We start from the raw sequence: 57,671 nt of genomic DNA, 5'->3' as shown, positions 1-57,671 counted from the left end.
CGGGCAGCCGGCCCAGGCGGTCCAGGCACTGGGCGCGGGCCTCGACGCCGATCACCCGCTGGAAGTCGCGCACCATCATCGGGAACGGGTGCGGGCCCACCACCGAGCCGATCACGTAGTGCGTCGTCTCGACGTTCGTGACCCAGTCCCGCATCGCCTCGTTGATCGCGTCCTTGAGGGTCTTCGAGCCGGTGTGCACCGGGACCACCTCGGCCCCGAGCAGGCGCATCCGGGCGACGTTCAGCGCCTGCCGGCGGGTGTCCTCCTCACCCATGTAGACGACGCACTCCAGGCCGAGCAGGGCGGCGGCGGTCGCCGTCGCCACCCCGTGCTGCCCGGCCCCGGTCTCGGCGATCACCCGGGGCTTGCCCATCCGCTGCGTGAGCAGCGCCTGGCCGAGCACGTTGTTGATCTTGTGCGAGCCGGTGTGGGCGAGGTCCTCCCGCTTGAGCAGGATCCGCGCGCCACCGGCATCCGCCGAAAGCCGCCGGGCATCGGTCAGCGGGGTCGGCCGTCCCGCATAGGTCGAGAGCAGGTCGTCGAGGCGGGCGGTGAACTCGGGGTCCTCCCGGGCCGCGGCGTACGCCGCGGTGAGCTCGTCCAGGGCGGCGATCAGGGCTTCCGGGACGAATCGACCGCCGTAGTGGCCGAAATGGCCGTCCCGGTCCGGCAGCTGCCCGGCGCCGGCGGTCACGGCGCGGTGTGTCGGGCCGCCGGATGCGCTCCGGCGGTGACCAGGTCGGCGACTGCCTGCCGCGGGTCCTTGCCGGTGACCAGTCCCTCGCCGACGAGGACGGCGTCGGCGCCCACGGCCGCGTAGGCGAGCAGATCGTGCGGCCCGCGGATCCCCGATTCGGCGACCTTGACCGCGCTGTCCGGCAGCAGGGGCGCAAGCTCGGCGAAACGGCTCCGGTCGACCTCCAGGGTGCGTAGGTCGCGCGCGTTGACGCCGATGACCCGCGCCCCGGCGTCGATCGCCCGGGCGACCTCGTCGGCGTCGTGAACCTCGACCAGGGGGACCATGCCGAGGCTCTCGGTCCGCTCCACCAGCGCGACCAGGGCGTTCTGCTCGAGCGCCGCGACGATCAGCAGCACGAGGTCGGCACCGTGCGCCCGGGCCTCCCACACCTGGTAGGCCGTGACGACGAAGTCCTTGCGGAGCAGGGGGGTGTCGACGGCCGCGCGGATCGCGTCGAGGTCGGCGAGGCTCCCGGCGAAACGTCGCTCCTCGGTCAACACGCTGATGACATGAGCCCCGCCGGCCGCGTAGTCGCGAGCGAGGGCCGCCGGGTCGCCGATCGACGCGAGCGCGCCCCGGGAGGGACTGGCCCGCTTGACCTCGGCGATCACGGCGATCCCCGGCTGCCGCAGCGCAGACATCGCGTCCCGGGCGCTCGGCTGCCGGCCGGCGATTTCCTTGAGCCGGTCCAGCGGAACCTCGACCTGACGTTCGGCCAGGTCCGCTCGCACGCCGTCGAGGATCTCGTCGAGGACGCTCACGCGACCGGTCTCCAGTTCCCTCGACGCTGCGATGCGGTCGCGCCCCGGCCCTGCGCCGGGGGGGTCGGGGTTCGGTCCAGGGTAGCGGCGAGCCGGCCGGCCGCTTCGGCGCGTGTCGGATTGGCCGGGTCGGCCCGGGGGGCGTAGAACGTGGCTGGCCAACCGGCGAGAGGGGTGCGGCGTCTGTGAGACGTGGGGCCCGACCGGAGCCGAAGGTGACCGAGCTCGCGGTGTCGGCTGAGCTGGTACGAAGTCGTACCCGCGATGCGGACGCGGCCGAGCTGTTCGCCGCGCACTACCCGAGGCTCGCCGGCTGGTGCCGAAACCTCGTGGACGACGCCGACACGGCCCACGAGATCGCGGCCGAGGCGTTCACCCGGCTGCTCGCGAAGTGGTCCAGCGTCGACGACCCCCGTGGCTACCTCTACGTCGTTGCCGCGAACCTGGTTCGGGACCGTTGGCGCAAGCTGGAGCGCGAGCGCCGTGCGTTGCGCCGGATCGGGCCGCCCGACGAGCTCGACCCGACCCCGGCCGGTGACGTCGGGCTGCGGGTGCTCGTCGCGGCGTTGCCGGACCGGCTCCGGCTCCCGGTGCTGCTCCACTACTACGCCGACCTCCCGGTCAGGCGGGTTGCGATCCTGCTCGGCCGGGCGGAGGGCACCGTGAAGAGCGACCTGTTCGACGCGCGTGCCCGGCTGCTCGCCCAACTCGGGGACCGTGATGGTCGAACCTGACGATGACCTGCGCCGCCGACTCGGCCCGCCGGTCATCCCGTTGGCGCCCGGCCCGGCGCGCTTCGAGCGGATCCGACGCCAGGCCCGCCACCGCCGCCGGTGGCGGGCGGCGATGACCACGATGAGCACCGCCGCACTGGTTGCCGCGGCGGTAGTCGTCGGGGTCGCGATCGGCGGTGGCTTGCCACGCCCCCAGCCTGCGCAACGCCCGATCGGCGAGGGAACCCCCGGCGTCCCGGTCACCGCGCCGCCGAGCGCGACCCAGTCGCCGGCCCGGCCCACGCCGGCCGGCTCCTTCGTGCCAGAACATCTCGGACTGGTCGACCTCAGCTGGGTCAGCGACCTGGACGGCTGGGGGCTCGGAACGACCCCCGGGACCTGCGCAAGCGGCTTCTGCACCTCGCTGGTCAGGACCTCCGACGGTGGTGCGAGCTGGGTGGGGATCCCGGCGCCGCACGCCGACCTGGCCGAGTTCTCCTGCCGCCCGGGACGGCCGTGCGTCGGTCACCTGCGTTTCGCCGATCACTGGAACGGCTACGCGTATGGGCCCGACCTGTTCATCACGACCGACGGCGGCGACACCTGGCAGCGTCAGCCGATCGACGGCACGGTGTCCGCCCTCGAGGTGGCCGGTGGGACCGCCGTGGCGATCATCGGGTCAGCCGGATCGGGCAGCTGCGACGCCGGCTGCGCGGTCGAGGAAGCCGCGGTCGGGACGGCGGCCTTCCGGCCGACCGGCCTGGTCGTGCACGGGGCGACCACCAGGGTGGTCCGGGACGGCGGCGACCGGGTGTACGTCGCGGGGATCGGCCCGGTCAGCGAGCTCTACCGCTCCGACGACGGCGGGATGAGTGACCGCTGGAACCGGATCGTCGACCCCTGCGTGGCCTTCCATCGCAGCGTCGTCGACCTCACCGGGGCGCAAGGCGGGTACCTAGCCGTGCTCTGCTCCGCCAGCTCTGGTTCCGGCACGGATGCCGTGGTCGCATCGACCGACGCCGGCGACAGGTTCGGGCCGCTGCGCCCGTTGCCCGCGGTCCTGCGACCGATCTCCCTGGCTTCCCCGCGAGCCGGTGTCCTCGTCCTCGACGTCCCCCCGTCGTTGTACGTCAGCACCGACGCCGGTCGGACCTGGTCCGCCCGGCTCGCCGCGCCCGCCGAAGGGAAGCTCACCGGCACCGAGTTCGCCGCACTGGGCTTCGAGGACCCGCGGTACGGGCGGGTGATCGTGGCCCGGGTAACCGTCGAGACCACCCGCGACGGCGGGCTGACCTGGATCGGGCACACGTTCAGCTGAGCGGATCCGGCCGTGCCGTAGCGTGAACCGTGATGAGACCCGCCTACATTCCCAGCCCCCCGGGCAGCGTTCTGCACCTCGGTCCCGTGCCGATCCGCGCCTACGCGCTATGCATCATCGCCGGAGTTGTCCTCGCCTTCTTCGTGACCGAACGCCGGTTCACCGCGCGCGGCGCCCGGCCCGGGGTGACCGCCGACATCGCCACCTGGGCGATCCCCTTCGGCCTGGTCGGCGCCCGGCTCTACCACGTCGCCACCGACCCCGAGCTCTACTTCCCCAAGGGCAAGGACTGGGTGGGGGCGTTCGAGATCTGGCACGGCGGCCTGGGGATCTGGGGGGCCGTCGCCGCCGGCGCGCTGGGCGCCTACATCGCCTGCAAGCGATACGGAGTCTCCCTCGCCTCGTTTGCGGACGCCGCCGCCCCGGGCATCGCGATCGGGCAGGGGATCGGCCGGTTCGGCAACTACTTCAACCAGGAGTTGTACGGGGGACATACGAGCCTGCCCTGGGGTCTTACGGTCAGCGGCCAGCCGGGCCATTTCCAGCCGACGTTCCTCTACGAATCGCTGTGGGACATCGGTGTCGCGGCCCTGGTCATCTGGGCCGACCGGCGCTTCCGGCTCGGCCGGGGCCGTGCGTTCGCGCTCTACGTTGCCGTGTACACCGTCGGGCGTGGGTGGATCGAGGCACTCCGGATCGACCACGCCAACCACTTTTTCGGACTTCGGCTCAACGACTGGACCAGCATTGCCGTGTTTCTCGGCGCCGTGACGTTCCTGGTGGTGCGCCGCGGTCCGCGGGAGCGGCTCGTCATGGATGACGGCACCGATGCGTCGGCCGGCGTGGCTTCGACCGACACCCCCGTACCCTGGAGCGGTGAGCAGTCCGACCCAGGCCGCTGAGGCCCATTCGGCGCACGGTCATCGCGACGTCACCGGTGGTGCGTTGCGGCCGGCGGTGTTCGGGGCGATGGACGGGCTGGTGTCGAACTTCGCCCTGATCGCCGGCGTTGCCGGCGCCCACGTCTCGGCGCACACGGTGGCGCTGACCGGGCTGGCCGGGCTGGTCGCCGGAGCCTGTTCGATGGCGGTCGGCGAGTACACGTCGGTCTCGTCGCAGACCGAGGCGACGATGGCGGAGATCGCCGTCGAGCGAGCCGAGATCCAGGCTCGGCCCCGGGCCGAGGAGGCCGAGCTGGCGATGCTGTACCGCCGCCGGGGTCTCAACGCCGAGCTGGCCGCGGAAGTCGCGCAGGTGCTCTCCCGGGACCCCGACCAGGTGTGGCGGATCCATGCCCGCGAGGAGCTCGGCGTCGACCCGGACGACCTGCCGTCGCCGTACGTGGCGGCCGGATCGTCTCTGGTGTCCTTCGCGGTGGGGGCGGTCGTCCCGCTGCTGCCCTACCTGTTCGGGGCCCGCACGTTGGGAGTCTCGATGCTCCTCGCCGGCGTGGGACTGTTCCTGCTCGGCTCGGCGGTCACCCGGTTCACCCGCCGGTCCTGGCTGGTGAGCGGCCTCCGGCAGCTTCTGCTCGGGGCGGTGACCGCCTCGGTGGCGTTCGGAATCGGCCACCTCTTCGGCGCCGGCGGCGTGTCCTAAGTCGTCGCGGGGCCGGGCCGGGTCGTGTAACCTGGCGATCGCAGGGCCGACGTCGTCCCGCTCACCTCCGGCCCCACGAGACGACGGGACGAGACCGATGCCCGCTGCGCAAGGCCTCTACGACCCGGCTCAGGAGCACGACGCCTGCGGGGTGGCGTTCGTCGCGGACATGGCCGGCCGGGCGAGTCACGACATCCTCGTGCAGGCCCTGACCGCGCTGCGCAATCTCGAGCACCGGGGGGCATCCGGCGCGGAACCGGAGACCGGGGACGGTGCCGGCGTGCTCCTCCAGGTTCCGGACGCCTTCCTGCGCGCGGTCCTTCCCTTCGAGCTGCCGGCGCCGAAGGCGTACGCCGTCGGGCTGGTGTTCCTCCCCGACGACGAGAGCGCCCTCGCCGCGACGGCCGCGATCGAGCGGCTCGCCGCGGAGGAGGAGCTGCGGGTCGTCGGTTGGCGGGACGTCCCGACCAACCCGGCCGGCCTGGGCCGCACCGCGCTGTCGGTCATGCCGAGGATCCGGCAACTGTTCGTCGCCGGCGTGCGCGGCGAGGTCGGGATGGGGCTCGAGCGTCGGGTGTTCTGCCTGCGGAAGCGGGCCGAACGCGAGGTGGGGGTCTATCTGCCGAGCCTGTCGTCGCGAACCCTCGTCTACAAGGGGATGTTGACGACCGACCAGCTCGAGTCGTTCTACCCCGACCTGTCCGACCCGCGCATGATCACCGCGATCGCGCTCGTCCACTCGCGGTTCTCGACGAACACCTTCCCGTCCTGGCCGCTGGCGCATCCCTACCGGTACGTCGCTCACAACGGCGAGATCAACACGGTGAAGGGCAACCGCAACTGGATGCGTGCCCGGGAGGCTCTGCTCGCGAGCCCCCTGGTCCCGGGCGATCTCGCGCGGCTGTTCCCGATCGTGACGCCGAACTTCAGTGACTCCGCCAGTTTCGACGAGGTCCTCGAGTTGTTGCACATGGGCGGCCGCAGCCTGCCGCACGCCGTCCTCATGATGATCCCGGAAGCGTGGGAGAACAACGCCGACCTGGATCCCGCCCGCCGGGCGTTCTACGAGTTCCATTCGTGCGTCATGGAACCCTGGGACGGGCCGGCCTGCGTCGCGTTCACCGACGGCGAAGTCATCGGCGCGGTCCTGGACCGCAACGGCCTTCGCCCCGCCCGGTACTGGGTCACCGAGGACGGCCTGGTCGTGCTCGCGTCGGAGGTCGGCGTCCTCGAGATCGATCCGGCCAGCATCGTGGCGAAGGGCCGGCTCCAGCCCGGCCGGATCTTCCTGGTCGACACGGCAGCCGGGCGGATCGTGCCGGACGGGGAAGTGAAGGCCGAGTTGGCCGCGGAGCACCCTTATGCGGACTGGCTGCACGCCGGGCTGATGCATCTGGGCGACCTGCCCGAGCGGGAGCACATCGTCTACGGCCACGAATCGGTGCTGCGCCGCCAGCAGACGTTCGGCTACACCGAGGAGGAGCTGCGCATCCTGCTCTCCCCGATGGCCCGGTCCGGAAACGAGCCGCTGGGCTCGATGGGCACCGACACGCCGATCGCCGCACTGTCCGGTCGGCCGCGGATGCTCTTCGACTATTTCAGCCAGCTCTTCGCGCAGGTGACGAACCCGCCGCTCGACGCGATCCGCGAGGAGCTCGTTACCTCCCTCGCCAACACGATCGGCCCGGAGCAGAACCTGCTGGACCCGACGGCCGCGTCCTGCCGGCAGATCGTCGTGCCCTATCCGGTGATCGACAACGACGAGTTGGCCAAGATCCTGCACATCAACGACGACGGCGACCTGCCCGGTTTCTCGTGTGTCAGCGTGCCCGGCCTCTACGAGGTCGCCGGCGGCGGTCCGGCGCTGGTCGAGGCCCTTGCCGGGGTCCGGGCCAAGGTGTCCGCGGCCATCGAGGACGGCGCCCGGATCATCGTCCTGTCCGACCGGGACTCGACGGCGGAGCTGGCGCCGATTCCCAGCCTGCTGCTGACCAGCGCCGTGCACAACCAGCTGATCCGCGACAAGACGCGCACCCGGGTCGGCCTCGTCGTCGAGGCCGGCGACGTGCGTGAGGTTCACCATGTCGCGCTGCTCGTCGGATACGGGGCCGCGGCGGTGAACCCCTATCTCGCGATGGAAACCGTCGAGGACCTCGTCCGCTGCGGCGCCCTGGCGGGGGTCGACGCCCGGACGGCGACCAGCAACTACATCCACGCCCTCGGCAAGGGCGTGCTCAAAGTCATGTCCAAGATGGGCATATCCACGGTGGCCTCCTACACCGGAGCGCAGGTGTTCGAGGCGATCGGCCTGGGCCAGGAGATGGTCGAGGAGTTCTTCACCGGGACGGTTTCGCGCCTCGGCGGTATTGGCCTGGGCGAGATCGCCGAAGAGGTGGCGATCCGGCACCGGCACGCCTACCCGCGGGTGCCCGCTCGCCACCGCAGGCTCTGGGTCGGCGGCGAGTACCAGTGGCGCCGGGAAGGCGAGCTGCACCTGTTCAACCCGCAGACGGTCTTCCGCCTCCAGCACGCCACCCGCACCCGCCGCTACGACATCTTCAAGGACTACACCCGTGCGGTCGACGACCAGTCGGCGCGGCTGGCCACGTTGCGTGGCCTGTTCGAGTTCCGGACCGACACCCGGCCACCGGTGCCGATCGACGAGGTCGAGCCGGTGTCGTCGATCGTCCGGCGCTTCGCCACCGGCGCGATGTCCTACGGATCGATCAGCGCCGAGGCCCACGAGACGCTGGCGATCGCCATGAACCGGCTCGGGGGCAAGTCGAACACCGGCGAGGGCGGCGAGGACCCCGAGCGCAACGAGCCGCTCCCGAACGGCGATTCGCGGCGCTCGGCGATCAAGCAGGTGGCCTCGGCGCGCTTCGGGGTCACCAGCGAGTACCTGGTGAACTCCGACGATCTGCAGATCAAGATGGCGCAGGGGGCGAAGCCGGGCGAGGGTGGGCAGCTGCCCGGACACAAGGTGTACCCCTGGATCGCCCGGACCCGCTACTCCACGCCCGGGGTCGGGCTCATCTCGCCGCCGCCGCATCACGACATCTACTCGATCGAGGACCTGGCCCAGCTCATCCACGACTTGAAGAACGCCAACCCCCGGGCCCGGGTCCACGTCAAGCTGGTCGCCGAGGTGGGCGTCGGCACCGTCGCCGCCGGAGTGAGCAAGGCGCACGCCGACGTCGTGCTGATCTCCGGACACGACGGTGGCACCGGTGCCTCACCGCTGACCTCGCTCAAGCACGCCGGCGCCCCCTGGGAGCTCGGGCTCGCCGAAACCCAGCAGACGCTGCTCCTCAACGGCCTGCGGGACCGGATCGTCGTGCAGGTCGACGGTCAGATGAAGACCGGACGTGACGTCGTGGTCGCGGCCCTGCTCGGCGCCGAGGAATTCGGCTTCGCCACCGCCCCACTCGTGGTCAGCGGTTGCATCATGATGCGGGTCTGCCACCTCGACACCTGCCCGGTCGGCGTGGCCACCCAGAACCCCGAACTGCGCCGGCGCTTCACCGGGCGGCCCGAGTTCGTCGTCACCTTCTTCGAGTTCATCGCCGAGGAGGTGCGCGAGCACCTGGCGGCGCTGGGCTTGCGTTCCCTCGAAGAGGCGATCGGTCACGCGGAGCTGCTCGACACCCGCGCCGCCTTGGACCATTGGAAGGCGAGCGGGCTCGATCTCGCGCCGATCCTGTACCAGCCGGAACTCCCGGAGGAGGCGGCCCGCAGCCGCACCCGGGCACAGGATCACGGCCTGGAGCGGGCGCTCGACAACACCCTGATCCAACTCTGCGAAGGCGCGCTCTACTACGGCGAGCACGTCAACCTCGAGATGCCGATCCGGAACGTGAACCGCACCGTCGGCACGATGCTCGGCCATGAGGTCACCCGCCGCTACGGTGGCGAGGGACTCCCGGACGAGACGATCCGGATCACTTTCACCGGCTCGGCCGGCCAGTCGTTCGGCGCATTCCTCCCGCGTGGCGTCACCTTGGGTCTGGAAGGTGACGCCAACGACTACGTCGGCAAGGGCCTGTCCGGCGGGCGCATCACGCTGCGCCCGCCACGGGAGTCGACGTTTCGTGCGGAGGAGAACATCGTCGCCGGCAACGTGCTGCTCTACGGGGCGACGGCCGGCGAGGCCTTCATCCGCGGGGTCGTCGGTGAGCGCTTCTGCGTCCGGAACTCCGGCGCCACCGCGGTGGTCGAAGGGGTGGGGGACCACGGCTGCGAGTACATGACCGGTGGCCGGGTCGTGGTTCTCGGTGCCACCGGCCGCAACTTCGCCGCCGGGATGTCCGGCGGGATCGCCTACGTTCTCGACCTGGCCGTCGAACGGCTCAACCGCGAGATGGTGGACGTCGAGGGTCTCGACGAGGAGGACCGGGAATTCCTGCACGCCACGGTCGACCGGCATGCCGAGCTGACCGATTCGGCGGTTGCCCGGCGGTTGCTCGCCGATTGGGACGCCGCCGTGTCCCGGTTCGGCAAGGTCATGCCGCGCGACTACAAGCGGGTGCTCGCGGCGATGGCCGCGGCCCGCGCGCAGGGTGTGTCGATCGACGACGCGGTCATGGCGGCCACCCGTGGCTGACCCGACCGGATTCCTCACCACCGCGCGCGAAACCGCGGCGCGCCGCCCGGTCGACGTCCGGATCCGGGACTGGCGTGAGGTCTACGACGAGTTCGGCGCCGAGCGGCTGCGGGCGCAGGCCGGGCGTTGCATGGACTGCGGCATCCCGTTCTGCCACCAGGGCTGCCCGCTCGGCAACCTGATCCCGGAGTGGAACGACCTGGTCTGGCGCGATGACGAGCGGGAGGCGGCCGAGCGGCTGCACGCGACGAACAACTTTCCCGAGTTCACCGGCCGGCTCTGTCCCGCCCCGTGCGAGACCGCATGCGTGCTCGGGATCAACGCCGACCCGGTGACCATCAAGCAGGTGGAACTGAGCATCGCGGACGGTGCGTGGGACCACGGCTGGGTGGAGGCGGTTCCCGCGACGACGTCGACCGGGCGGGCCGTCGCGGTCGTCGGCTCGGGGCCGGCGGGGCTGGCCGCCGCCCAGCAGCTGACCCGAGCCGGTCACGCCGTCACCGTGTTCGAACGGGCCGACCGGATCGGCGGCCTGCTCCGCTACGGGATCCCCGAATTCAAGATGGAGAAGTGGGTTCTGGACCGGCGGTTGGCGCAGATGTCCGCCGAAGGCACGGTCTTTCGGACCGGGGTCGACGTCGGGGTCGACCTCACCGTCGAGGACCTGCGGGACGCCCACGACGCCGTCGTCCTCGCCGGCGGCGCCACGGAGCCGCGCGACCTGCCGGTCCCGGGCCGCGAGCTCGCCGGTATCCACTTCGCGATGGACTACCTGCCGCCGGCCAACCGGGTCCAGCAGGGCGACCTGGAGGCCAGCCCGATCAGCGCGGCCGGCAAGCGGGTGATCATCATCGGGGGCGGTGACACCGGTGCCGACTGCCTCGGCACGGCTCACCGGCAAGGCGCGGCCGCGGTCACCCAGCTGGAGATCCTCCCGCTCCCCCCCGACCGTCGCCCGGAAGCCACCCCCTGGCCGACCTGGCCGCTGATCCTGCGCACCTCCGGCGCGCACGAGGAGGGCGGGGAGCGGGTGTTCTCGGTGAACACCGAGCGATTCCTCGGTGCGGATGGTCGGGTCAGCGGGCTCCTGCTCCACGAGGTGCGCCCGGTCGACGGGCGGTTCGAGAAGATCGAAGGCAGCGAGCGGGTGGTGGACGCCGACCTGGTCCTGATCGCCATGGGATTCGTCGGGCCGGCGCGGGCCGGGCTGTTGGCGAACCTCGGCGTCGACTTCGACCAGGGGAACGTCGCCCGCTCGCCCGACTGGTCGACGTCCGTGCCCGGTGTGTTCGTCGCCGGTGACATGGGTCGCGGGCAGTCCCTGATCGTCTGGGCGATCGCCGAAGGTCGCTCGGCCGCCGCCGCGGTCGACCGCTACCTGATGGGAGACACCACTCTGCCGGCACCGGTCACGGTCACCGACCGCCCGCTCTAGGCCATGCGGCCGGGCTTCACGACGACGAACGTTCCGGCCAGCTTGTCGTTGTAGCTCTGCCGTCGCGGATCCCACAGGAACGACACGTACACCACGAAAACCGCAAGGCCGGCCAGCCCGCCGAGCGCGCCGATCGCGGTGAACTGGATTACCGCTCCGGCCAGCGGGACGGCCATCCGGCGCAAGGAGCGGGCCCAGCCGGGGACGGATCCGTCCACCTGCACGACCCGGATCCCCAGGGCCATCTTCCCCAACGTCGCCCCCCGGACCGCGATGAACAGCCATTCGTAGAGGTACCCGCCCAGCGCGAACAGCACGGTCGCGACCAGGATCCGGTTACCGAACGCCGAGCTGAGCGGCGGCGGAGTGGCTCCGCTCGGCAGGGCGGCCAGCTCGCGGGAGTACAGCCGGATCTGCGGGAGCAGCAGCGGCACCGCGACCGCCGCGCCCGCGGCGGCGATGAGCACTCCGTCGAACACCCGGGCGAGCGCACGCTGCCACCAGCGGGCCAGCCGTCCCGGGACCCCGGGGACGACGCCCGTACCCGGCCGGTCGGTCGGGTAGCCCGTAGCCGGGTAGGCCTGTTGGCTCCAGGGCGCCGGCGCACCGTAGGGCGGGGCGTCCGGGTCGGGAGGGGCCCCGTAGGGAGAGTCTGGCGGGACGTCGCTCACTTCGGTCCCCTCCAGGCGAGGATCGCTCCCGGCGATCGGCGGTGGCCCCCGACCGAGCGGTCCCGAGGGTCTCATGCGCTCCGGTGGCGACGCCAACCCGACCAGGGTCCGGCCGGATGCGGACAGGGCTCGTCGCAACGGAGGTTTCGCACGGCCGGGTGCCCCGGGTCGGATTCGAACCGACACTGGATCGCGTTTGAGGCGACTGTCTCTGCCGTTGGACTACCGGGGCCGGGTACAGCGTAGAGAACCGGCAGCCGGCCGACCCGGCTGCGACGCTCGGTAGGCTGGCCGGTATGACCGCCTCCGTAGGCCGCCCCCGCCGGGTGCTGCTCGCCGAGGACGAGGCGCTGATCCGGCTCGATCTCAAGGAGATGCTGGAGGAGGAGGGCTACGACGTCGTCGGGGAAGCCGCCGACGGTGAGCAGGCGGTCGCGCTCGCCGAGCAGCTGCGCCCCGACGTCGTCCTCCTCGACGTGAAGATGCCGGTTCTCGACGGGATCAGCGCCGCGGAAAGGATCACCGGCGCACGGATCGCGCCGGTCGTCATGCTGACCGCCTTCTCCCAGCGCGACCTTGTCGAGCGCGCCGGCGACGCCGGGGCGATGGCCTACCTGGTGAAGCCGGTCTCGAAGAGCGACCTCACGCCGCAGATCGAGATTGCGCTGAGCCGATACGCCCAGATCGTGAGCCTGGAGGAGCAGGTCGGCGACCTGAGCGAGCGGCTGGAAACTCGTAAGACGCTCGAGCGGGCGAAGGGTCGCCTGCAGACCGACCGCGGCCTTACCGAGCCGGAGGCCTTCCGGTGGATCCAGAAGACCTCGATGGACCGGCGCCTGTCGATGCGGGCCGTCGCCGAGGCGGTCCTCGCCGGCGAGGAGCCGAGCGGCCGCTGAGCCGGCCGGTCGCCTCCGGTCACGACCTGATCACGGCCGAGCGTCGGGTAGTGCCTTCGCCTGGCGGGGAGGAGTAGGTTCGCGCCACCACGCGGAGCTGCGGTGGTCCCGGGCACGCCCGGTGAGGTGCGGACAGGGGAGACGTCGTGCTGGAAAGTCGGGTTCTGAAACTTGCGGTCCCGCTCGCGGTTGGCGCGCTGGCGCTCACCGCGTGCGGCGGCGGGAGCAAGGGCGGCACCACCGCCGGCTCCAAGCCCACCTACACAATCGCCTACGAGGGGCCGCTGTCCGGCGGCAACCAGCAACTTGGCCTCAACATGAAGTTCGCCGTGCAGCTCGCGATCAACCAGGCCAACGCCGGGACGACGTTCGGGACGTTGCCGTTCAAGCTCGCTTTCACCTCCGAGGACGACCAGGGGTCGGCGACCGCCTCCCCGGCCGCGGCTCAGGCGCTGATCCAGAACACCAGCGTGGTCGCCGTCGTCGGCCCGGCCTTCTCCGGTGCGACCAAGGCCGCCGAGCCGTACTTCTCGGCGGCCAACCTCGCGACGGTGAGCCCGTCGGCCACCGCACCGGGGCTCGCCCAGTCCGGGTGGACGAACTTCTTCCGGGTCGTCGCCGACGACAACTCGCAGGGCCCGGCAGACGCCACGTACGTCAAGAAGGTGCTCCACGGCACCAGCGTGTACTCGATCGACGATGCCAGCTCCTACGCCGCGGGTCTGGCCGGCACGTTCGACTCGGCCGCGCAGGCCGACGGCATCGCGGTCACCCACAAGACCGTGCCCGGCACTACCCAGTGCCAGGCCGGGACCGGCAACGTGCAGGAGTACTCGGCCGTAGCCATCACGGTGAAGACGGCGAACCCGTCGGCGGTCTTCTACGCCGGCTACTACTGCGACTTCGCGCTGCTCGCCAAGGCCCTGCGCTCGGCCGGCTACACCGGTCAGCTGGTGTCCGACGACGGCAGCGACGACCCGCACTACGTCAGCCAGGCGGGGGTCTCCATCGCCACCGGCACCGTGATCAGCTGTGCCTGCCAGGAGACGATCAACAGCGCCGGGTACCAGGCGTTCGCGCCGCAGTTCCAGGCCCTGGCCGGGTTCGCGCCCGGGACCTACTCCGCGGAGTCCTACGACGCGACGAACGCGATCCTCTCGGTGATGAAGGGGCTCGGCGCCAGCGTCACCCGGGCGGCTATCGTCGCCGGGCTGCACGCGTCCGGCTTCTCCTACGCCGGGATCAGCAAGACCGTGCAGTTCCAGGCCGACGGAAACTACGGCGGCAGCGCGGTCTACATGTACAAGGTCGGCTCCGACGGGAAGATCAACGAGCTCGGCCTGATCAGCACGCTGGCCGGCTAGCCGCTCCTGGATGGCCGGGTGCCTCGCCGTGCGGCGGCGGGGCACCCGGCCACCAGCGTGAAAGGCCCAGGGACCGGACCGCGACGGAGCCGACTGGCGATGTGCTTCACCCAGAACTTCTGGAGCCTGCTGATCTCCGGGCTGGCGAACGGTTTCGTCTACGCGCTGATCGCCCTGGGCTACACCCTGGTCTACGGGGTGCTCCAGCTGATCAACTTCGCGCACAGCGAGGTCTTCATGAGCGGCGGGTTCGGCGGCCTGTTCGTCATGGACCAGCTGGTCGGTAGCCGGCAGCCGCACGGTGCCGCGTCGGTGCTGCTGCTCGTCGTCGGGACACTGGGTGGAGCGGCCGCGGGCGGGACGGTCGCCTTCATCCTCGAGCGGGTCGCCTACCGACCGCTTCGCCGGCGCAACGCGCCGAAACTCGCCTACCTGATCAGCGCCATCGGGGCGTCGTATTTCCTGTTCAACATCGCCGGCAAGGAGTTCGGTCGCCAGTCGGCGAACATCCCGACGCCCTACACCAACGGCACCCTGTTCCACGTGTTCGGGGCCCAGGTGCAGACGTACTACCTCGTCGTCGCCGGGGTCGCCCTGGTGATGATGCTGCTGCTCGACCGGCTCGTCGCCTCCACCAGGCTGGGCCAGGGCATCCGCGCGGTAGCCCAGGACGCCGACACGGCGAGCCTGATGGGGGTGAACATCAACCGGGTCATCTCCCAGACGTTCGTCATCGGCGGTCTGCTCGGGGGGGCCGCCGGCTTTCTGTACGGCCTGAACTCCGGGGTGGTTTTCACCATGGGGTTCACCCCCGGGCTGAAGGCCTTCACCGCGGCCGTCCTCGGTGGGATCGGCAACATCCGGGGGGCGATGCTCGGCGGCCTGCTCCTCGGCGTCGTGGAGAGCCTCGGGGTCTCCTGCATCCCGTTCAGCTGGCAGGACGTCATCGCCTTCGGCATCCTCGTGTTGGTGCTGATGGTGCGACCGACCGGTTTGCTCGGCGAACGGCTGGGGCGGTCCGCGTGAGCGACATGGCGGTGCCGGCCGGCGTTGCGCGACTGCTCCGAAGCCAGGACTTCCGCCGGCTGGCAAGCTGCTGGGCGATCGGCCTCGTGGTCGATGTCATGACCGGCGCGGCGGGCAGCAATACCGCCCCGACCGCCGGGCTGGCCGCCGACCTCGGCCACCCGCGGGTGCTGGTGTTCCTCGCTCTCGGCACCGTCCTGTGGCTCGGGCTGACCGCCTACGGGCGGCGCCGCGAGCAGGTCCGTGCCCGGATCCAACTGGTCTCGACGAACGCATCCCGGCTGATGGCGCCACCCCGGGTCCGGTACCCGGCGTTGGTCGGGGTGCTCGTACTCGCCATCCTGGCGCCGCAGCTGGTCAACGTCTTGTTGCCCGCGACGAAGGTCTTCTGGCAGCAGGTCCTGGTCGACGACGTCGGCATCTTCGTTCTGCTCGCCATCGGCCTGAACGTCGTCGTCGGGTTCGCCGGGCTGCTCGACCTCGGTTACATCGCCTTCTACGCGATCGGGGCGTACGTGTCCGCGTACTGGACGGGGGCGCTGCCGGTGCAGCCGCCGTTCCACCTCAACCCGTTCTGGACCTTCCCGATGGCGGTCGCCGCGGCCATCGTCGCCGGCGTGATCCTCGGCGCGCCGACACTGCGCTTGCGCGGGGACTACCTGGCGATCGTGACGCTGGGCTTCGGCGAGATCATCCAGATCGTCGCCCGGAACCTGACCAGCGTCACCGGTGGCCCGCAGGGGGTGGGCTACCTCAAGACCCGAACGGTCAACGGCCAGAGCACGGTGGTGGCCCGCCAACTGACCGTGCCGCACTTCTCCATCCACCTGCTGGGCATCAACTTCGACTGGACGCTGGACAACGTCCCGTACTACTACCTGCTGCTCGTCCTCGCCGTCGGCATCATCGTCGCCTTCCGGTTGCTCGAAAATTCCCGGGTCGGCCGGGCGTGGACGGCGATCCGGGAGGACGAGGTCGCCGCCGAAGCCTGCGGGATCAACACCCTGAAATACAAGATCATGGCGTTCGCGATCGGGGCGTCCACCTCGGGATTCGCCGGCGTGCTGTTCGCGAGCAAGAACGGCTTCTTCGATCCGCCGATCTTCAGCGTTCAACTGTCGATCCTGGTGCTCGTCTTCGTGATCTTCGGAGGCATGGGTTCGATCGTCGGGGTGATCGTCGGCACCGCGGTCCTTCAGGTGCTCCCGCAGTCGCTGCGGCACCAGTTCCCTCAGCAGGACCTGTTCATCTACGTCGGGGCGCTCCTGGTGGTCATGATGATCTTCCGGCCGCAGGGACTCATCCCGTCGCGGCGCCGGTCCCGTGAACTCGGGCTAGCCGAGGAAGGCGTCGGCGGCGCCGACGCAATGGGCGCCCCGGGAACCGCACCGTGACGGCGGCCCCGCCGGCCGCCCCGCCGGCCGCCGACGTCCGGGACCCGATCCTGTCGGTGCGTGAGGTCACCCTGCGCTTCGGCGGAGTGACCAGCCTGGCCGACGTCACCCTGGCTCAGGAGCGCGGCGAGATCCTCGCCGTCATCGGACCCAACGGGGCCGGCAAGACGTCGCTGTTCAATTGCGTGTCGGGGGTCTACCAGCCGCAGCAGGGCTCGATCACGCTGCGCGACGCCGATGGCCAGGAGACCGGTGTCGTAGGTCGCAAGCCCAGCCGGGTCACCGGCCTGGGGATCGCCCGGACGTTCCAGAACATCCGCCTGTTCAACGCCTTGACCGCCTTCGAGAACGTCAAGATCGGGGTCGAAGCCCGCCAGCACACCGGACCGGTGGGCGCCATGCTGCGACTGCCACGAACCCGCCGGGAGGAGGGCGAAGGCGACGCCCGCGCGTTCGAGCTCCTCGACTTCGTCGGCCTTCGAGCCAGGTCCAACGAGGTCGCGAGTGGCCTGCCGTACGGCGCGCAACGCCGGTTGGAGATCGCCCGGGCGTTGGGCACCGGCCCGCAGTTGCTGCTCCTCGACGAGCCGGCTGCGGGCACCAATCCGGTGGAGAAGGTGGAGCTGGAAGGCCTCATCCGGAAGCTCAACGCCGAGATGGGGATCAGTGTCCTGCTCATCGAGCACGACATGCGCCTGGTGATGTCCGTCGCGACCCGCGTGGTCGTCCTGAACTTCGGGCGCGTCATCGCGGCCGGACTCCCCGCCCAGGTGCAGCACGACCCGACGGTGGTCGAGGCGTATCTGGGGAGCGCGCCGTGACCGCGATGCTCGCCCTGGCGGACGTCCGGGTCCGCTACGGCGTCGTGGAGGCGCTCAAGGGCGTGAGCCTCGAGGTCGCCGAGGGGGAGATCGTCGCGCTGCTCGGCGCGAACGGTGCCGGGAAGACGACGACGCTGCGCACCATCTCGGGCCTGCTCCGGCCGTTCGCCGGGAGCCTGACGTTCGAAGGCGGCCCGATCGACACGGTCGCGGCTCACGAGATCGTCGCGCTGGGCGTCGGGCACGTCCCCGAGGGTCGCCGGATCTTCCCGGTAATGACGGTGCTCGAGAACCTTCAGATGGGCGCCTACCGTCGCCGCGGGGACATCAAGGCCGACCTCGAGCGGGTCTACGAGCTGTTTCCGGTTCTCGCGGAGCGACGCGGGCAGAACGGCGGGACTCTCTCCGGTGGCGAGCAGCAGATGCTCGCCATTGGCCGAGCCCTGATGAGCCATCCCCGGCTGCTGCTGCTGGACGAGCCGTCGATGGGCCTCGCGCCGCTCATCGTGGCGAAGATCTTCGAGATCATCAAAGAGATCCGAGAGCAGGGCACGACGGTGTTGCTCGTCGAGCAGAACGCCGCCCAGGCGTTGCGACTGGCCGATCGCGGCTACGTTCTCGAGACCGGGTCGATCGTCATGTCGGATGCGGCGGCGAACCTGCTGGGCGACCCGAGGGTCCGCGCGGCCTACCTCGGGGAGGGCGTGGGCTGACCCGGACGCACAGACCCGAACGCACAGACCCGAACGCACAGAAGCCCGGTCACCGTTGGGTCCGTCCGCGACTTCCCCGCGCGCGGACGTTGTCTACTGGGTGACCGGGATCCTGTGGGCCGAACCTAGTGAGCCCGGCCGGGTCGGTCAACGGCTTGCGGCGTGTTGGTCAGCGAATCGCCGCGACCGCAGCGGTCAGCACCGGCGCGACGATCAGCGCGGGCAGCAGATCGACGACCGCGATCTGCTTGATCGCGAGGAGTCGGAGGGCTACGGCGGCGAGCAGCAGGCCGCCCGTCGCGGTCATCGCGGCGATCTCCGCGGCCGGAAGCAGACTCCCGGCCAGGTAGCCGATCGCCGTGAGCGAACCTTGGACCGCGACGATCGTCACGACCGACAGCGGGACGCCCCAGCCGAGCGAGGCGGCGAACGCGACCGACGCGAAGCCGTCCAGCGCGCTCTTGAGCGCCAGCTGGTCGATGCCGCGGCCCAGGCCGTCCTGGAGGGCACCGAGGACGGTGAGCGGGCCGACGCAGAACACCAGGGAGGCCACGACGAAGCCCTCGACGAAACGGGCCCGGTCCGCGGAGGCGCCAGTGGGGGCCAGCCGTCGCAGCAGCGCCCCGCCCACGTGTTCGAGGCGCTGCTGTAGCCGGAGCAGCGAGCCGGCGATCCCGCCGAGCAGAACCGCCGCGAGCACGATGAGCACGGTGCCCTCCGCCCCAACCGCCCGGCGGAGGCTCGGATCGAGAACGGACGCCGCATCGAGCGCCGCGATCAGTGCGGTGACGAGCCCAAGGCCGTCGGTGACCACCGTCCTGGTCCGCTCCGGCAGTCGCGAGCCGAGGCTCAGACCGAGGCCGCTGCCGGCGAGGACGGCAGCCACGTTGAGCGCCGTCCCGGTGCCGCGGACCACCCTGACCTCCGGTTCCGCTCCTGTGCTGCGCGCCGGCCCCGGGGGGGGCGTACAGTCCGCCGCAGCCTTCGGGAAGCCTAGGCGTCCGACGGTGGCCACGGCCGCCGCGATGTCCAGGGCCCGCACCCAGCTAGCTCGGAGGGGAGCCCGGTGCCACGCTTTCCGGTGTTGACCCGCGTCGCGGCGCCGGCGGATCTCCCGGCCCTGCGCTCGCTGCTCGAGGAATGGCGCGGCGTGGGCGGGCGCGCCGAGAAGGCGATCAACCCGATGGCCGCGGCGGAGCTCGACGAGCGCCTGGACGGGATCTTCGAGACAGACGATTGCGACGCCCTGATCGCCACGATCGGCGACGAGCCGGCGGGGATGGCCGTGCTGAGCCTTTCCTCGCTCGGCCCGCTCTCGGCCGGTCCGATGGCGCAACTCAGCCACCTCGTCGTCGCCCCCGGCCAGCGCCGGCACGGGGTCGGGCGGGCCCTCGTAGCGGCGACCGCGCTGTGGGCGGAGGAGCGGGGGATCGACCAGGTCGTGGCGCATGTCTATCCGTCGCTGCGTGACGCGAACCGTTTCTACGCGCGGCTCGGCTTCATGCCGTTCGTGGTCCGCCGGGTGGCCCCGACCGCGGTGCTGCGCCGTCGGCTCGGGCAGGGCGAACGTCGCTCGGCAGCGGTGGATGCCGTCCGCCGGCGGACGTTGCGCCGACATCCTCGGCTCGTGGCCTTCCATCGCGAGGCGCCGGTCGGCGACCGCAAGGCTTGAGCCGGGCGGCCCTTCGGGGCCGGAACCTAGGATCGGGCCGTGCCCCCCACTGACCCACCGAGCGCCGGCCGGCTGCTCCTGCTCGACGGTCACTCGCTCGCCTACCGGGCGTTCTTCGCCCTGCCGGTGGAGAACTTCGCGACCACAACCGGCCAGCCCACGAACGCCGTCTACGGCTTCACCGCGATGCTGATCAACGTGCTGCGCGACGAGCAGCCGACGCACATGGCGGTGGCCTTCGACGAGTCCCAGCCGACCTTCCGCCATGCCGCCTATGCCGATTACAAGGCCGGTCGTTCGGAGACGCCGACCGACTTCCGTGGCCAGGTGAGCCTCATCCGCGAGGTGTTGGCCGCGCTGGCCGTCCCGACCGTCACCGCGCCGGGCTACGAGGCGGACGACGTCATAGCCACCCTGGCCACCCAGGCCGAGCGGGTGGGCATGGACGTGCTCGTCGTCACCGGGGACCGGGACACCTACCAGCTGGTGAACGACCGGGTCACCGTGCTCATGACCCGCAAGGGGATCAGCGACATGACGCGGTTCACGCCGGCGGCGGTGGCCGAGAAGTACGGGCTCACGCCGAGCCAGTACCCGGACTTCGCCGCCCTGCGCGGTGACCCCTCCGACAATCTGCCGGGAATTCCCGGCGTGGGGGAGAAGACCGCCATCAAGCTCGTCCAGCAGTTCGGCGACCTCGACCAACTGGTCGCGCGCGTCGAGGAGATCCCCGGGAAGGTCGGCGCCGCGGTCCGGGAGCACCTGGCCTCGGTCGTGCAGAACCGTCAGCTCACCGAGCTGGTTCGCGACGTTCCCCTCGACGTCGGTCCGCACGACCTGCACCTCGGGCAGTGGGACCGCGACGAGGTGCATAGACTCTTCGACACCCTCCAGTTCCGGGTCCTCCGGGAGCGCCTGTACGCGACGCTGCAAACCGTCGAGCCGGAGACCGAGGCCGGGTTCGAGGTCACCGGTGGCCGGCTCGAACCCGGCGAGCTGTCCGGTTGGCTGGCCGAGCACGCCGCCGGGGGGGACCGGGTCGGACTCGCGGTCGCCGGGCCGGCCGGTCGGGGGACCGGGGTGGTGACCGGTCTGGCGCTGGCCAGCCAGGACGGCGCCGGTGCCTACGTGGACCCGGTGGAGCTTCCGGAAGACGACGAGCGGGCTCTCGCCAGCTGGCTCGACGACCCGGCGGTGCCCAAGGCGGTGCACGACGGCAAGGGCCTCCTGCTGGCGTTCGCGGAGCGCGGCTGGACGCTGTCCGGGGTCACCAGCGACACCGCCCTCGCCGCCTACCTGGCGCTGCCCGGTCAGCGATCCTTCGACCTCGGGGACCTCTCGGTCCGATACCTGCGCCGGGAGCTCCGCGCCGAGGCGAGCGCCGACGGCCAGCTGACCCTCGAGGTTGGCGACGCGGCCGACCCCGCGCGGGTCGAGATCGTCCGCGCCCGGGCGATCCTCGACCTCGCGTCCGCCCTGGACGCGGATCTCGAGCGGCGCGGCGGCACCAGCTTGCTCCACGACGTGGAACTTCCGCTCGTCGCGCTACTCGCCGACATGGAACGCACCGGGATCGCCGCCGATGTCGACTACCTGGCGGAGCTGGAGGCCCGGTTCGGCGGCGAGGTAAAGCGGGTAGCCCAGGAGGCGTACGCCTGCGTCGGGCGGGAGTTCAACCTCGGGTCCCCGAAGCAGCTCCAGCAGATCCTCTTCGACGAGCTCAAGCTGCCGAAGACCAAGCGGATCAAGACCGGCTACACGACCGACGCGGACGCCCTCGTCTGGCTGGCCACGCAGAGCGAACACCCCCTGCTCGGGCACCTGCTCCGCCATCGGGACGTCGCGCGGCTGAAAACCGTGGTCGACTCGCTGATCCCGATGGTCGACGGCCGCGGTCGGATCCACACGACGTTCCAGCAGATGATCGCGGCCACCGGCCGGCTCTCGTCCACCGACCCGAACCTGCAGAACATCCCGATCCGGACGGCCGAGGGCCGGGAGATCCGCCGGGCGTTCGTCGTCGGAGTGGGCTTCGAGTCGCTGATGACCGCCGACTACAGCCAGATCGAGATGCGCATCATGGCCCATCTGTCCGGTGACCCGGGTTTGCTCGAGGCCTTTCAGTCCGGCGAGGACCTGCACACCGTCGTCGCCGCGCGGGCCTTCGGGATCCCGGTCGGTGACGTCGGACCGGAGGTGCGCCGGCGGATCAAGGCGATGTCCTACGGGCTCGCGTACGGACTGTCCGCGTTCGGGCTCGCCCAGCAGCTCGGGATCGGCGCCGACGAGGCCCGCGCTCAGATGGACGCCTATTTCGAGCGCTTCGGCGGGGTGCGCGACTACCTCACCGGCGTCGTCGACCAGGCCCGCCAGGACGGCTACACCGAGACGATCCTGGGCCGCCGCCGCTACCTCCCCGACCTGACGAGCGATAACGGCCAGCGTCGCCAGATGGCCGAACGAATGGCCCTCAACGCGCCAATCCAGGGCTCGGCTGCGGACATCATCAAGGTCGCGATGCTCCGGGTCGCCCGGGCATTGGCCGCGGGCGGGCTCCGCTCCAGGTTGCTTCTCCAGGTACACGACGAACTAGTGCTCGAGATCGCGCCGGGGGAGAGGGCGTCCGTTGAAGCCGTCGTACGGGCCGAGATGGGCGGTGCCTTCCCGCTCGACGTACCGCTCGACGTCTCGATCGGGGTCGGTCGCACCTGGGACGACGCCGGACACTGAGCGGGGCGGGAATCCGCTCAGCCGCTCCGCCGGCGCTCGGTGACGAAGATCGCGGTGCCGGGCAGGAGCCGCCCCCGCAGCGGGCTCCACTGGCCCCACGTGCGTTGATGGCCGTCCGGCCACTCCGGTTCGACGACGTCGAGGACGGCGAAGCCTGCGCCGACGAGCTCCCGAACCCGGTCCCCGAGGGTGCGGTGGTGCTCGACGTAGACCGCGTGGCCGGCCGAGTCCTCCTCGACGTAGGGCCGGCGGTCGAAGTAGGAGTCCCGGGCGATGAGTCCGGCCGATCCGGGGTCGTCCGGGAACGACCAGCGGATCGGGTGAGTCACCGAGAACACCCAGCGCCCGCCGGGGCGCAGCACCCGGGCCACTTCGGCGAACAACCGCGCGGCGTCGGCGACGAAAGGCACCGCACCGTAAGCGGAGCAGGCAAGATCGAACGCCCCGTCACGGAACGGCAGGGCGGTCGCCTCCGCCTGCACCAGTTCGACCGCCACGCCGCTGCCGCTCCCCAGCCGTCGGGCCCAGTCCAGCTGCCTCGCCGAAACGTCCGCCCCCACCACCCGCGCCCCCTCGGTCACCAGCCAGCGCCCGCACTGGGCGGCACCACAGCCCACTTCGAGGACGCGTTTGGCGCGCACCGGGCCGAGCAGCCGGGCGTGGGCCTCGTCGAGACCCTCCGGACCCCAGATGAAGCGGACCGGCCCGAGGAACCCGCCGTGTTCCGCCTGGTAGTCATCCGCGCTGGCGTCCCACCAGCGCCGGTTCGCCCGGGTGGTCTCCAGCTGCCCCGAGGGTCGCCGGGCCACCCGCGCCACCGCTTGCGGAGCCGGTTGCGACGTCCCGGACCCGGGCTCGGGGGCCGCTCCGCCGTCCGCTCCGGAACCGCCGACATTGACCATGGTCACCACCGCCCCGTATTCTGACCGCTGCGCTGTGGGCCTGCGCGACCTCGGACGGAGCAGGCTCGCGCTCGTTTATGTCGTTCGACCACTCCAGTCCATCGGCAGCCGACGAAAAGGGCCCTCCGCGCTTCGTACCACGAGCCACCAGCCGGAGACCTACCCCTGATGACGAGCGCCATCGACGTCCGACCCGAGACCCCTGAGCCGCCCGGCAGTCGCGTTCCCGCGCAGGTCGCGATCAACGACATCGGTTCCTCGGAGGATTTCCTCGCGGCGATCGACTCGACGATCAAATACTTCAACGACGGCGACATAGTCGAAGGGGTGGTCGTCAAGGTCGACCGGGACGAGGTCCTGCTCGACATCAGCTACAAGACCGAGGGCGTCATTCCCTCCCGGGAACTGTCGATCAAACACGACGTCGACCCGAACGAGGTCGTGAAGGTCGGTGACCAGATCGAGGCCTTGGTCCTGCAGAAGGAGGACAAAGAAGGCCGGCTGATCCTGTCGAAGAAGCGGGCGCAGTACGAGCGCGCCTGGGGCACGATCGAGAAGATCAAGGGCGAGGACGGCATCGTGACCGGCTCGGTCATCGAGGTCGTCAAGGGCGGCCTGATCCTCGATATCGGGCTCCGGGGCTTCCTCCCGGCCAGCCTCGTCGAGATGCGCCGGGTGCGCGACCTTCAGCCCTACGTCGGCCGCGAGCTCGAAGCGAAGATCATCGAGCTGGACAAGAACCGGAACAACGTGGTGCTGTCCCGCCGGGCGTGGCTCGAGCAGACCCAGTCCGAGGTCCGCCAGACCTTCCTCACCACCCTCCAGAAGGGCCAGGTCCGGCAGGGTGTCGTTTCCTCGATCGTCAACTTCGGCGCGTTCGTCGACCTGGGCGGGGTGGACGGGCTCGTGCACGTTTCCGAGCTTTCCTGGAAGCACATCGACCACCCGAGCGAGGTCGTCGAGGTCGGTCAGGACGTGACCGTGGAAGTCCTCGACGTCGACATGGACCGTGAACGGGTTTCGTTGTCGCTGAAGGCGACCCAGGAGGACCCCTGGCAGCAGTTCGCCCGGACCCACCAGATCGGCCAGGTCGTGCCTGGGCGGGTCACGAAGCTGGTGCCGTTCGGGGTCTTCGTCCGCGTCGAGGAGGGGATCGAGGGCCTGGTTCACATCAGCGAGCTCGCCGAGCGGCACGTCGAGATTCCCGAGCAGGTCGTGAACGTCGGTGACGAGATCTTCGTCAAGGTCATCGACATCGACCTCGAGCGCCGGCGGATCTCGCTCTCGCTGAAGCAGGCGAACGAGGGCACGATCGGCGAGGCCGTCGCCGGCCAGTTCGACCCGAGCATCTACGGGATGGCGGCCACCTACGACGAGTCCGGCAACTACGTCTACCCGGAGGGCTTCGACCCGGACACCGGCGAGTGGCTGCCGGGGTACGAAACGCAGCAGGCCGAGTGGGAGCGCCAGTACGCCGAGGCGCAAGCCCGCTTCGAGGCGCACCGTCAGCAGGTCGAGCGGGCCGCCCAGGCCGACGTCGCCGAGGAGACCGAAGCCGGCTCCTCGTCGTACTCCTCGACCGACGGGGACTCCGCCGGCTCGCTCGCGTCGGACGAGGCGCTGGCCGCGCTGCGCGAGAAGCTCGCTGGTGGCGAGCCCGGCCCGGCTCCCGCCGACGTCGCTCCCGCCGACGTCGCTCCCGACGAGAGCACCCCCGAGGCCTGACCCCGAGGCCGTGCTCACCGTCGGCCTCACCGGAGGCATCGGTTCGGGGAAGAGCGAAGTGGCCCGCCGGCTGGCCGACCATGGGGCGCTAGTGATCGACGCCGACGCGCTGGCCCGCGAGGTGGTGGCGCCGGGCACGCCAGGCCTGACCGCCGTCCTCGACGCCTTCGGGCCGGACCTGGCGGGGCCCGACGGGTCGCTTGACCGGGAACGCCTCGGCGAGATCGTCTTCGCCGACCCGGAACTGCGTGCGCGGCTCGAGGCCATCGTGCATCCGCTGGTGGGGGCGCGGGTCGCGGCGCTCACCGGCGCGGCGCCCGCCGACGCGATCGTCGTCCACGACGTCCCCCTGCTCGTCGAGGCCGGTCTCGCCCGGAACTACGACTTCGTGGTCGTCGTCGCGGCCGGCGTCGAAACCCAGGTCCGGAGGCTCACCGAGATCCGTGGGATGACCGAGTCAGCGGCCCGGTCGCGGATCACCGCCCAAGCCCCGCTCGACGCCAAGCTGGCGGTCGCCGACTTCATCGTCGACAACGACGGCCCCCTCGCTCACCTCCCTGCGCAGGTCGAGCTGCTCTGGTCGCGGCTGAGCGAGCGGGCGGCCTCGGCCCGGTGAGCCGTCCGGCCCGGCGGGCCCGGCCGGAAATTGTCCACGTCGCCGCGTAGTTTCGTCGGTATGGGCAGCACCGGTGGGTACCAGCGGCGCGATGCGCCGTTCCGGGTGGTGTCGGACTTCGAGCCGTCGGGCGACCAGCCGCAGGCGATCGAGGAGCTCGAGCGCCGGGTGCGGGCCGGGGAGCCCGACATCGTGCTGCTCGGGGCCACGGGCACCGGGAAGTCGGCCACCGCGGCCTGGCTGGTCGAGAAAGTCCAGCGGCCGACCCTGGTCATCGCGCCGAACAAGACCCTGGCCGCCCAGCTGGCCAACGAGTTCCGCGAGTTGCTGCCGGACAACGCCGTCGAGTACTTCGTCTCGTACTACGACTACTACCAGCCCGAGGCCTACGTTCCGCAGACCGACACCTACATCGAGAAGGACTCCTCGATCAACGAGGAGGTCGAGCGGCTCCGGCACTCGGCGACGATGTCCCTGCTGACCAGGCGCGATGTCGTCGTGGTCGCCTCGGTCTCGTGCATCTACGGGCTCGGCACCCCGCAGGAGTACATCGACCGCTGCCTGCGGCTCGAGCTCGGCGGCCAGGTCGACCGGGAGGCGCTCCTCCGCGGGCTGGTCGACATTCAGTACACCCGCAACGACCTGGCGTTCACCCGGGGCACGTTCCGGGCCCGCGGGGATACCGTCGAGATCTATCCGGTCTACCAGGAACTTGCCGTCCGCGTGGAACTGTTCGGCGACGAGATCGAGCGGATCTCGACCCTCCACCCGCTGACCGGGGAGGTCATCCGCGAGGACGAGCAGGTCCTCGTCTTCCCGGCGACCCACTATGTCGCGGGTCCGGAGCGCATGGAGCGGGCGATCACCGGGATCGAGCTGGAGCTCGCGGAGCGGCTGGCGGAGCTGGACCGGCAGGGCAAGCTGCTGGAGGCGCAACGGCTGCGGATGCGCACGACCTACGACATCGAGATGATGCGCCAGGTCGGCTTCTGCTCCGGCATCGAGAACTATTCGCGGCACATCGACGGCCGCGGTCCCGGCACGCCGCCACACACCCTGCTCGACTACTTCCCGGACGACTTCCTGCTCGTGATAGACGAGTCGCACGTGACGGTGCCGCAGATCGGCGGAATGTACGAAGGCGACATGTCGCGCAAGCGGACACTGGTGGAGCACGGGTTCCGGCTGCCGAGCGCGATGGACAACCGGCCGTTGAAGTTCGAGGAGTTCCTCGACCGGATCGCGCAGACCGTGTACCTGTCCGCTACGCCCGGCCCGTACGAGCTCGGCCGCGGGGACGGCGTGGTCGAGCAGATCATCCGTCCGACGGGGCTGATCGACCCGGAGATCGTGGTCAAGCCGACGAAGGGCCAGGTCGACGACCTCGTCCACGAGATCCGCCTGCGCGCGGACCGCGACGAGCGGGTGCTCGTGACGACGCTGACCAAGAAGATGGCCGAGGACCTCACCGACTATCTGCTCGATCTCGGGATCCGGGTGCGCTACCTGCACAGCGAGGTGGACACCCTCCGCCGGGTCGAACTGCTGCGCGAGCTGCGGCTCGGCGAGTACGACGTTCTCGTCGGGATCAACCTGCTCCGCGAGGGCCTCGACCTGCCGGAGGTCTCGCTGGTGGCGATTCTCGACGCGGACAAGGAGGGCTTCCTCCGCTCCGGCACCTCACTGATCCAGACCATCGGCCGGGCCGCCCGCCACGTGTCCGGACAGGTGCACATGTACGCCGACGGGATCACCCCGTCGATGCGGAAGGCGATCGAGGAGACCACCCGTCGGCGCGCGAAACAGGTGAGCTACAACACCGCGCGGGGACTCGATCCGCAGCCGTTGCGGAAGCGGATCGCCGACATCCTCGACGACGTCGTCCGCGACGTCGCCCGGGAGGAGCTGATCGGCGGGGGCGGCCGTCAGCAGAGCCGCGGGCGCACCCCCGCCTCCGGAATGGGTTCGCGGTCCTCGGCACCCGGCCGGCACGCGGCCGAGCTGGCCGGACTGCCCCGGGCCGAGCTGGCCGCGCTGATCCAGCAGCTCTCCGACCAGATGCACCAGGCGGCGACCGAGTTGCAGTTCGAGCTGGCCGCGCGCCTCCGCGACGAGGTCAACGAGCTGAAGCGGGAGATGCGCGGCATGCAGGCGGCCGGAGTCGTCTGATCGCGCCCTAGCCGAGCCGTCGGCGCAGGCGGCCCAACCTCCAGGCGATCGCGAACAGCGCGAGACCGATGCCGCCGCCGAGGGCGACCCGGGCGCCGGCGCTCCGGCGAAACCGCCGAGCTCGGCGGCGGCGAGCAGTGGAATGGCGACGGAGACGCGCCGCGAACGACCCAGCACGGTGGGTTGAGAACCAACAGCTACCCCTCTCGCTCCCGATGCCCAGCTTCCCTCCCGCCGGCGCCCGGACGGCATGATGGGCGGGTGGGCGTGCAGCGGATCGATCACGTGCAGCTGGCGATGCCGGTCGGGGCGGAGGACCTGGCCGTCGCCTTCTACCAGGACCTCCTGGGCCTGCCCCGCCAACCGAAGCCGGCCGTGCTCGCCGGCCGTGGCGGCGCCTGGTTCGGGGGCAGCGACGTGAACATCCACCTGGGGGTGGAGGAGGACTTCCGGCCGGCTCGCAAGGCGCACCCGGCGCTCGTCGTCACCGATCTGGCCGGCCTGACGGCGGTCCTGGCCGCCGGGGGTCACCCGGTGAGCGCCGGCGAGCGGCTGGACGGGCGCGCGCGGGTCTACGTCGACGATCCGTTCGGGAACCGGATCGAGCTGATCGAGGCGGGCTGACCGGCCGGCCCAGCGGCGAGTGTGCAATTTCCGACGCAAATCCGGCCGATCCACGCTGGGGTCCCGTCGGAAATTGCACACTCGCGGTCCCGGGTGGTCCCGACGGGGCCGATTCGGGCTACCAGCCGCGGGCCCGCCATGCCGGGACCGAAGGTCGTTCGGCGCCGATCGTCGTGTCCGCCCCGTGCCCCGGGTAGACCCAGGTTTCGTCCGGGAGCCGGGCGAACACCTTGTCCTCGAGGTCGGTCATCAAGCTGGCGAAGGCGTCGGCGTCTCCGAAAGTGTTCCCCGGGCCCCCCGGGAACAGCGAGTCTCCGGTGATCAGGTGCGGCCGGTCGGGTCCGTTGTAGAGCAGCGCGATCGAGCCGGGGGTGTGGCCGGTGAGATGGATGACCTCCAGCTCGCAGCGGCCCACCGCGATCCGGTCACCATCGGTCACCAGCTCGTCGACCGCGCTCGGCAGCGCGTCGGCGTCGAGCGGGTGCGCGACGAGTCGAGCGCCGGTGGCCGCCGAGACGGCGGCCAGGGCCTGCCAGTGGTCGAAGTGTTGATGGGTGGTGACCACCCGGGTCAGCCCGCCGCTGCCGATCTCGGAGAGCAGCCGGTCCGGCTCGTTCGCCGCGTCGACGAGCACGAGATCGCCGGTCGATCGGCAGCGGAGCAGGTAGGCGTTGTTGTCCATCGGCCCGACCGCGATCTTGGTGATCGTGAGGTCGGGTAGTTCGCGGACGTCGGCGGGACCGCCGACCCGGACCGCGCCGGTGTACTCGCTGCTCATCCGACCTCCATGATCTGGAAGGACAGTGTCACTCACGCCGGTTAGTCTGCCTGGAAACCCGAAAACTGCGAGCTTGGGAGCGCCCGCCCCGTGGCCGATCGTCTCCTCATTCGCGGCGCCCGCGAACACAACCTGCGCGACGTCAACCTCGATTTGCCGCGCGACGCGCTGATCGTGTTCACCGGCCTGTCCGGGTCCGGCAAGTCGAGCCTCGCGTTCGACACGATCTTCGCCGAAGGTCAGCGACGATACGTCGAATCCCTCTCCGCCTATGCCCGGCAGTTCCTGGGCCAGATGGACAAGCCGGACGTGGACTTCATCGAGGGCCTGTCGCCAGCCGTGTCGATCGACCAGAAGTCGACGTCGCGCAATCCGCGCTCGACGGTCGGCACGATCACCGAGGTGTACGACTACCTCCGGCTCCTGTTCGCCCGGATCGGCCAGCCGCACTGTCCGGTGTGCGGCAAGCCGATCGCCCGGCAGACGCCGCAGCAGATCGTCGACCGGGTTCTCGAGATCCCGGAGGGCACCCGCTTCCAGGTCCTCGCGCCTGTGGTCCGCGGCCGCAAGGGGGAGTACGGGGAGCTGTTCCGGGATCTAGCGAGCAAGGGCTACAGCCGGGTCCGGGTGGACGGGACGGTGGCCCCGCTCAGCGAACCGCCGAAGCTCGTCAAGTACGAGAAGCACACGATCGAGGTGGTCGTCGATCGGCTGACCGCCAAGTCCGGTGCCCGGCGCCGGCTGACCGACTCGGTTGAGACCGCCCTCGGGCTCGGCGGCGGCTTGGTGATCTTCGACTTCGTCGACCGGTCGGCCGACGACCCGACTCGGGAGCGGACCTACTCCGAGCACCTGGCGTGCCTCGACGACGACTTGTCCTTCGAGGAGCTGGAGCCGCGCTCGTTCTCGTTCAACTCGCCGTACGGCGCCTGCCCGAGTTGCACCGGGCTCGGTACCCGGATGGAGGTGGATCCGGAGCTGGTGATCCCCGACCCGGCCCGGTCGCTGGCCCAGGGCGCGATCGCTCCTTGGGCCGGCGGCCACACGAGCGACTACTTCGGCCGACTCCTCGAGGCGCTGGCGACGACGCTGAACTTCGCCATGGACACCCCCTGGGAGAAGCTCCCGATCCGGGTTCGACGCGCTGTTTTGAACGGCCATCCCGGGCAGGTCCACGTCCGCTACCGGAACCGGTACGGGCGCGAGCGGTCGTATTACACGAGTTTCGAGGGCGTCCTCCCCTATCTCGAGCGCCGCCACAGCGAGGCGGAGAGCGAGAGTGGGCGAGAACGATTCGAGGGCTTCATGCGGCAAGTCCCGTGCCCGGACTGCCACGGCTCCCGGCTCAAGCCGGCCTCCCTCGCGGTCACCGTCGGCGGGGCCACGATCGCGGACATCGCCGCGAAGCCGATCTCGGAATGCGCGGCCTTCCTCGGCGGCCTGCGCCTCAGCCCGCGGGACCGGACGATCGCCGAACGGGTTTTGAAGGAGGTGAACGAGCGCCTGCGGTTCCTGCTCGACGTCGGGCTCGACTACCTCTCCCTGAACCGCCCGGCGGCTACCCTCGCCGGTGGTGAGGCGCAGCGGATCCGCCTCGCCACCCAGATCGGCTCCGGTCTGGTTGGCGTGCTCTACGTGCTCGACGAGCCGTCCATCGGTCTGCATCAGAGGGACAACCACCGGCTGATCGAGACGCTGGTCCGGCTCCGCGACCTGGGTAACACCCTGATCGTCGTCGAGCACGACGAGGACACGATCCGCACCGCCGATTGGATCGTCGACATCGGGCCGGGTGCCGGCGAGCACGGCGGCGAGATCGTCGTGTCCGGACCCCTCGATCAGCTACTGGCCAGTGAGCGTTCGTTGACCGGGGCCTACCTCACCGGCCGTCGATCGATCCCCGTGCCGGACATCCGACGCCGGATCGACCGGGGGCGGCAGCTCACCGTTCGGGGCGCCCGCGAGCACAACCTGCGCGACGTCACGGTTTCTTTCCCGCTCGGCTGTTTCGTGGCGGTCAGCGGGGTCTCGGGCTCGGGGAAGTCGACCTTGGTCAACGACATCCTCTATGCCTCCCTGGCGAATCGGCTGCACGGCGCCCGGGTCGTCCCCGGGCGGCACCGCGGGGTCGACGGTGTCGAGTTCATCGACAAGGTCGTGCACGTCGACCAGTCGGCGATCGGGCGGACCCCCCGGTCCAATCCGGCGACCTACACCGGCGTTTTCGATCACGTGCGCCGGTTGTTCGCCGAGACCACCGAGGCGAAGGTCCGCGGGTACCTGCCTGGACGGTTCTCCTTCAATGTCAAGGGGGGCCGCTGCGAGGCGTGCGCCGGCGACGGCACGATCAAGATCGAGATGAACTTCCTCCCGGACGTGTACGTCCCCTGCGAGGTCTGCCACGGCGCGCGGTACAACCGGGAGACGCTCGAGGTGCACTTCAAGGGCCGGACGATCTCCGACGTGCTGGACATGCCGATCGAGGAGGCAGGCGCATTCTTCGCGGCGATCCCGGCGATAGCCAGGCACCTGACGACCCTGGATGACGTCGGGCTCGGCTACGTGCGACTCGGTCAGCCGGCACCGACGCTCTCCGGCGGCGAGGCGCAGCGGGTGAAGCTGGCCTCGGAACTGCAGCGCCGGTCGACCGGGCGCACGGTCTACGTCCTCGACGAGCCAACCACCGGTCTGCACTTCGAGGACATCCGCAAGCTCCTCGGTGTGCTCGGCCGGCTGGTCGATTCCGGGAACACCGTCATAGTCATCGAGCACAACCTCGACGTGATCAAGACCGCGGATTGGGTTGTCGACCTCGGTCCGGAAGGCGGTTCCGGGGGCGGTCTGGTGATCGCCGAGGGGACACCGGAAGACATCGCCCGGATACCGGGCAGCCACACCGGGGAGTTCCTGCGTCGGGTCGTGGGTCGCCCCCCGCAGCTCAGCGCTGTAGCAGCCGCTCGATGAGCGCCTCGAGCAGCGCCTCGCTGGCCTCTTCGCCGGATGGCACGATCGCTTCGGTGGCTGCGAGGAAACCGCGAACCGTCGCCATCGGCAGCCGCACCGCGCAGGGTCGTCCGCCGGCCGAGCCGAGGTCGAGGCGGATCGTTCCCGCGGGGGACTCCGGGGTGATCCGCACATCGCCGTCGCCGGTCGGTTCCTCTAGGCCGTAGCGGAGAAAGTCCCGCAGGATCGCCCAGTCCCCCCAGTACAACACGGGGTGGTCGGGGATGCCGCGGAGGGTGAACTGGACCGCCATCGGCTCGTCGCGACGCCAACCGAGCCGGAGCACGATCGGTCGACTGTGACCGTGCTGATCGCCGTCCTCGACGACGATCTCGACACCTACGTCGTCGTGTCGTGTCATGGGTTCTCCGTCGAGATATCCACCGCGTCGCAAAGGGTCGCATATCGCCCCTGCAACCCGCCAAACCGGGAGGGGTCGGCGACTAGGGTTGAGCTCGTGGCAGATCCGGCGAGTTACCGACCGCCGGCCGGCTCGGTCCCCGACGGGCCGGGTGTCTACCGTTTTCGCGACGAGCACGGTCGGGTCCTTTACGTCGGCAAGGCGAAGAGCCTGCGCGCTCGGCTCGGGTCGTACTTCCAGGACATCCATCATCTGCACGTGCGGACCCAGGCGATGGTCCGCGCGGCGGCCGGGGTGGATTGGACCGTCGTCGCGACCGAGGTCGAGGCTCTCCAGCTCGAGTACAACTGGATCAAGGAGTACGACCCGCGATTCAACGTGCGGTACCGGGACGACAAGAGCTATCCCTCGCTCGCGGTCACCCTCGACGAGGAATTCCCACGACTGCAGGTCATGCGTGGCCCGCGACGCAAGGGTGTCCGGTACTTCGGTCCGTACGCGCATGCCTGGGCCATCCGGGAAACCCTGGACCTGCTTCTGCGCGTGTTCCCGGCCCGTACCTGTTCCGCCGGCGTGTTCCGCCGAGCCCACCAGGTGGGCCGACCCTGCCTGCTCGGCTACATCGACAAGTGCTCGGCGCCCTGCGTCGGGCGGGTCGGGGCCCCCGAACACCGGCGCATCGTCGAGGATTTCTGCGACTTCATGAGTGGCTCCACGACCACCTACCTGCGTCGGTTGGAACGGGAGATGGCCGCTGCCGCTGCGGCCCAGGAGTATGAGCGGGCCGCGCGGCTGCGTGATGACATCGGCGCCCTGCGCCGGGCGATGGAAAAACAAGCCGTCGTCCTGGGCGACGGCACGGACGCCGATGTCGTCGCTTTCGCGGAGGATCCGCTCGAGGCTGCGGTCCAGGTCTTCTATGTCCGCGGTGGCCGGGTCCGCGGGCAGCGCGGCTGGGTCGTCGACAAGGTGGAGGACATCGATCTGGGCGGTCTCGTCGAACAATTCCTCGGCCAGGCCTACCTCGACGAGGGCAACGAGGTGCCGCGGGAGATCCTGGTTCCGGTGTTGCCGCCGGATTTCGCAGCGGTCACCGGACTCCTCGAAGGAGCCCGGGGCGCCCGGGTTTCCTTGCGCGTGCCCCGGCGCGGGGACAAGCGCGCGCTGCTGGAGACCGTAGAGCGCAACGCCCGGGATTCCTTTGCCCGGCACAAATTGCGCCGCGCTAGCGACCTCACGGCCCGAAGCCGCGCGCTCCAGGAAGTGCAGGACGCGCTCGGACTACCCGCCGCGCCGCTGCGGATCGAGTGCTTCGACGTTTCCAACCTTCAGGCGAGCGACGTGGTTGCCAGCATGGTGGTGTTCGAGGACGGCCTGCCCCGCAAGTCGGAGTACCGCCGATTCGCGATCCGCGGGTTCGCTGGCGAGGGGGACGTCGCCGCTATCTACGAAGTCGTGGCTAGGCGCTTCCGCCGCTACCTCGAGGAGCAGGCCCGCACGGCAGCGGCCGGGGCCGAAATCCGACCGATCGACCCGGCAACCGGGCGGCCGCGGAAATTCGCCTATCCGCCGAACCTCGTCGTTGTCGACGGCGGCGCGCCGCAGGTGTCGGCCGGTGCTCGGGCGCTGCGCGATCTGCGGATCGACGACGTCGCCCTGGTCGGGTTGGCCAAGCGGCTCGAGGAAGTCTGGCTGCCCGCGGACCCCGATCCGGTGATCCTTCCGCGGACCAGCGAGGGTTTGTATCTGCTGCAACGGGTCCGGGACGAGGCGCACCGTTTCGCTATCACCTACCACCGGCAGAAGCGATCGCGGTCGATGACGGTCAGCGCGCTGGACACCGTGCCGGGGTTGGGTGAGACCCGGCGTGCCGCACTACTCCGGCGGTTCGGGTCGGTGAAGCGGCTTCGTGCGGCGACCGTCGAGGAGATCGCCGCCGTGCCCGGCGTGGGCCCGCGGACCGCGGCCGCGGTCCATGCCTCCCTGGCCGCGGAACCGGTGGCGGGCGCGGTCGATGCTGCGACGGGTGAGATCCTCGACCCGCCACCGGACCCGCTGCCGCTGGCGGCGGCTGTCTCGGTGCGAGACATCGACGGGGAGGTGCCGGTGTGACCGGCGTGGGCGGGCTCGAGATCGCCATCATCACCGGGTTGTCGGGTGCCGGGCGGAGCACTGCGGCGAAGTGTCTCGAAGACCTCGGCTGGTACGTCGTCGACAACCTGCCGCCCTCGCTGCTCGCGACGCTCGCCGACCTCGGAAGCCGCTCTCAGGGTGCGGTGTCGCGCATCGCGGCGGTGGTCGACGTGCGCAGCCGGGCCTTCTCCTCGGATCTGCGGACGGCTCTCGAAGACCTGGACCGCCGCGGCCTGGCCCCTCGCGTGGTCTTTCTCGAGGCCACCGACGAAGCGCTGGTCCGGCGTTTCGAGAACGTCCGGCGGCCACATCCCTTGCAAGAAGATGGGCGGCTGGTCGACGGGATCGAAGCGGAGCGGGCGTTGCTCCGAGATTTGCGCGGCGAGTCGGACCTCGTCATCGACACCAGCGTGCTCAACGTGCACGAGCTTCGGGCAAAGGTCGACGCGGCGTTCAGCGGCGACGCCGAGGAGCGGTTGCGGGCTACCGTCGTGTCGTTCGGCTACAAGTACGGCCTGCCGGCCGACGCCGACCTCGTCGTCGACTGCCGGTTCCTCCCGAACCCGAACTGGGTCGAGGCTCTCCAGCCATTCAACGGGCTCGACCCGCGCGTTGCCGAGTACGTCTTCGCCCAGCCGGGCGCCCGCGAGTTCGCCGCGGGCTACGGCGAGCTGTTGCGGGTGGTCACGGACGGATACCGTCGTGAGGGGAAGCGCTACCTCACCCTCGCCGTGGGCTGCACCGGCGGAAAACATCGCAGCGTAGCCATGGCGGAGGTGCTCGCCGGCGACCTGGCTGGCCAGGATGTCGATGTCCAGGTGGTCCATCGCGACCTGGGACGCGAATGAGTGCCGGCCCGCGGGTGGTTGCCTGCGGCGGCGGGCACGGCCTGGCCGCGTCGCTCGCCGCCCTGCGGTCGCTCACCGACCGGCTCACCGCCGTGGTCACCGTCGCCGACGATGGCGGCTCGAGTGGACGGCTGCGGGCTGAGCTCGGTGCGCTGCCGCCCGGGGACCTGCGGATGGCGTTGGCCGCGTTGGCCGCGGACGATGCGTGGGGGCGCACCTGGACCGACCTGGTCCAGCACCGATTCACCGGCATCGGCCCGCTGGCCGGTCACCCGATCGGAAACTTGCTGCTCACCGGGCTGGCTGACGTGGTCGGGGGTCCGGTACCAGCGCTCGACCTGCTCGGTCGGCTCCTGGGGATCCGCGGCCGGGTCCTGCCGTTGGCCACCGAGCCGCTCGACATCGTCGCGGACGTCACCGGCCTCGACCCCAATAACCGGCTGACGCATACCGAGGTCCGCGGTCAGGTAGCGGTCGCCACGACGACCGGCCGGGTAGTCGACGTCCGGCTCGAGCCGGACGACGCGGTCGCGTGCCCGGCGGCTGTGGAGGCCGTGCTCGACGCGGACTGGTTGATCCTCGGTCCCGGCTCGTGGTTCACGAGCGTCATTCCCCATCTGCTCGTGCCGGGCCTGGCGAAGGCGATCGAGTCAACCGCCGGCCGCCGGTTGCTTGCACTCAACCTGGTCCCACAGCCGGGGGAGACTGAGGGCTTCTCGGCGGAGACCCATCTGGAGGTGTTGGCGGCGCACGCCCCCCAGCTCCGCTTCGATGTCGTGCTTGCCGACCCGACGAGCATCGATCCGGCGGGAACGCCGGCGCTGGCCGAGTGCGCAGCCGGCTTCGGTGCCGAACTGGTTGTCCGGCCGCTTGCTGGTGGCGACGGCAGTCCACGGCACGATCCCACTCGGCTGGCGGCCGCTTTCGACGAGATATTTACGCGGTACCGAGGAGAGCGACCATGGCAATGACGGCGGCGGTCAAGGACGAGCTCTCGCGACTCTCGGTCACCAAGCCGTGCTGCCGCAAGGCGGAGATGTCTGCCCTGCTGCGGTTCGCCGGAGGCCTGCATCTGGTCAGCGGGCGCCTCGTCGTCGAAGCCGAGCTCGATACCGGCGCAGTGGCCCGCAGGTTGCGTCGGGACATCGGCGAGGTCTTCGGACACCCGACCGACATCGCCGTCATGGCGGCTGGGGGGCTGCGTCGGGGCACCCGCTACCTCGTCCGGGTGGCCAGGGACGGCGACAGCCTGGCCCGCCAGACCGGTCTGATCGACCAGCGCGGCCGACCGGTTCGTGGTCTGCCGCCCCAGGTGGTTTCCGGTGGGGTGTGTGATGCGGCAGCCGCCTGGCGCGGGGCCTTCCTGGCCCACGGTTCGCTCACCGAGCCCGGCCGATCTTCATCCCTCGAGATCACGTGTCCCGGGCCGGAGTCCGCCCTGGCGCTCGTCGGGGCGGCCCGCCGCCTGGGCGTGTCGGCGAAGGCGAGGGAGGTCCGCGGCGTCGATCGCGTCGTCGTGCGCGACGGCGATGCGATCGGGGTGCTGCTCACCAAGCTCGGAGCCCACGGCAGCGTGCTCGCGTGGGAGGAACGCCGGATGCGCCGCGAGGTCCGCGCGACGGCGAACCGGCTCGCCAATTTCGACGACGCCAACCTCCGCCGCTCCGCCCGGGCGGCGGTGGCCGCGGGCGCGCGGGTCCAGCGGGCGCTGGAGATCCTCGGTCCGGATGCTCCAGAGCACCTGCTTGCATCGGGCCGGCTCCGACTCGATCACGCCCAGGCGAGCCTGGAGGAACTGGGGTCGCTGGCCGACCCCCAGCTGACCAAGGACGCCATCGCCGGCCGGATCCGCCGGTTGCTTGCGCTCGCCGACCGCCGTGCCGAGGATCTCGGCATCCCGGGTACCGAGGCGAACCTGACCCCGGAGATGCTCGCGCCCTGACCGGCGGTAAGGTCCGCGCCGGGGACCGATCGATGAGGGAGGCTCACGTGGCGACCCGAGTCGGCGTCAACGGGTTCGGCCGGATCGGTCGGAACTTCTGGCGGGCGGTTACCGCGACCGGGTCGAGCGACCTCGAGATCGTCGCCGTCAACGACCTGACCGACCCGGCGACCCTCGCCTACCTGCTCAAGTACGACTCGGTGCTCGGCACCCTCCCTCGAGATGTTCGGTCCACCGCTGACGGAATCGCGGTGGGTGACACGACGATCCGCGTGCTCTCCGTGCGCGATCCGGCCGCGCTGCCCTGGCGGGACCTGGGGGTCGACGTGGTGATCGAGTCGACCGGCCGCTTCACCCGGGCGTCTGATGCGGGGGCACACCTGCGGGCCGGGGCGAAGAAGGTCATCATCAGCGCTCCGGCGAGCGACGAGGACCTCACCGTCGTCATGGGGGTCAACGACCAGGAATACGACCCGGACCGGCACGCCATCCTGTCCAACGCCTCCTGCACGACGAACTGCGTCGCCTCGTTGGCCAAGGTTCTGCTCGACAGCTTCGGGATCGTCAGGGGCTTCATGACGACGATCCATGCCTACACGAACGACCAGGTCATCCTCGACTTCCCGCACAAGGATCTGCGCCGGGCCCGGGCCGCGGCGATCAACATAATCCCGACGTCGACCGGCGCGGCGAAGGCGACCAGCCTCGTCCTGCCCGCCCTGGCCGGTCGCCTCGACGGCATCGCGATGCGGGTTCCCGTTCCCGACGGCTCGGTCACCGACCTGGTCGTCGAGTTGGGATGCGACGTTACGACGGAGGCGGTCAACGACGCCTACCGGGCAGCTGCCGACGGCCAGCTCAAGGGCTACCTCGTTTACACCGACGACCCGATCGTCTCGAGCGACATCGTCGGCAGCCCGGCCTCGTGCACGTTCGACTCGTTGCTCACGATGACCAACGGCCGACAGGTGAAGGTCGTCGGCTGGTACGACAACGAGTGGGGCTACGCGAGCCGGCTCGCCGACCTGACCGCGCTCGTCGGCTCGCGCCTCCGCTAGTGGGCGGTCGCCTTCCGTCCGTGCAGAGTTTGGGTGACGTCGCGGGTCGTCGGGTTTTCGTCCGGGCCGACCTCAACGTGCCGCTCGACGGCACTCGGATCACCGACGACGGTCGGATCCGCGCCAGCGTCGCCACGATCCGTGAGCTCACCGGCCGAGGCGCGCGGGTGGTGGTAGGCGCGCATCTTGGCCGGCCGAAAGGGCAGCGTGTCCCGGAACTCACGCTCCGGCCCGCGGCCGAACGGCTCGGCGAGCTACTCGCGGCGCCGGTGGCCTTCACCGAGGACGTGGCCGGCGACGATGCCGCCGAGACGGTCCGCTCACTCGATGACGGCGGCGTCGCGTTGCTCGAGAACCTGCGCTTCGAGTCGGCCGAGACCAGCCCGTCCGACGCGGAGCGGGCGGCGTTCGCCGACCGGCTGGCCGGCCTGACCGACTGCTACGTCGATGACGCGTTCGGCGCAATACATCGCAAACACGCCAGCGTCTACGACCTGCCGGCCCGGCTGCCGCATGCGGCCGGCGAGCTCGTCCTGCGCGAACTGGCCGTGCTTCGCCGGCTCACCGAGGCACCGGAGCGACCGTACGTCGTCATCCTCGGCGGTGCCAAGGTCTCCGACAAGCTCGGGGTGATTGCCCGTCTGCTGGAGCGGGTGGACCGGCTGCTCATTGGCGGCGGCATGTGCTACACGTTTCTCGCCGCGCAGGGCCACGAAGTGGGGGACTCGCTGCTCGAGGCCGACCAGCTGGATGCCTGCCGCGGGTTCCTCGAGCTGGCAGCCTCCCGCGGGATCGAGTTGCGGCTGCCCTCCGACATCGTCGCGGCAGCCCACGTCGAGCCCGATGCGGCGTGCTCGGTAGTCGATGCCGAGCGGATCCCGCCCGGGTTCACCGGCCTCGACATCGGGCCGGCCACGGTTGCACAATTCGCCGCCGCGCTGACCGACGCCCGGACCGTGTTCTGGAACGGCCCGATGGGTGTCTTCGAGCTCGACGCATTCGCGAACGGCACGAAGGGGGTGGCCGCGGCGGTGGCCGAGGTCTCCGCCGTCCGGGGCGGCTTCACCGTCATCGGCGGCGGCGACTCCGCGGCCGCGGTGCGCGCGCTCGGCCTCGATGACGCGTCGTTCGGCCACATCTCCACCGGGGGAGGCGCCAGCCTCGAGTACCTCGAGGGCCGGGACCTGCCCGGCCTGCTCGCATTGGCGGTGCCGTGACCCGCAAACCGTTGATCGCCGGCAATTGGAAGATGAACCTCAACCACCTGGAGGCGATCGCGCATCTGGAGCGACTCGCCTACACCCTCCGGGACGAGGACTTTGCCCGGGTGGACGTCACCGTGCTGCCGCCGTTCACCGACTTGCGGAGCGTGCAGACAGTCGTGGACGGGGAGCGACTGCTGCTCAGCTACGGCGCCCAGGATCTTTCCGCCCACCCGGCCGGGGCCCACACCGGTGACGTCAGTGGCGCGATGCTGGCTCGGCTCGGCTGCTCCTACGTCATCGTCGGGCATTCGGAGCGTCGCCTGCACCACGCTGAGAGCGACGACGATGTCGCGGCCAAGCTGCGGGCCGCCCACCGGGTGGAGCTGACGCCGATCCTCTGCGTCGGCGAGCCGCTAGAGGTGCGCCGGGAGGGCCGGCAGGTCGAGCACTGCCTTGACCAACTTTCGGCCGCGTTGGCCGGGCTGACCGCCGAGGCGGTCGGCCGGGTGGTATTGGCATACGAGCCGATCTGGGCGATCGGAACCGGCGAGGTCGCCACCCCCGACGATGCACAGCAGGTGTGCGCGGCGCTGCGCGGACGGTTGGCCGAGCTGGCCGGGTCGTCGGCCGATCTGGTGCGGATCCTCTACGGCGGTTCGGTGAAGGCGGACAACATCGACGACATGATGGCCGGCCGAGACGTTGACGGGGCGCTGGTCGGAGGCGCCAGCCTCGACGTGGACGAGTTCGTCCGGATCGTCCGGTTCCAGCCGTGAGCGCTACGACGACACGGTGAGCGGTGCGGTCGCGATCGGTCGGCCGGTCGCCGCGGCTCCACTGCCGGTGACCTGGAACAGGGTCACCGTGTAGCTCCCGGCGGGCACGGTGAGCACGAACGTGCCCTGGACCGAGCAGCCGTTCAGGCCCTGGAGTGCGCCCAGCGCCTCCGCGGTGTCGCTCGGTTGCCCGGGTGCGGGCTCCGCCGTCAGCACGTCGGCACCGGCCGGGTGCAGGGTCCTGCCGATCGCGAGCTCTACCTGGTCGGACGCGGGTCCGGTGCCCGACCAGGCGAGGATCTGCCGGGTCCGCGCGGTCGAACTGGAGAGCTTGATCGCCGGATGGTGGCAGTCGAGGGCGATCGGCGGCGGCTTCGGCAGCCGGGTGTGGTGCAGCACGCCGGCGAGCACCGCAAGGACGAGCACGGCCAGCGCGAGCTTCCACTGCGCCGACCGGTTCGGTCGGCCGCTGGCGTCGAGCAGCGGCGGCGGCCGGAACAGCCCGGTCGCGCGGCGACCGGGACGGCCGAAGATCGGCGCCCAGCTTCGCCAGCCACGCTCCGCCGGGGGTGGCCCGCTCGTCATCGACGCCACTGCCCTTCGTTCCCGCCGACGCTCGCCGGCGGTTCACGGACATCATCTCCGGTCGGGTCCGTCGGCCCCGTGCAACGCCTAGATCACCGCTTGGTCACGATTAGATGACGTCGGCCCTCCCGGCGTGGCGCCGCGGCCGCCGCGTCCTATGCTTCGGTCCGATACCGCCACGTGCGGCGCGCCGTCACGGGCGGCGTCGCGTTCCGCGGGAGAGGCAACGACGCCGGATGACCGCACCGCTGGAAGTGCAGGGCAGCGCCCTCGAGGCGCAGCCCGAAGCTGTGGCGATCGCCGAGGGGCACCGAATCGAGGGCCGCTCGCTCGGCCAGATCGCCTGGATGCGCCTAAAGCGGGACAAGGTGGCGCTGGGCGGCGGCGTAATCGTCGTTTGCCTGGTCATCGTTGCGGTGCTCGCACCAGTGATCACCGCGCTCGACGGGCAATCTCCGTACGCCTTCCACACCGCTCTGCTCAGTCGGGACACCCTGGTTCCGTTCGGACATTTCGGCGGAATCAGCGGGACCCACCTGCTCGGCGTGGAACCCACCAGCGGGCGGGACATCTTCGCCCGGATCGTCTACGGCGCCCGGGTGTCGTTGATCGTGGCCCTCGGCTCCACCCTGCTCGCTGTCGTCATCGGCGTCTTCTTCGGCGGGATCGCGGGTTTCTTCGGCGGGATCGCCGATACGTTCATCGCCCGGACCATGGACCTCTTGCTGTCCATCCCGCAGCTGCTATTCGCGATCGCCCTGCTGGTGATCATCCAGGCGGCGCCCGGGTCGTTCATCGGATTGTCGGGCAGCACCTTGCACATCGTCGTGCTGATCTTCGTGATCGGTGGTTTCAGCGGGCCCTACATCGGCCGAATCATTCGTGGGCAGGTGCTGTCGCTGCGGGAGAAGGAGTTCGTCGAGGCCGCCCGCAGCATGGGCGCTCGCTCGCCGCACATCCTGCTCCGCCAGCTGCTACCCAACCTCTGGGCGCCGATCCTGGTCTACTCCACCCTGCTCATCCCGACGAACATCCTCAGCGAGGCCGCGCTGTCCTACCTCGGGGTCGGGGTCCAGCCACCGACCGCGTCGTGGGGCCAGATGCTCTCCGACGCGACCAGCATCTATCAGGTCGACCCGGCCTACATGCTCGTCCCCGGCCTGGCCATCTTCATCACGGTCATGGCTTTCAACCTGTTCGGCGACGGTCTGCGCGATGCCCTCGACCCGAGGACCATCCGCTGACCGCCATGCACGCCCGGCGTCCTGGCCCCAGGACCGAGTAGAGGAAGAGGAACGGACGGACACATGATCAGACATCTCTCGAAAATGAAGCTGCTGGCGGTAGCCGCGGCGCTGCCGCTCGCCGTCACCGCGTGCGGCGGGGGCAGCAGCCCCAACACGCCGCCACCGAAGCTCACCGGCTACAACGCCGCCACAACCGGCATCGTCAACGCCTCCAACAAGCCCGGCGGCACCCTCAATCTGATCAGTTCCGGCGACTGCGACTCGTGGGACCCGGCGCGGACGTACTACGCGTTCTGCTGGGACATGCAGCGGCTGTTCGAGCGGACCCTGATGGCGTACGCCGCGGCTCCCGGCGCGGCCGGCACCCAGGTCGTACCGGACCTGGCCTCCGCCCCGGGCACGGCGAACGCCGACGCCACGGTGTGGACCTACCACCTGCGCAGCGGGATCAAGTTCCAGACCGGCGCGGTGATCACCAGCCAGGACATCAAGTACGCGATCGAGCGGATCTTCGCGACGACCGTGATCAGCGGCGGTCCGACCTACGTGATCTGCCTGCTCACGACGTGCAACGCGAGCGGCGCTTCGCCCTACCTGGGTCCCTACGGTGCGGGTCACCCGTCGCTCTCCAGCATCGTGACGCCGGACGCCAACACCATCGTCTTCCACCTGGTGAAGCCGTACTCGGACTGGAACTACATCATGGCGCTGCCCGGCTCCGCGCCCGTTCCCGCGGCGCTGGACACCGGCGCCAAGTACGCGCTGAAGCCGGTCGCATCCGGCCCGTACGAGTTCGTCTCCTACTCGCCCGGCAAGTCGGCGAGCTGGATCCGTAACCCGTACTGGGTGCGCAGCACCGACCCGATCCGCAAGGCGCTGCCGGACGCGATCAGCCTGCTGATCGACTCCAACCCGGCCGACGTCGACAGTCACCTGCTGGCCGGCACCGCCGACGTCGACATCGGCGGCACCGGGGTGCAGTCGGCCGCCCAGGCGAAGATCGTCACGACGCCCGCGCTCAAGGCGAACGCGGACGACCCGACCGACAACTTCGTCCGGTACTTCACGATCGACCCGACCGTCCCGCCGCTGAACAACAAGGCGTGCCGGCTGGCGATCATGTACGCCCTCAACAAGTCCGACCTCCAGTTGGCCCGGGGTGGCGACTACGCGGGGAAGATCACCGGTTCGATGCTCGCACCGAACATCGCCGGCTTCGACTCCACCTTCGACCCGTACCCGAACGGTGCGGGCAACACGGGTGACCTCGCCATGGCCAAGCAGGAGCTGACGGCCTGTGGGCACCCGCACGGGTTCTCCACGCACATGGCCTACATCAACGAGGGCAAGTCGGTGAAGGTCTTCAACGCGGCCCAGCAGGCGCTGGCCCGGGTCGGCATCACGCTGCTTCCGGGTGCGGGGCAGGCGTCCTCGTACTACTCGACCTGGGTGGGGACTCCGGCGAGCATCGTCCAGCACAACCTGGGCATGACCCAGTACGGCTGGGGTGCCGACTTCCCGACCGGTGTCGGCTGGTGGTACTCGATCGTCGACGGTCAGGCCATCGCGGTCTCGGGTGGAAACTCGAACATCCCGAGCCTGAACGACCCGATCGTGAACAACGACATCAACGCCTTGGAGAAGACCACCGATCCGGCGACTCGAGCGAGCCTCGACCACCAGATCGACGTCGAGGTCATGAACCAGGCCGACTTCGCGCCGTTCCTGGACGAAGCTGACCTGACCTACCGCAACCCGCGGGTCACCGACATCTACATCCAGGGTTCCTTCGGCATCTACGACTTCGTGTCGCTGGGTGTCGTCTCCTAAAGTACGCAGCGACGCGTCGGCAGTGCCGCTGACCGAGACAGCCGAAGGAAGGTGACGCCGACCGCGGTGGGCGAGGGTGAACCCCTCGCCCACCGCGGTCGGCGGACTTCGTGATCCGATACATCATTCGGCGGTCCCTCGGGGCCGGACTGGTGCTGGTCATTCTCAGCATCGTGACCTTCGGCATCTTCAACGTCGGGCCCCGATTGACCGGGGCAAATCCCGCCTACCTCTACGTGGGCAAGATCACCAGTCCGGCGCAGATCAAGGCGGTCGAGCACAAGCTCGGCCTCGACAAGCCGCTCGCCGCCCAGTACGTCGACTACATGTCCGGGATCTTCCTCGGCCGGACCGTCACCGACGGCACCACCGTTGACCGGTGCCCGGCGCCCTGCCTGGGCTACTCCTACCGGTACCAGACGCCGGTGACGACGCTGATCGCCAACCGCTTTCCGGTGACGCTGTCGCTGGCCCTCGGCGCGGCCGTGATCTGGCTGGTCGCGGGGGTCCTTACCGGGATCGCGTCCGCGCTTCGTCGGCGCAGCTTCGTCGACCGGGCGTCGATGACGGTGGCCCTCGCGGGGGTCTCGTTGCCGGTGTTCTTCACCGGGTTGCTGCTAACCGCGATCTTCGAATACGGGCCCAGCTGGTTGCAGTGGTTCCCCAACCTGCACTACGTGTCGTTCGGCACGAACCCGCTGAGTTGGGCGCACAACCTGCTGCTGCCGTGGCTGGCGCTGGCTTTCCTCTATGCCGCGCTATACGCCCGGCTGACCCGGGCCAGCATGCTCGAGACCATGGCCGAGGACTACGTCCGGACCGCCCGCGCGAAGGGCCTGCCGGAACGGACGGTGATCTTCAAACACGGCCTGCGCGCCGCCCTGACCCCGATCGTGACGATCTTCGGGCTGGACCTCGGCGGCCTGCTCGGCGGCGCGATCCTCACCGAGACCGTGTTCAACCTGCCGGGCCTCGGCAAGCTGGCCTACGATGCGATCGGCGCGGAGGACCTGCCGATCATCCTCGGGACCACGCTGCTGGCGGCGGTCTTCATCGTCGTGGCCAACCTGATCGTCGATGTCCTCTACGCTGTGGTGGACCCGCGGGTCCAGTACAGCTGATCGCCTCGTCACCGGAGGAAGCGTGACCGTCCGGCAAGTCGAACAGACCGGACCGGCCCCGGCACCCGGAGACGCCTTCCTCAGCGTCCGGGGTCTCAAGATTTCCTTTCCGACCGACGACGGCCTGGTCAAGGCGGTCGACGGTCTGAGCTTCACCCTCGAACGGGGCCGTTCACTGAGCATCGTCGGCGAGTCGGGTTCCGGGAAGAGCGTGACCAGCCTCGGGGTCCTGGGCCTGCACAACCGGGGCAATGCCCGGGTCTCCGGGGAGATCTGGCTCGACGGGCTGGAACTGGTGAGCGCCGACCCGGAGGCGGTGCGTGCGCTCCGCGGCGCCAAGATGGCGATGATCTTCCAGGACCCGTTGTCGAGCTTGCATCCGTACTTCACGGTCGGCTCGCAAATCGCCGAGGCCTACCGGCTCCACAACAAGGTCAGCCGCAAGGAGGCTCGGGAACGGGCCGTCCAGATGCTCCGGCTCGTGGGCATCCCGAATCCGGAGAGCCGGGTCGACGACTACCCGCACCAGTTCTCCGGCGGTATGCGGCAGCGGGCGATGATCGGGATGGCGCTGTCCTGCGACCCGGCCCTGCTGATCGCCGACGAGCCGACCACGGCGCTCGACGTGACCGTGCAGGCGCAAATCCTCGAGCTGGTCAACACGCTCCAGCGGGAATTCAACTCGGCGGTCATCCTCATCACCCACGACCTCGGGGTCGTCGCCGAGGTCGCCGACGACGTGCTGGTGATGTACGCCGGCCGGGTCGCCGAGTACGCATCGGCCCAGGACACCTTCTACAAGCCCGAGCACCCCTACACCTGGGGGCTGCTGACCTCGGTGACCCGGCTCGACCGGGACCGGCAGGAGCGGTTGCAGCCGATCAGCGGTAACCCGCCGTCGCTGATCAACGTGCCGGACGGCTGCCCTTTCCATCCGCGGTGCAAGTACGCCGACCGGAACGGTGACCGATGTCGGACCGAGATCCCCGAGCTGCTCGAGACCGCGCCCGGACATATGGTCGCCTGCCACCTGCCGGTCAAGACCCGACGCCAGATCTTCAAGGACGAAGTGGCGCCGACGCTATGACCGGATATCCGTTCAACGCGAGCGGCCGGCGAACCGATGGCTGATCGGGTCGCGGCGGAGGTGATGACCGGCGGGTACGGTGCGCCGGGCAACGGCGACGCCCTGTTGCAGGTCAGTGGATTGCAGAAGTACTTCCCCGTCCGGCGCGGGATCATCTTCCAGCGCAAGATCGGTGACGTGCAGGCGGTGGACGGCCTGAGCTTCTCGATCGCCAAGGGCGAGACGCTCGGCCTGGTCGGCGAGACCGGGTGCGGCAAGTCGACGACCGGGCGGTTATTGGCCCGGTTGCTGGAGCCGACCGCTGGCTCGATCCGGTTCCAGGGGCGGGACATCACCCATCTTTCGGCCGGCGCGATGCGCCCGGTGCGCCGTGACATCCAGGTGATCTTCCAGGATCCATATTCGTCGCTGAACCCGCGGCACACGATCGGCACGATCGTCGGCACGCCGTACCGGCTCCAGAAGGTCAAGACCGAGCGGGGCGTCAAGCGCGCGGTCCAGGACCTCCTCGAACTGGTCGGGCTGAACCCCGAGCACTACAACCGCTATCCGCACGAGTTCTCCGGCGGCCAGCGGCAGCGGATCGGGATCGCCCGGGCACTGGCCCTGCGCCCCAAGATGGTGATCGCCGACGAGCCGGTCTCCGCGCTCGACGTGTCAATCCAGGCCCAGGTCATCAACCTGCTCGAGGACCTGCAGAACGAGTTCGACCTCACCTACCTGTTCATCGCCCACGACCTGTCGGTGGTCCGGCACATCTCGGACCGGGTCGCGGTCATGTACCTCGGCAAGATCGTGGAACTGGCGGACCGGGTCGGGCTCTACGAGCACGCGATGCATCCCTACACTCAGGCCCTGCTCTCCGCGGTGCCGATTCCCGACCCGGACAAGGGGCATGCCCGCGAGCGCATCTTCTTGACCGGGGATGTGCCGAGCCCGCTCAATCCGCCGGCGGCCTGCCGGTTCCACACCCGCTGCTGGAAGGCGCAGGAGATCTGCCGGACGGTCGAGCCGTTGCTCGTCGAGCTCAGCCCCGGGCACCAGGCCGCCTGCCATTTCCCCGAAGAGAAGGCCGTCTTCTAGATGATCCTCGGCTTGTCGATCCTCGTCGTTCTCACCAGCCTGCTGCTGGTGGTCCTCATCCTGTTGCACCGGGGCAAGGGTGGTGGGCTGTCGGACCTGTTCGGCGGAGGGGTGTCATCCACCCTGGCCGGCTCATCGGTGGTGGAAAAGAACCTCGACCGAATCACCATCTTCGCGGGGGTCACCTGGGTGCTTTCCATCATCGGGGTCGGTCTGCTCATGAAACACTGACCCGTCGAAGGCGGCCGGTCCGGCACGAGGAGGCAACCGGTGGCGGGTGGGAACGCGATCCGCGGGAGTCGGGTCGGCGCTGGGCCGATGGGGGAGGCCGAGCGTGGGGAGGTCGCCCCGCGTCAGCGGGTGTCGTTCTGGTGCGCGAACCGTCACGAGACCCGGCCGTCCTTCGCCGTCGACGCCGCGGTACCGGATCTGTGGGACTGCCCACGTTGCGGCTTCCCGGCCGGCCGCGAGCGGCATAACACCCCGGCGCCGCCGAGGAACGAGCCCTACAAGACCCACCTGGCCTATGTTCGCGAGCGACGCGACGACGCGGACGGAGAGGCGATCCTCGCCGAGGCCCTGGCCCGGCTGCGCGAGCGCTGAGCGAAGGTCAGGGGGAAGCGAACCGGGCGAGGCTTTGCGGCAGCGCGGAGGCGGCCGCCCGATCGAGGAGGAAGCGGGTGGCCACCCGCCCGCGCACCCCGGCGGCCGGCAGCTGGACCGGACCGGCCCCGGACAGCGCCAGCCGGACCGCTCGGGCCTTCTCCTCGCCGGCGGCGAGGATCCACACCTCCCGCGCGGCGTTGATCGCCGGAAAGGTGAGGGTCAGCCGGACCGGCGGCGGTTTCAGCGAGCCGCGAACGGCAACTACCGGGCGCTCGTCGTGTACGGCCGGTGCCTCCGGGAACATCGAGGCGATGTGACCGTCCGGTCCGATCCCGAGGAGTAGCAGGTCGAAGGCCGGGACCGGCCCGTGGTCCTCCGGGCGGGCGGCGGCGGCCAGCTGTGCGGCGTAGCTGGCGGCGGCGGCCTCGGGGTCCGCGCCGTCCGCACCGTCGCTCGCTGCCATCGGGTGCACCCGGGCCGGGTCGAGACCGACGTCGTCGAGCAGTGCGGCCCGGGCCTGGGTCTCGTTGCGGTCCGGGTCCCCGGCCGGGAGGAAGCGCTCGTCCCCCCACCAGACGTCGAGCCGGCGCCAGTCGATGGCGTCACGGGCCGGCGCCGCGCGGAGCCCGGCCAGGGTTGCCGTTCCGATTCCGCCTCCGGTGAGTACGATCGAGCCGTTGCCCCGTGCGGACTGTGCATCGACCAGTGCGGTGACGATCCGCGCCGTCACCGCCCGGGCCAGCAGGTCCGCGTCGCGGTGGATGACGATGGCCGGTGGGGTCATCGGTCCGACCCGGCCATAATCGGGTCCTGCCAGCGGTGGGTCCGCGCCGGGGACCGATCGCGCAGGCCGGCAATCCCCGTCGTCGCGGCCAGCGCCTCGGCGTATACCGCGTCGGCGTCGAGACGCCGCACTTCTTCAGCGAGCAGCTCGCCCAGGCCGCGGCGGGGGAGCGGAAGCTGGCGGTCCGGCTGACCGGTGCGGGAGAACGTCGCCAGCCGGCCGTCCGGCCGGCTGATCCGGAAGACCTGCTCGCGGCCGCAGGAGATCTCGACATCGGTGACCCCCGGGCCGGCCGAGGCCTCGGTGCCGGGGGTCAGGCTCAGCCGGTCACCGAGCCACCCGGCGAGCAACGCGGCACTGGGGTTGCCGGCTTCGGCCTCGACCCGGGCCGCGTCCGGCGTGAGGGCTCGGGAGTCGAACGCGGAGGCGAGCAGCGCCCGCCAGGGTGTGGTGCGCCCCCACGCGAGGTCGGTGTCGCCGGGGGCGAAATCGACCGCCCGTTGCCGCAGGGCGGCGCCCGGGTCGGGCGCCAGCGCGCAGTCGGTGACCCGGCGATCGGCGAGGACTCCCAGCGGGTCGGTGGCTATCTCGTCCGGCGGCGGCCCGTGCCACCAGGTGACGACCGGGGCGTCGGGAGCGAGCAAGGGCAGCACCACCGACTCGGCGTGCAGCGTGAGCCGGCCGTACATCCGCAGGACGACCGCCTCGGTGGGGCCGAGCCGGCCGCCGACCTGGACTTCGGCGTCCAGGCGATCGGCGGTGTCGAGCTGTCGGCGGACCACGATGAGCAGCCGGCACGGATGGGCCTGGGCGGCGACCGTCGCCGCCTGCTCGGCAGCGGCGACCTGACGCTCGTCGACGATGACGATCAACGTCAGGGCGAGTCCGGCGGCGACCGCACCGCCCGCCCGGCCTTCGGCGCCCAGCGCCTTCACCACGTCCCCGCCGGTGGTGTCCCAGAGCGTGGTGGTCACGGCCGCCTCCAGGATCGGCCCTCGCGGGCCAGCATGTCGTCGGCCGCGGCAGGTCCCCATTCCCCGGCCCGGTAGCGGTGCGGGGTCGTCCCGGACCAGAAGGCCTCGAGCGGGTCGACGACCCGCCAGGAGGCCTCGACCTCCTCGTGGTCGGGGAACAGCGTCTTGTCGCCGAGCAGGACGTCGAGCACCAGCCGCTCGTACGCCTCCGGGCTCGACTCGGTGAACGAAGCGCCGTAGAGGAAGTCCATCGACACGTCGCGGACCTCCATCGCCGAACCTGGCACTTTCGACCCGAACCGCAGGGTCACTCCTTCGTCGGGCTGGACCCGCACGACGAGCTGGTTCTGCCCCAGCTCGGTGGTGTCCGTGCTGGCGAACGGCAGGTGCGGCGCCTTCTTGAACAGGACCGCGATCTCGGTGACCCGCCGGGGCAGGCGTTTGCCGGTCCGCAGGTAGAACGGGACCCCCGCCCAACGCCGGGTTTCGACGCCCAGCCGCACCGCGGCGTAGGTCTCGGTCCGGGAGTCGTCGGGCACGTCCTTCTCGTCGAGGTAGCCGGCCACCCGTTGCCCGGCCAACCACCCCTGCTCGTACTGGCCGCGGATCGCGCCGTGCTCGAGGTCTTCCGGCAGCGAGATCGCCCCGAGCACCTTGCGCTTCTCGATGCGGAGCGCCTCGGCGTCGAAGGAGACCGGTTCCTCCATGGCGGTGAGCGCGAGGAGCTGGAGCATGTGGTTCTGGAGAACGTCCCGGGCGGCGCCGGCGCTGTCGTAGAAGCCGGCTCGGCCGCCGATGCCGACGTCCTCGGCCATGGTGAACTGCACGGAGTCGACGAAATGGGAGTTCCACAGGGGCTCGAACAGCGTGTTGGCGAACCGGAGCGCCAGCAGGTTCTGCACCGTCTCTTTGCCCAGATAGTGGTCGATCCGGAAGACGTCCTGCACGCCGAAGACGGAGTCGACGAGCTGGTTGAGCTCTCGCGAGGAGTCGAGATCGTGGCCGAACGGCTTCTCGACGACCACCCGGCGCCACCCGCCGCCCCGGCGGTTGTCCGCCAGCCCGGTGCGGGCCAGTTGCTTGAGGACCACCGGGAACGCGGCTGGTGGGATCGACAGGTAGAACGCGGCGTTCCCGGCGATGCCGTGGCTCTCCTCCAGCGAACGGAGGGTTTCGGCCAGGGTGTCGAAGCCCGCGTCATCCTCGAACGAGCCGGGGACGAAGCGCACGCTGTCGGCGATCCGCTGCCAGACGTCCTCGCGGAACTCGGTCCGTGCGTACTGCGCCGCCGAATCCCGGGCCAGGTCCGCGAAGTCGCCGTGATCCCAGTCCCGCCGGGCGAACCCGAGCAGGACGAAGCCCGGTGGTAGCAGGCCACGGTTCCCCAGGTCGTACACCGCGGGGATGAGCTTTTTCCGGGCGAGGTCCCCGGTCACGCCGAACACGACGATGGCGCAGGGGTCGGGGACCCTGGGCAGCCGCCGGTCCCGGGGGTCCCTTAGCGGATTCACCGGTCGCTGGCCGCTCGCCGCCGGCCCACTGGCGCCCGCCTGCGCGGCTCCGACCGGCAGGTCGCTCACCGGCAGGTCGCTCACCGGTTCCGGTCCGGCCGGGCTCATGCCGCACCGAGGAGCTGCTCGAGGAGCTGCTCGAGGCCGGCCGCCCGGTCCAGCAGATGCAGCCGGAGCAGCGGACGATGCCGGCTGGACAGGGCTTGCCGGTCCCCGAGAGCCTGGGCTTGCTGGAGCTTGCCGAACGAGAACGGTCTTCCGGGGATGGCGAGGTCGTCGGCCACGACACCGCTGATCTGCAGGAAGGCCCCGACTGCGGGCCCACCCTTGTGGAACTGCCCGGTCGAATGCAGGAAACGCGGTGCCCAGCCGAAGGTCACCGGGTGCGGCAGCCGGGCGGCCAGCGCCCCCCGGACCTGCGCGGCGGCAGCGTCGGCGAAACGGTCGAGATAGGCCATGACCGCTAGATAGCCCCGGTCCGGAACCGTGGCCAGCAGAGCGGTCAGCGCGCCGGCCAGCGACGTCGCCCCGGCGAGCAGGTCCGGGTCGGCGTAGATCGCGACGGCCCGCTCGACGAAGGCGGGGGCCTCGTCGGGCAACTCCCCGTCCCCGGCGGCCTCGAGAACACGGTTGGTGTTGTCCTTGGACTCCTGGACGTTCGGCTGGTCGAACGGGTCGATCCCGAGCAGCCGCCCGGCGAACGCCGTCGCGTACTCCCAGACGAGGAACTGGGCGCCGAGCGGGCCGGACACCGACGTGCCGGCGGTCGGCGGCTCTCCGCCGAGCCGGACCAGATGGCTGTCCGGTTCGGGGCCGGTCCCAGGGGCGTCGGCGGCTTCGACCACGACCGGTAGCAGCCCGGTGCCCCGTTTCCCGGTCGATTCGGCGATCAGTTGCTCGGCCCAGTCCCCGAATCCGACCGGGACCCCCGGGCCGGCCGCACCCGGGACCAGGATGACCTTGTCCCGGCCGAGCCGGGCACCGCCGGCGAGCGTCGCGCCGAGCGACAGGCCCGGATTCCCGTCCGGTCGGGAGAGTGCCGGCAGCACGGTGGCCGCCGCATCCAGCAACTCGACGACCGGGACCCCGGCGAGCGCGGCGGGCACCAGCCCGAACGCCGTGAGCGCGCTGTACCGGCCGCCGACAGACGGATCGGCGTTGATGACCCGGTAGCCGGCCTGGCGGGCCGAACCGTCGAGCGGGGAGTCCGGGTCGGTGACGACGACGAGCCGCTCGACCGGATCGATTCCCGCAGCCCGGAAGGCGGCTTCGAAGAAACGCCGGTGACTGTCGGTCTCCAGCGTCCCGCCGGACTTCGACGAGACGACGACGACCGTGCGGGCCAGCTCGTCGGCCTGCCCGGCGGCGGCGCGGATCTGCCCCGGATCGGTGGTGTCCACGACGACGAGGGGGACGCCGTAGCTGCCTGCGATGACCTCCGGCGCGAGCGACGAGCCACCCATCCCGGCCAGCACGACCCGGTCGACCCCCCGGTCGGCGAGGTCGCGCCGCAGCCCGGCGAGTTCCGGGATCAGGGGTCGGGACGCCGTGGCGCAGTCGAGCCAGCCGAGCCGGTTTGCGGCTTCGGGCTGGGCGTCCGGCCCCCACAGCGTGTCGTCCTTCGCGGCCAGGGCCGCCGGGACACCTTCGGCACCGGCCTGCGTGACCAGTGCGTCGCTCATCGCCTGGAGCTCTCGGTCGTCGACCCGGACGGTCACCGAGCCGGGGTCGCTCACCGGGCGGTCACTTGGCCGGCTTGACGGTGGACGCGGCCTTGGTCTCGGAGCGGAACGCGGACAGCCGGGCGTCGACCGAGCTGATCAGCTCCGCCCAGGACTCGGCGAACTTCGTGACCCCCTCCTCCTCGAGCACCCGCACGACGTCGTCGTATTCGATTCCGAGTCCGGCGAGTCCGGCGAGGGTCGCCTCGGCCTCCGGGTAGTGGCTGCTGATCTGGTTGCCGCGGATCGCGCCGTGGTCGTGCACCGCCTCGATCGTCGACTCCGGCATGGTGTTGACGGTTCCGGGCGCGGCGAGGTCGACCACGTAGCGGGTGTCCTCGTACGCCGGGTCCTTCGTCGAAGTCGACGCCCACAGCGGGCGCTGCGGGCGGGCCCCGGCTCCGGCCAGCGCCGCCCAGCGAGGTTCGGCGAAGACCTTCTCGTATTCGCGGTAGGCGAGCCGGGTGTTCGCGATGGCGGCCTGGCCGCGCAACGCCTTCGCCTCCTTGGAGCCCAACTTGTCGAGGCGGGCGTCGACCTCGGTGTCGACCCGGGAGACGAAGAACGACGCGACCGACGTGATCCCGTGCAGGTCGTGGCCGGCCTTCTGCGCCCGCTCGAGGCCGTCGAGGAACGCCGCCATGACTTCCCGGTAGCGCGCGAGCGAGAAGATCAGCGTCACGTTGACGCTGATCCCCTCGGCGAGGGCCTGGCTGATCGCGGGCAGCCCGGGCCGGGTCGCGGGGATCTTGATGAAGGCGTTCGGCCGGTCGACGAGCCACCACAGGGCCCGCGCCTCGGCGATCGTGGTCTCGGTCTGATCCGCGATCCGCGGATCGACCTCGAGCGAGACCCGGCCGTCGAGACCGTCGCTCGCGTCGTAGACCGGGCGCAGCACGTCGCAGGCGCGCCGGACGTCGGTCGCGGTGAGCGAGCGCAGCGCCTCGCCGATGTCGACCCCCCGGCGGGCCAGGTCCAGGAGCTGGTCGTCGTAGACGTCGCTGCCGGAGATCGCCTTGTCGAAGATGGTCGGGTTGGTAGTCACCCCGACGACGTGGCGGTCCCGCACGAGTTGCGCCAGGTTGCCGGAGTCGAGCCGGGCCCGGGACAGGTCGTCGAGCCACACCGCGACGCCGAGCTCGGTTAGCGCTGCCAGCGGATCCGTCATGTCCACTCCCTACTAGTTGCCGGTCGTCTCCCCGTGCTCCGCACCAACCTTGGAAAGGCTGGCGTGCGCCGCGGCGACGACCCGGTCGGGCGTGAGCCCGAACTGCTCGTAGAGGATCTCGGCCGCGGCTGACGCGCCGTAGTGCTCGATGCTGAGGATCTCCCCGTCGTCACCGACCAGTTCGCGCCAGCCGAATCCGACCGCCGCTTCCACCGATACCCGCGTCCGGACCGCGGGCGGGAGCACGGTCTGCCGGTACGCCTGGTCCTGCTCGAAGAACCACTCCCGGCAGGGCAACGACACGACCCGGGTCGGGATGCCGTCGGCCTCGAGCCGTTCCCGTGCGGCGACCGCGAGATGCACCTCGCTGCCGGTGCCGATGAGGATGACCCGGGGGATCCCGGTGCTCGCCTCGGCCAGCACGTAGCCGCCGCGGGCGACGCCTTCGACCGAGCCGTGCACCGTCCGGTCGAGGACCGGGAGGTTCTGCCGGGAGAGGCAGAGTCCGGCGGGGCCGCCACGGCGTTCGAGGATGGTCCGCCAGGCGACGACGGTTTCGGTGGCGTCCGCCGGCCGGACCACGTCGAGTCCGGGCATCGCCCGAAGGGCGGCCAGCTGCTCGATCGGCTGGTGCGTCGGGCCGTCCTCGCCGAGCCCGATCGAGTCGTGGGTCCAGACGTAGACGACCGGAAGTTTCATCAGCGCCGCGAGCCGGACCGCCGGCCGCATGTAGTCGCTGAAGACGAAGAACGTCGCGCCGAAGGGCCGGGTCGGCCCGTGCAGCGCGATCCCGTTGAGCGTCGATCCCATCGCGTGCTCGCGGATCCCGAAGTGGACGTAGCGCCCGTTCGGTATGTCCGGCAGGAACGCCTGCTCGCTCTCGATCTCGGTGCTGTTCGACTCGGTGAGGTCGGCGGAGCCGCCCCAGAGTTCCGGCAGCTGCGGGGCGACGGCGTTGAGCACCTTCCCGGACGCCTTGCGGGTCGACACCGAGCCGCCCGGGGGGAAGGTCGGCAGCTTCGCGTCCCAGCCGTCGGGTAGCCGTCCGGCGAGCATCCGCTCGAGGTCGTCGGCCCGGCCGGGGTTCTTCGCCTTCCACGCCTGGAATCGCTCCTCCCAGGCGGCGTGCAGCGCCCGGCCACGGTCCACGACCTCGCGGGCCCGGGCCAGGACGTCTTCGGGCACCCAGAAGGTCCGGTCGGGATCCATCCCCATGACCTTCTTCGTCGCCGCGACCTCGTCGGCTCCGAGCGCCGCACCGTGCGCCTTGCCGGTGTTCTGCGCATGCGGCGCCGGGTAGGCGATGATCGAGCGCACCGCCACGAGCGACGGCCGGCCGGTTTCGTCGCGGGCCTTGGTCAGGGCGGCGTCCAGGGCGTTGACGTCCTCGGAGTGCTCGACCCGTTGGGTGTGCCAGCCGTAGGCGGCGTAGCGGGCACAGACGTCTTCGCTGAACGCCACCTTGGTGTCGCCGTCGATGGAGATGTGGTTGTCGTCGTAGAGCAGGACCAGGTTCCCGAGCCGCTGGTGCCCGGCCAGACTGGCCGCCTCGGCCTGAACGCCTTCTTCCATGTCACCGTCGGAGGAGAAGGCCCAGATCGTGTGGTCGAAGACGCTCCGACCGGCCGGGGCGTCGGGGTCGAACAGCGCCCGCTCCCGCCGGGCCGCCATCGCCATGCCCACCGCGTTGCCGATGCCCTGACCGAGCGGCCCGGTCGTCGTCTCGACACCGAGCGTGTGGCCATGCTCGGGATGGCCCGGGGTGCGGCTGCCCCACTGCCGGTAGAGCTTGAGGTCCTCGAGGGTCAGCCCGTAACCGGACAGGTAGAGCTGGATGTAGAGGGTCAGCGAGGAATGGCCGCAGGACAGCACGAACCGGTCGCGGCCGAGCCATTGCGGATCGGTCGGGTCGTGGCGGAGCAGCCGCTGGAACAGTAGGAACGCGGCCGGTGCGAGGCTCATCGCGGTGCCGGGGTGCCCCGAACCGGCTGCCTCCACCGCGTCCATCGCGAGCCCGCGCACGACGTCGACCGCGCGCCGGTCGGTGTCGGTCCACTCCAACGAGGGTGAGGTTTTCGACGTGGTGCTCACCGTCGGCTGAACTCCTCTCCACGGCCGGGTCGGGCCGGCTCCGGTCCCGCTGCGAGCCTAGCGGCGCCGACCGGTACGTGCCGCCGGATCCACCGGTCCGGGGTCGCGCAGCGGCCCGGCTACCATGACGCCGACACCGAGTCCGAAGTCCGTGCCCGCGAGGTGACTGCTCCGCGTGACGCTCGTCAGCTCCGCCGCCGTCCCGGGGGTGCTCGGTCCGGCCCCGGCCGCCAGCCGCGGGCCGATGGCGGTCGTCCGGTCCTACCTGGCGTTGACCAAGCCGCGGATCATCGAGTTGCTGCTGGTCACGACCGTCCCGGCCATGGTCCTGGCCGCGAAGGGCCTGCCGCACTGGGGACTGCTGGCGGCGACGCTGGCCGGTGGGACGCTAGCCGCGGGCAGCGCGAACACGATCAACTGTTACGCCGACCGCGACATCGACGCCCTGATGGCCCGCACCCGGCAGCGGCCGATGGTCCGGGCGGAGGTCAGCCCGGCGGCGGCGCTGCGCTTCGGGATCGGGCTCGGCGTGGCCGCCACCCTGCTGCTCGGGCTGGTCGTGAACTGGCCGTCGGCTCTGCTCGCCGACGGGGCCATCGGCTTCTACGTCTTCGTCTACACGCTCGGCCTCAAGCGCCGCACCCCGTCGAACATCGTGATCGGCGGGGCGGCCGGCTGCTTCCCGGTGCTCATCGGATGGTCCGCGGTCACCGGCACCGTCGGCTGGCCGGCGGTCGTGCTGTTCGCGATCGTCTTCTTCTGGACCCCGCCGCATTTCTGGGCGTTGGCCATGCGTTTCAAGGACGACTACGCGGCGGCCGGGGTGCCGATGCTCCCGGTGGTCGCGGCGCCGGCCGTCGTCGCCCGCAAGATCCTCGGCTACTCGTACGCGATGGTCGCCGCGTCGCTCGTGCTGATCCCGCTCGGCGGCGGTCCGGTCTACGCGGCCGCCGCGGTCCTGCTCGGCGTGCTCTTCCTGGTCGAGGCGCACCGGTTGTTGCACCGGGTGCGGGCGGGGGCCGGGGCGTCGGTGGCGATGCGGCTGTTCCACTTCTCGATCACGTATCTGTTCCTACTGTCCTGCGCGATCGCGGCTGGTCAGTTCCTTCGCTGACCTTCACTTTAACGGCGCTTCCGGGTTCTGCGTGGGTCTCTGAGCGGTGATCACGTCGTCGGCGGGATGATTCCGGGATGCGCGATACCGAGTTGTACCGGCATCTGTTGGGTGTGGTCGCCCCGTGGGAGGTGAGCCGGGTCGAGCTCTCGGT

General features: G+C 70.6%; 46 protein-coding genes, 1 tRNA gene and 2 pseudogenes (1 of these 49 running past the window's edge). 34 read left to right on the top strand and 15 right to left on the bottom strand.

Annotated elements, in window-relative coordinates; translation table 11 throughout:
* Both trpB and trpC read right to left on the bottom strand, forming a co-directional pair.
* Positions 1-694, bottom strand: the 5' portion of a protein-coding gene (gene trpB, locus VNG13_05175) for a tryptophan synthase subunit beta (GenBank protein HVA59911.1). It extends 515 nt beyond the left edge of the window; the window shows 694 of its 1,209 coding nt (coding positions 1-694); it begins with the start codon at positions 692-694; its stop codon lies beyond the left edge, outside the window.
* Positions 691-1,500 (bottom strand): indole-3-glycerol phosphate synthase TrpC, encoded by an 810-nt coding sequence (trpC, locus tag VNG13_05170; GenBank protein HVA59910.1) that lies wholly within the window; start codon positions 1,498-1,500, stop codon positions 691-693. Before trpC ends, trpB begins: the two co-directional genes overlap by 4 nt.
* Before the next feature lie 215 nt (positions 1,501-1,715).
* Between trpC and VNG13_05165 the strand changes: the two genes are divergently transcribed.
* The 6 genes from VNG13_05165 to VNG13_05140 all read left to right on the top strand — a co-directional run bounded on the left by VNG13_05165 (position 1,716) and on the right by VNG13_05140 (position 11,168).
* Positions 1,716-2,234, top strand: a complete 519-nt coding sequence (locus VNG13_05165) for an RNA polymerase sigma factor (protein ID HVA59909.1) — start codon at positions 1,716-1,718, stop codon at positions 2,232-2,234.
* Complete coding sequence (locus VNG13_05160; GenBank protein ID HVA59908.1) at positions 2,221-3,531, top strand: hypothetical protein; 1,311 nt, start codon at positions 2,221-2,223, stop codon at positions 3,529-3,531. The genes VNG13_05165 and VNG13_05160 overlap by 14 nt, the downstream gene beginning before the upstream one ends.
* A gap of 32 nt (positions 3,532-3,563) precedes the next feature.
* On the top strand, positions 3,564-4,433 hold the full coding sequence (gene lgt, locus VNG13_05155; protein ID HVA59907.1) for a prolipoprotein diacylglyceryl transferase: 870 nt from the start codon (positions 3,564-3,566) through the stop codon (positions 4,431-4,433).
* Positions 4,408-5,130 (top strand): VIT1/CCC1 transporter family protein, encoded by a 723-nt coding sequence (locus tag VNG13_05150; protein HVA59906.1) that lies wholly within the window; start codon positions 4,408-4,410, stop codon positions 5,128-5,130. The genes lgt and VNG13_05150 overlap by 26 nt, the downstream gene beginning before the upstream one ends.
* Positions 5,131-5,227: 97 nt before the next feature.
* The gene (gene gltB, locus VNG13_05145) at positions 5,228-9,733 is read left to right on the top strand and encodes a glutamate synthase large subunit (GenBank protein HVA59905.1); all 4,506 of its coding nucleotides are present in this window, start codon (positions 5,228-5,230) and stop codon (positions 9,731-9,733) included.
* A complete protein-coding gene (locus VNG13_05140) occupies positions 9,726-11,168 on the top strand; it encodes a glutamate synthase subunit beta (GenBank protein ID HVA59904.1) in 1,443 nt (480 codons plus the stop codon). The genes gltB and VNG13_05140 overlap by 8 nt, the downstream gene beginning before the upstream one ends.
* On the opposite strand, the gene VNG13_05135 is transcribed toward VNG13_05140, so the two are convergent.
* On the bottom strand, positions 11,165-11,839 hold the full coding sequence (locus VNG13_05135) for an RDD family protein (GenBank protein HVA59903.1): 675 nt from the start codon (positions 11,837-11,839) through the stop codon (positions 11,165-11,167). The genes VNG13_05140 and VNG13_05135 overlap by 4 nt on opposite strands.
* 159 nt (positions 11,840-11,998) lie before the next feature.
* Positions 11,999-12,071 (bottom strand) — tRNA-Leu (locus VNG13_05130).
* Positions 12,072-12,135: 64 nt separating this feature from the next.
* Between VNG13_05130 and VNG13_05125 the strand changes: the two genes are divergently transcribed.
* The 6 genes from VNG13_05125 to VNG13_05100 all read left to right on the top strand — a co-directional run bounded on the left by VNG13_05125 (position 12,136) and on the right by VNG13_05100 (position 18,053).
* Positions 12,136-12,735 (top strand): response regulator, encoded by a 600-nt coding sequence (locus VNG13_05125; GenBank protein HVA59902.1) that lies wholly within the window; start codon positions 12,136-12,138, stop codon positions 12,733-12,735.
* 146 nt (positions 12,736-12,881) lie between these two features.
* The gene (locus tag VNG13_05120; protein ID HVA59901.1) at positions 12,882-14,099 is read left to right on the top strand and encodes a branched-chain amino acid ABC transporter substrate-binding protein; all 1,218 of its coding nucleotides are present in this window, start codon (positions 12,882-12,884) and stop codon (positions 14,097-14,099) included.
* Positions 14,100-14,198: 99 nt separating this feature from the next.
* Positions 14,199-15,125, top strand: a complete 927-nt coding sequence (locus tag VNG13_05115; GenBank protein ID HVA59900.1) for a branched-chain amino acid ABC transporter permease — start codon at positions 14,199-14,201, stop codon at positions 15,123-15,125.
* A gap of 5 nt (positions 15,126-15,130) precedes the next feature.
* Entirely contained in the window at positions 15,131-16,519 is a 1,389-nt protein-coding gene (locus VNG13_05110; protein ID HVA59899.1) for a branched-chain amino acid ABC transporter permease, read from the top strand.
* Positions 16,516-17,340, top strand: coding sequence for an ABC transporter ATP-binding protein (locus VNG13_05105; GenBank protein ID HVA59898.1), 825 nt, complete (start codon positions 16,516-16,518; stop codon positions 17,338-17,340). Before VNG13_05110 ends, VNG13_05105 begins: the two co-directional genes overlap by 4 nt.
* A gap of 5 nt (positions 17,341-17,345) precedes the next feature.
* The gene (locus VNG13_05100) at positions 17,346-18,053 is read left to right on the top strand and encodes an ABC transporter ATP-binding protein (protein HVA59897.1); all 708 of its coding nucleotides are present in this window, start codon (positions 17,346-17,348) and stop codon (positions 18,051-18,053) included.
* A gap of 169 nt (positions 18,054-18,222) precedes the next feature.
* Here VNG13_05100 and VNG13_05095 read toward each other — a convergent pair whose 3' ends face one another.
* Positions 18,223-18,969, bottom strand: coding sequence for a DUF554 domain-containing protein (locus VNG13_05095; GenBank protein HVA59896.1), 747 nt, complete (start codon positions 18,967-18,969; stop codon positions 18,223-18,225).
* Between the two features lie 165 nt (positions 18,970-19,134).
* Here VNG13_05095 and VNG13_05090 point away from each other — a divergent pair, with 165 nt between their 5' ends.
* Together VNG13_05090 and polA are read left to right on the top strand one after the other, a co-directional pair.
* Entirely contained in the window at positions 19,135-19,725 is a 591-nt protein-coding gene (locus VNG13_05090; GenBank protein HVA59895.1) for a GNAT family N-acetyltransferase, read from the top strand.
* A 39-nt stretch (positions 19,726-19,764) separates the two neighbouring features.
* On the top strand, positions 19,765-22,455 hold the full coding sequence (gene polA, locus VNG13_05085; protein ID HVA59894.1) for a DNA polymerase I: 2,691 nt from the start codon (positions 19,765-19,767) through the stop codon (positions 22,453-22,455).
* A 17-nt stretch (positions 22,456-22,472) separates the two neighbouring features.
* On the opposite strand, the gene VNG13_05080 is transcribed toward polA, so the two are convergent.
* Positions 22,473-23,264, bottom strand: coding sequence for a class I SAM-dependent methyltransferase (locus VNG13_05080; GenBank protein ID HVA59893.1), 792 nt, complete (start codon positions 23,262-23,264; stop codon positions 22,473-22,475).
* 261 nt (positions 23,265-23,525) lie between these two features.
* Between VNG13_05080 and rpsA the strand changes: the two are divergent.
* The 4 genes and pseudogenes from rpsA to VNG13_05060 all read left to right on the top strand — a co-directional run bounded on the left by rpsA (position 23,526) and on the right by VNG13_05060 (position 28,491).
* A pseudogene (gene rpsA, locus VNG13_05075) lies at positions 23,526-25,007 on the top strand (30S ribosomal protein S1).
* 85 nt (positions 25,008-25,092) lie between these two features.
* Positions 25,093-25,698: a dephospho-CoA kinase gene (gene coaE / locus VNG13_05070; GenBank protein ID HVA59892.1), complete on the top strand. Its 606-nt coding sequence runs from the start codon at positions 25,093-25,095 to the stop codon at positions 25,696-25,698.
* Between the two features lie 60 nt (positions 25,699-25,758).
* Complete coding sequence (gene uvrB, locus VNG13_05065; GenBank protein HVA59891.1) at positions 25,759-27,867, top strand: excinuclease ABC subunit UvrB; 2,109 nt, start codon at positions 25,759-25,761, stop codon at positions 27,865-27,867.
* Positions 27,868-28,128: 261 nt separating this feature from the next.
* On the top strand, positions 28,129-28,491 hold the full coding sequence (locus tag VNG13_05060; protein ID HVA59890.1) for a VOC family protein: 363 nt from the start codon (positions 28,129-28,131) through the stop codon (positions 28,489-28,491).
* A gap of 118 nt (positions 28,492-28,609) precedes the next feature.
* On the opposite strand, the gene VNG13_05055 is transcribed toward VNG13_05060, so the two are convergent.
* The gene (locus VNG13_05055) at positions 28,610-29,269 is read right to left on the bottom strand and encodes an MBL fold metallo-hydrolase (GenBank protein HVA59889.1); all 660 of its coding nucleotides are present in this window, start codon (positions 29,267-29,269) and stop codon (positions 28,610-28,612) included.
* Between the two features lie 90 nt (positions 29,270-29,359).
* Between VNG13_05055 and uvrA the strand changes: the two genes are divergently transcribed.
* Positions 29,360-32,233: an excinuclease ABC subunit UvrA gene (gene uvrA, locus VNG13_05050; protein ID HVA59888.1), complete on the top strand. Its 2,874-nt coding sequence runs from the start codon at positions 29,360-29,362 to the stop codon at positions 32,231-32,233.
* On the opposite strand, the gene VNG13_05045 is transcribed toward uvrA, so the two are convergent.
* Entirely contained in the window at positions 32,208-32,633 is a 426-nt protein-coding gene (locus VNG13_05045; protein HVA59887.1) for an SsgA family sporulation/cell division regulator, read from the bottom strand. The genes uvrA and VNG13_05045 overlap by 26 nt on opposite strands.
* A gap of 96 nt (positions 32,634-32,729) precedes the next feature.
* On the opposite strand from VNG13_05045, the pseudogene uvrC reads away from it, so the two are divergent.
* The 7 genes and pseudogenes from uvrC to tpiA all read left to right on the top strand — a co-directional run bounded on the left by uvrC (position 32,730) and on the right by tpiA (position 40,595).
* Positions 32,730-34,619: pseudogene (gene uvrC, locus VNG13_05040) on the top strand (excinuclease ABC subunit UvrC).
* A gap of 122 nt (positions 34,620-34,741) precedes the next feature.
* Positions 34,742-35,614: an RNase adapter RapZ gene (gene rapZ / locus VNG13_05035; protein HVA59886.1), complete on the top strand. Its 873-nt coding sequence runs from the start codon at positions 34,742-34,744 to the stop codon at positions 35,612-35,614.
* Positions 35,611-36,585, top strand: a complete 975-nt coding sequence (yvcK, locus tag VNG13_05030; GenBank protein HVA59885.1) for a uridine diphosphate-N-acetylglucosamine-binding protein YvcK — start codon at positions 35,611-35,613, stop codon at positions 36,583-36,585. The genes rapZ and yvcK overlap by 4 nt, the downstream gene beginning before the upstream one ends.
* Positions 36,576-37,556 carry a DNA-binding protein WhiA gene (gene whiA / locus VNG13_05025; GenBank protein HVA59884.1) on the top strand — a complete coding sequence of 327 codons (981 nt, stop codon included), beginning with the start codon at positions 36,576-36,578 and terminating at the stop codon, positions 37,554-37,556. Before yvcK ends, whiA begins: the two co-directional genes overlap by 10 nt.
* Before the next feature lie 47 nt (positions 37,557-37,603).
* A complete protein-coding gene (gap, locus tag VNG13_05020; GenBank protein ID HVA59883.1) occupies positions 37,604-38,614 on the top strand; it encodes a type I glyceraldehyde-3-phosphate dehydrogenase in 1,011 nt (336 codons plus the stop codon).
* Positions 38,614-39,831 carry a phosphoglycerate kinase gene (locus VNG13_05015; protein HVA59882.1) on the top strand — a complete coding sequence of 406 codons (1,218 nt, stop codon included), beginning with the start codon at positions 38,614-38,616 and terminating at the stop codon, positions 39,829-39,831. The genes gap and VNG13_05015 overlap by 1 nt, the downstream gene beginning before the upstream one ends.
* Positions 39,828-40,595, top strand: a complete 768-nt coding sequence (gene tpiA, locus VNG13_05010) for a triose-phosphate isomerase (GenBank protein ID HVA59881.1) — start codon at positions 39,828-39,830, stop codon at positions 40,593-40,595. The genes VNG13_05015 and tpiA overlap by 4 nt, the downstream gene beginning before the upstream one ends.
* A 3-nt stretch (positions 40,596-40,598) precedes the next feature.
* On the opposite strand, the gene VNG13_05005 is transcribed toward tpiA, so the two are convergent.
* On the bottom strand, positions 40,599-41,180 hold the full coding sequence (locus tag VNG13_05005; protein ID HVA59880.1) for a hypothetical protein: 582 nt from the start codon (positions 41,178-41,180) through the stop codon (positions 40,599-40,601).
* A 236-nt stretch (positions 41,181-41,416) separates the two neighbouring features.
* On the opposite strand from VNG13_05005, the gene VNG13_05000 reads away from it, so the two are divergent.
* From VNG13_05000 to VNG13_04970, 7 genes are all read left to right on the top strand, one after another.
* Positions 41,417-42,424: an ABC transporter permease gene (locus tag VNG13_05000; GenBank protein HVA59879.1), complete on the top strand. Its 1,008-nt coding sequence runs from the start codon at positions 41,417-41,419 to the stop codon at positions 42,422-42,424.
* Positions 42,425-42,487: 63 nt separating this feature from the next.
* Complete coding sequence (locus VNG13_04995) at positions 42,488-44,257, top strand: ABC transporter substrate-binding protein (GenBank protein HVA59878.1); 1,770 nt, start codon at positions 42,488-42,490, stop codon at positions 44,255-44,257.
* Positions 44,258-44,367: 110 nt separating this feature from the next.
* Complete coding sequence (locus VNG13_04990) at positions 44,368-45,378, top strand: ABC transporter permease (GenBank protein HVA59877.1); 1,011 nt, start codon at positions 44,368-44,370, stop codon at positions 45,376-45,378.
* Positions 45,379-45,400: 22 nt separating this feature from the next.
* A complete protein-coding gene (locus tag VNG13_04985; protein ID HVA59876.1) occupies positions 45,401-46,465 on the top strand; it encodes an ABC transporter ATP-binding protein in 1,065 nt (354 codons plus the stop codon).
* A 36-nt stretch (positions 46,466-46,501) separates the two neighbouring features.
* On the top strand, positions 46,502-47,548 hold the full coding sequence (locus tag VNG13_04980; GenBank protein HVA59875.1) for a dipeptide ABC transporter ATP-binding protein: 1,047 nt from the start codon (positions 46,502-46,504) through the stop codon (positions 47,546-47,548).
* Positions 47,549-47,779: a preprotein translocase subunit SecG gene (secG, locus tag VNG13_04975; GenBank protein HVA59874.1), complete on the top strand. Its 231-nt coding sequence runs from the start codon at positions 47,549-47,551 to the stop codon at positions 47,777-47,779. It begins immediately after the preceding gene.
* Positions 47,780-47,818: 39 nt separating this feature from the next.
* Positions 47,819-48,151: an RNA polymerase-binding protein RbpA gene (locus VNG13_04970; protein HVA59873.1), complete on the top strand. Its 333-nt coding sequence runs from the start codon at positions 47,819-47,821 to the stop codon at positions 48,149-48,151.
* Positions 48,152-48,158: 7 nt separating this feature from the next.
* On the opposite strand, the gene pgl is transcribed toward VNG13_04970, so the two are convergent.
* From pgl to tkt, 6 genes are read right to left on the bottom strand one after another with little or no spacing between them, the layout of a single operon-like run.
* The gene (pgl, locus tag VNG13_04965; protein ID HVA59872.1) at positions 48,159-48,938 is read right to left on the bottom strand and encodes a 6-phosphogluconolactonase; all 780 of its coding nucleotides are present in this window, start codon (positions 48,936-48,938) and stop codon (positions 48,159-48,161) included.
* Positions 48,935-49,912 carry a glucose-6-phosphate dehydrogenase assembly protein OpcA gene (locus tag VNG13_04960; GenBank protein HVA59871.1) on the bottom strand — a complete coding sequence of 326 codons (978 nt, stop codon included), beginning with the start codon at positions 49,910-49,912 and terminating at the stop codon, positions 48,935-48,937. The genes pgl and VNG13_04960 overlap by 4 nt, the downstream gene beginning before the upstream one ends.
* Positions 49,909-51,531, bottom strand: a complete 1,623-nt coding sequence (gene zwf / locus VNG13_04955; protein HVA59870.1) for a glucose-6-phosphate dehydrogenase — start codon at positions 51,529-51,531, stop codon at positions 49,909-49,911. The genes VNG13_04960 and zwf overlap by 4 nt, the downstream gene beginning before the upstream one ends.
* A complete protein-coding gene (locus tag VNG13_04950; GenBank protein HVA59869.1) occupies positions 51,528-53,159 on the bottom strand; it encodes a glucose-6-phosphate isomerase in 1,632 nt (543 codons plus the stop codon). Before VNG13_04950 ends, zwf begins: the two co-directional genes overlap by 4 nt.
* Positions 53,160-53,166: 7 nt before the next feature.
* Positions 53,167-54,312: a transaldolase gene (gene tal, locus VNG13_04945; GenBank protein HVA59868.1), complete on the bottom strand. Its 1,146-nt coding sequence runs from the start codon at positions 54,310-54,312 to the stop codon at positions 53,167-53,169.
* Positions 54,313-54,324: 12 nt separating this feature from the next.
* Positions 54,325-56,403, bottom strand: a complete 2,079-nt coding sequence (tkt, locus tag VNG13_04940; protein ID HVA59867.1) for a transketolase — start codon at positions 56,401-56,403, stop codon at positions 54,325-54,327.
* Between the two features lie 208 nt (positions 56,404-56,611).
* On the opposite strand from tkt, the gene VNG13_04935 reads away from it, so the two are divergent.
* Complete coding sequence (locus tag VNG13_04935; protein ID HVA59866.1) at positions 56,612-57,517, top strand: heme o synthase; 906 nt, start codon at positions 56,612-56,614, stop codon at positions 57,515-57,517.
* Positions 57,518-57,671: the final 154 nt, after the last annotated feature.

It is taken from the genome of Mycobacteriales bacterium (genome assembly GCA_035533475.1).
Classification (GTDB): Bacteria; Actinomycetota; Actinomycetes; order DATLTS01; family DATLTS01; genus DATLTS01.
This window is presented reverse-complemented; position numbering and strand designations above follow the sequence as displayed.

Coding starts and splice junctions, on each gene's coding strand:
- VNG13_05160 (HVA59908.1), top strand. CDS start 2,221: ATGGTCGAACCTGACGATGACCTGCGCCGCCGACTCGGCCCGCCGGTC.
- lgt (HVA59907.1), top strand. CDS start 3,564: ATGAGACCCGCCTACATTCCCAGCCCCCCGGGCAGCGTTCTGCACCTC.
- gltB (HVA59905.1), top strand. CDS start 5,228: ATGCCCGCTGCGCAAGGCCTCTACGACCCGGCTCAGGAGCACGACGCC.
- VNG13_05125 (HVA59902.1), top strand. CDS start 12,136: ATGACCGCCTCCGTAGGCCGCCCCCGCCGGGTGCTGCTCGCCGAGGAC.
- VNG13_05115 (HVA59900.1), top strand. CDS start 14,199: ATGTGCTTCACCCAGAACTTCTGGAGCCTGCTGATCTCCGGGCTGGCG.
- VNG13_05110 (HVA59899.1), top strand. CDS start 15,131: ATGGCGGTGCCGGCCGGCGTTGCGCGACTGCTCCGAAGCCAGGACTTC.
- VNG13_05100 (HVA59897.1), top strand. CDS start 17,346: ATGCTCGCCCTGGCGGACGTCCGGGTCCGCTACGGCGTCGTGGAGGCG.
- uvrB (HVA59891.1), top strand. CDS start 25,759: ATGGGCAGCACCGGTGGGTACCAGCGGCGCGATGCGCCGTTCCGGGTG.
- VNG13_05055 (HVA59889.1), bottom strand. CDS start 29,269: ATGAGCAGCGAGTACACCGGCGCGGTCCGGGTCGGCGGTCCCGCCGAC.
- VNG13_05045 (HVA59887.1), bottom strand. CDS start 32,633: ATGACACGACACGACGACGTAGGTGTCGAGATCGTCGTCGAGGACGGC.
- yvcK (HVA59885.1), top strand. CDS start 35,611: ATGAGTGCCGGCCCGCGGGTGGTTGCCTGCGGCGGCGGGCACGGCCTG.
- whiA (HVA59884.1), top strand. CDS start 36,576: ATGGCAATGACGGCGGCGGTCAAGGACGAGCTCTCGCGACTCTCGGTC.
- VNG13_05005 (HVA59880.1), bottom strand. CDS start 41,180: ATGACGAGCGGGCCACCCCCGGCGGAGCGTGGCTGGCGAAGCTGGGCG.
- VNG13_05000 (HVA59879.1), top strand. CDS start 41,417: ATGACCGCACCGCTGGAAGTGCAGGGCAGCGCCCTCGAGGCGCAGCCC.
- VNG13_04995 (HVA59878.1), top strand. CDS start 42,488: ATGATCAGACATCTCTCGAAAATGAAGCTGCTGGCGGTAGCCGCGGCG.
- VNG13_04980 (HVA59875.1), top strand. CDS start 46,502: ATGGCTGATCGGGTCGCGGCGGAGGTGATGACCGGCGGGTACGGTGCG.
- secG (HVA59874.1), top strand. CDS start 47,549: ATGATCCTCGGCTTGTCGATCCTCGTCGTTCTCACCAGCCTGCTGCTG.
- pgl (HVA59872.1), bottom strand. CDS start 48,938: ATGACCCCACCGGCCATCGTCATCCACCGCGACGCGGACCTGCTGGCC.
- zwf (HVA59870.1), bottom strand. CDS start 51,531: ATGAGCCCGGCCGGACCGGAACCGGTGAGCGACCTGCCGGTGAGCGAC.
- tal (HVA59868.1), bottom strand. CDS start 54,312: ATGACGGATCCGCTGGCAGCGCTAACCGAGCTCGGCGTCGCGGTGTGG.